The sequence below is a fragment of the Parabacteroides sp. MSK.9.14 genome, assembly GCF_019041495.1.
Lineage (GTDB): Bacteria > Bacteroidota > Bacteroidia > Bacteroidales > Tannerellaceae > Parabacteroides > Parabacteroides merdae.
The window spans coordinates 57,672-115,342 of the sequence record NZ_JAHPXO010000013.1 but is presented as its reverse complement, the minus strand read 5'-3'; the positions used below and the strand labels follow the sequence as shown (position 1 = coordinate 115,342).

Sequence of the window (57,671 nt, the reverse complement as noted above, 5' to 3'; positions counted from 1 at the left end):
CCGCTCCGACCGGGAAGAGGAGCTGTTCACCGTTTCCGGTCTGGACGATGTCTGGGTGATGGCGGATGTGTACGAAAGCGATATCCGCAAGATACGGGAAGGAGCCGCTGTCCGCATCACGACACTCGCCTACGGGAAGGACCGGGAGTTTGCCGGGGCGATCGACAAAGTATATAACCTGCTCGATAGCGAGAGCAAGACGATGAAGGTCCGTATCAAATTGGACAACAAGGATTATATGCTTAAACCGGGAATGTTTACGAACGTGTATGTACAATGCAGGGTAGAAGGACGGCTCATGCCCCGCATACCGTCACATGCCCTGATATTCGAGGGAGGCAAGCAGTATGTCGTGTGTGTCGGTACGTATGGCAGCCTGCGGATGCAGGAAGTCGCCGTCAGCAAGCAGACGGACGAATACTGCTACCTGGAAGCCGGATTGGAAGAAGGAGACGTGGTCGTGAACAAGAATGCCCTGTTGGTCTATAATGCTTTAAAATAAGAAACGAGATGCATACCTTTATAGATAGAATCATCACCTTTTCGCTCAGGAACAAGTTCTTCATCTTTTTCCTGACCGTGATAGCCGTTATCGCCGGGGCGGTCAGTTTCCTTCATACGCCTGTCGACGCTTTTCCCGATGTGACGAACACGAAGGTGACGATCATTACCCAATGGCCGGGACGGAGCGCGGAGGAGATCGAGAAGTTCATCACGATCCCAGTCGAGATAGCCATGAACCCGGTACAGAAGAAGACGGATATCCGGAGCACGACACTGTTCGGGCTGTCGGTCATCCAAGTGATGTTTGACGACGACGTGGACGATTTCTATGCCCGCCAGCAAGTCTATAACCTCTTGAACGATGCGGACCTGCCGGAAGGTGTGACACCGGAGGTACAACCGTTGTACGGGCCTACGGGAGAGATTTTCCGGTACACGCTGCGCAGCGACAAGCGGACGGTTCGGGAGTTGAAGACTTTCCAAGACTGGGTGATCGAGCGGAAACTGAGGGCGGTTCCCGGAGTGGCGGATATCGTCAGTTTCGGAGGAGAGGTGAAAACCTTCGAGGTGAGCGTGAATCCGAACCGGTTGATCAACTACGGGGTGACGACGCTCGAACTCTATGACGCCATAGCCAAGAGCAATATCAACGTAGGAGGTGACGTGATCACACGGAGCTCGCAGGCGTATGTCGTCCGGGGGATCGGCTTGATCAACGACGTGAAGGAGATCGAGAACATCGTGGTGAAGAACATCAACGGCACACCCATCCTGGTGAAGAACCTGGCGGACGTGCACGAGTCTTCCTTGCCCCGTCTCGGACAGGTCGGGCGGATGGAGGAGGACGACGTGGTGCAAGGGATCATCGTGATGCGGAAAGGGGAGAACCCCGGCGAGGTGATCGCTGCGCTGAAAGACAAGATAGCCGATATACAGCAAAACTCGTTGCCCGAGGATGTGCGGATCGTCCCTTTCTATGACCGGGAGAACTTAGTGGACCTGGCGGTGCATACGGTGACCCACAACCTGATAGAAGGAATCCTGCTGGTGACTTTCATCGTGTTGATATTTATGGCGGACTGGCGTACGACCATCGTCGTGTCGATCATCATCCCGTTGGCACTGCTCTTTGCCTTCATCTGCCTCCGGGCGATGGGGATGAGCGCGAACCTGCTCTCGATGGGGGCGATAGACTTCGGCATCATCATCGACGGGGCGGTCGTGATGGTGGAAGGACTGTTTGTCGCGCTCGACAGGAAAGCCCGCGAAGTGGGGATGCCCGCCTTCAACGTGATGAGCAAGATGGGGATTATCCGGCATACGGCGAAAGACCGGGCGAAGGCCGTGTTCTTTTCCAAGCTGATCATCATCACGGCGTTGGTCCCGATCTTCTCTTTCCAGAAAGTCGAAGGGAAGATGTTCAGCCCGTTGGCCTATACGTTAGGGTTTGCCTTGTTGGGAGCCTTGATCTTTACGCTGACACTTGTGCCGGTCCTTTCGTCGATGCTGTTGAAGAAGAATGTGAGGGAGAAGCATAACCCGTTCCTGGCCTGGGTGAACCGGATGGCGACGGGACTGTTCGACCGTTGCCATGCCCATAAACGGATGACGATAACCGTTACGACACTGGTGGCGGCAGTCGGGCTCTGGTGCTTCACCTTGTTAGGCACGGAGTTCCTGCCGCAACTGAACGAAGGTTCCATCTATATCCGGGCAACGCTTCCGCAGAGCATCTCGCTGGACGAGTCCGTGGAACTGGCAAACCGGATGAGGCGCACGTTGGCTTCTTATCCCGAAGTCCGCCAGGTCCTGTCTCAGACGGGACGGCCGAACGACGGGACGGATGCGACGGGTTTCTACAACATTGAGTTTCATGTGGACATCTATCCGGAGAAGCAATGGGAGAGCAAGCTGACGAAAGCGGAACTGATCGAGAAGATGCAGGAACGGCTGGGTGTCTATCCGGGAGTGGACTTCAACTTCTCGCAACCGATCAGCGACAATGTGGAGGAGGCGGCAAGCGGTGTGAAAGGCTCTATCGCGGTGAAGGTGTTCGGCAAGGACCTGTACGAGTCGGAACAGAAGGCAGTCGAGGTGTATAAGGTCCTGCAGACGGTCGAAGGGATCGAAGATCTGGGAGTGATCCGCAATATCGGACAGCCCGAACTGAGGATCGAGCTGAACGAATCACGCCTGGCGCGTTACGGCGTGGCGAAGGAGGACGTGCAGTCGATCATCGAGATGGCGATCGGAGGAAAGAGCGCCTCACTGCTTTACGAGGACGAACGGAAGTTCAACATCATGGTACGCTATGAATCCTCTTTCCGCCGCGGAGAGGACGAGATCGGCAAGATTCTGGTCCCTGCACGCGACGGGGCGATGATACCGGTCAAGGAACTGGCGGATATCCGTACGATTACGGGACCGCTGATTATCTACCGCGACAACCATGCTCGCTTCTGCGCCGTCAAGTTCTCCGTCCGCGGACGGGATATGGGGACGGCTGTCGCCGAAGCGCAGCAGAAGGTGAAGAAGCAGGTCCGCCTGCCTGAAGGCTACACCCTGAAATGGACAGGAGATTTCGAGAACCAGCAACGGGCCACGAAGCGGTTGGCGCAGGTCGTGCCGGTCAGTATCGCGATTATCTTTATCATCCTTTTCGTCCTCTTCGGGAATGCCCGCGATGCAGGACTGGTCTTGCTGAATGTGCCGTATGCCGCTGTCGGAGGAATTTTGGCTTTGCTGCTTACCCGTTTCAACTTCTCGATATCGGCAGGTATCGGGTTTATCGCCCTCTTCGGTATCTGCATACAGAACGGGGTGATCATGATATCGGACATCAAGAGCAACCTGAAGGCACGCAGCCCGTTGGAGCAGGCCGTCAAGCAGAGTGTCCGTTCGCGTGTCCGCTCCGTCCTGATGACGGCTTCGATGGCAGCCATCGGCCTGATGCCGGCGGCGCTCAGCCACGGCATCGGTTCGGAGAGCCAGCGGCCGTTGGCGATCGTCATCATCGGCGGACTGATCGGAGCGACCTTCTTCACGCTCTTCGTCTTCCCCCTGATGGTCGAAACCTTTTATCGCCGGATGTTGTACGACAAGAATGGAAAATTGTTGCAACGCAAACTGTAAAGAGATTGGGGATGTAAAAGGATATGTCCTATATTTGTAGTCCGATACGCACAAAAAACATACGATGGCAAAGATATTATTAGTAGAAGATGAAATAAACATCGCCTCCTTCATCGAGCGGGGCTTGCAGGAGTTCGGCCATGAAGTCCGCGTGGCCAATGACGGGCAAGCCGGCTGGGAGCTGGTCCGCCAGGAGGATTTCCAACTGTTGATACTCGACATCATCATGCCGAAGATGAACGGCCTGCAACTCTGTAAGCAATATCGGCAGGCGTATGGCTACCAGTCGCCCGTCATCATGCTGACCGCCTTGGGGACGACGGACGACATTGTGAACGGGCTGGATGCCGGAGCCGACGACTACCTGGTGAAACCTTTCAGTTTCCAGGAATTGGAAGCCCGCATCAAAGCCCTTTTGCGGCGTACGGGAGCGGAACCGGCCATGCCGCTTCTGAGTTGTGGCGACCTGACGCTCGATCCGTCCGGCCACCGGGCGATCCGTGGCAAGATGGTCATCGACCTGACCGTGAAGGAATACCGCCTGCTCGAATATCTGATCCGGAACCAGGGAACGGCATTGAGCCGTCTGGAGTTGCTGAAAAACGTCTGGGACAAGAATTTCGATACGAACACGAATGTGGTGGATGTCTATGTCAATTACCTGCGTAGCAAGATCGACAAGGATTTCGACCGTAAGCTGATCCGCACCGTAGTGGGAGTGGGCTATATGATGGAAGCATGAAGACGGGAGACAAGATAGCGCTTTTCTATACGGCTATCACGATCGGCATTATTTCGATGGTGACAGTCGTTTTCTATTTTGTGGCGACCGACTATATCAACCGCCTCTACTATTCCTATCTGACGGAAAAAGCATACGCGACGGCACAGAAGCACTGGGAAAAGGATGAGCTGAACGAAGAGGATTACGCCCGTATCCAGCAGCATTATGAGGAGACGTTGCCTGTCGCAGCGGAAATATTGCTGAATGCCGACAGCATCGCGGAGACGCGTGCTACCTTGTCCCGCTATCTGACCGACGAGAAGATCACTTCCTTGTATGCCGGCAATGTAGTCCGTTTCCAGGAAGGGAAAGAATTGGGAGCGGCTGTCTACTATCCGGACAACGAGGGTAATTTCATCGTGCTGGTGGTGTCGAGCAACCAGTACGGCGGAGATATCCAGCAACGGATCGGCTGGCTGCTGTTGGGGATGCTGGTGGTCAGTTCCGTCCTGGTCTATTTTGTCGGCCGTTTGTATGCGACCCGCATGGTCGACCGCATTGATGCGGCTTACCGGAGTGAGAAGTCTTTTATCAGCAATGCGTCCCATGAACTGAACAACCCGCTTACGGCCATCCAGGGAGAATGCGAGATCAGCTTGTTGAAGGAACGTACGCCGGCAGAATACCAGGCTGCTTTGGGGCGTATCGCCTCCGAGACGAAACGCATCATCCTGCTGATGAAGAACCTGCTCTTTCTCTCTCATGGAGATAAGGAGATTCTGAAGAATGCATGTGAGACGGTTTTGCTGGCCGACTTCCTGATGCAGTTCGTCGGCAACCGCGTTCGTTTTACGACCGACCACTTCGCTTTTGCCATCGAAGCGAATCCGTATCTGCTGAAGATCGCTATCGGCAACATCCTGAACAACGCTTGCAAATATTCGGGAGAGGCTCCCGTCGAAATGCGGCTGAGAGGCTCCGTCCTGACCATAACGGACACGGGAATCGGCATCCCGGAGGAAGAAATCGCCCGCGTATACCAACCCTTCTACCGTGCTTCCAACACGCGCGAGTTTGCCGGACATGGCATCGGACTCAGTCTTTCCATGCGTATCCTGAGAAGCTACGGGGCCCGAATCACAATTACGTCCGAAGTCGGAAAAGGCACAACGGTAGAGATCGAATTTCCGTAAGTTTTAGGCTGTTATGCTTGGACGGATGGAAAGAATGGTTATCTTTGTGATATTGTTTGACTAAAAGTATTAGCTATGAATATAAAAGAAAAAACAGGAAATTTCTTGCTGGACATTGCAAAATTGATCTTTGCCGGTATTATTATCGGAGGCATAATGACCGAAGAAATCAATAGATGGGTGTTGTATTTATTGGGGCTTTTTGCATTTGTATTAATTATTGTGATAGGTTTTGTATTATGTAGTCAAGTAAAAAAGGAGGATTGAACAATGGCTTTTATTATATCTTTTTGTGCAATGTCGATAGCGGCAATATTGATACCGCTCTATTTCGTTCATCGGGATAATAAGCGTAATGCAGCCGCAAGTAAAAAAGGACAGTCTTCAAAGGAAGGCTGAATGATATACTTCATTCTAAAAACTATATATGGGGGTAGTGTTGTAAAAGGACAACACTTGTTTTTTCAACAAATGAGTTGTTTCTATTGTTATATAGATATAAAAACAAATAACCATGGCATACAAAATTGCATTCTTTGGAGCTAAACCGTACGATATAGCTTCATTCGACAAAGTAAATGAAAAGTACAATTACGACATTCGCTACTATAAAGGACATTTGAATCCGAACAATGTAGTCCTGACGCAAGATACGGACGTGGTCTGTATCTTTGTCAACGACACCGCCGATGCCGCTGTGATCGATGCGATGGTGGACAATGGTGTCAAACTGCTGGCCCTTCGTTGTGCCGGTTTTAATAATGTGGATCTGAAAGCGGCCAAAGGAAAGCTGCCGGTCGTTCGCGTACCGGCCTATTCGCCTTACGCCGTAGCCGAATATTCGCTTGCCCTGATGCTGTCGCTGAACCGTAAGATACACCGTGCCTACTGGCGTACGCGAGACGGTAATTTCTCGCTGAACGGCCTGATGGGGTTCGATATGCACGGCAAGACGATCGGTATTATCGGCACGGGAAAGATCGCCAAGATCCTGATCCGCCTGTTGAAAGGGTTCGGAATGCGCATTCTGGCTTATGACCTTTACCCGGACATGAAGTTTGCCGGAGAAGAAGGTATTTCTTATGTTTCGTTAGACGAACTGTATCGCGAGTCGGACATCATCTCCTTACATTGTCCGCTGACCGACCAGACAAAATATATGATCGACAAAGACTCCATCGACAAGATGAAGGAAGGCGTAATGATCATCAATACAGGCCGGGGCCAACTGATCAACACCAACGACCTGATCGAAGGCCTGAAGGAAAAGAAGATCGCGGCGGCCGGTCTGGACGTGTACGAGGAGGAGGGCGAATACTTCTATGAAGACAAGTCTGATAAAATTATCGACGATGATGTATTGGCCCGTCTGCTTTCTTTTAATAATGTGATCGTTACTTCGCATCAGGCTTTTTTCACGAAAGAGGCCCTGCATAACATTGCAGAGACCACCCTTCAGAATATCGAAGACTTCCGCTGCCACCGTCCTTTGGTGAACGAAGTTATTCTGTAAAAAGACGATGTTTATATCGCTGATTTATTATATTTTTGTAGCCATTGTCCGGTGTGAGCCAGGCAATGGCTATTATTTTTATGGTAAACAGATATGGATATAGACAGTCGCACAGGTCTGGTGCTTGAAGGAGGAGGGATGCGTGCCATCTTCACCGTCGGAGTGCTGGACTGCTTTATGGACCATGACATTTGGTTCCCTTATACGATCGGTGTGTCCGCCGGGGCGAGCAACGGTATTTCGTATGCCTCCCGGCAGCGCGGGCGTTCCCGTTTCAGCAATATCGACCTGCTGGAAAAATATGATTATATCGGTTTCAGGCATTTCCTCCGGGGGCGGGGATATATCGACATGAAATACCTTTTTTATATTTATCCGGAAAAATATTATCCGCTCGACTACGAGACGTATTTCAAGTCGCCGAACCGCTTCGTCATGGTCACCAGCAATTGCCTGACGGGTAAAGCCGAATATTTCGAGGAGAAGCAGGATGCAGACCGCCTGGTCGATATCTGTTGTGCCTCCTGTACGCTTCCGGTGCTTTGTCCGGTGGCGTATGTCGACGGTGTCCCGATGGTCGACGGCGGTGTCTGCGATGCCATCCCGATCCGGCACGCCATCGACGACGGTTTCCGCAAGAACGTGATTGTCCTGACCCGCAACAAAGGCTACCGTAAGGAAGAGAAGGACTTCTGGCTGCCCGGCTTCATCTACCGCCGGTATCCCGCTATCCGCAAGCAGTTGAAGCTGCGCTACCGCAACTATAACGAAGTGCTGGATTATATCGACGAGCTGGAAGCGAAAGGAGACGCGATCGTCATCCGTCCGCAAAAGAAAATGGAAGTCGGCCGCACCACCAACGACCGCAAGAAGCTGTCCGCCTTGTATGACGAAGGCTATGCCGTCGGCCGATCCATCGTCGAAAACAACCGGTTCGATTTCAAAACACCGGTGATTTGAATTCAAAACATATATGTTTTGGACATCGAGTGAAAATGAGGGCTTAAAATTCGGATTATTCGAGGAAATTGACTATATTTGTATATTAACACAACTAAAAGAATAAGTGATGATGAATAATTATGCAAATTACCTGTATATAGCTATTCGCGCCGCCCTCGATGCAGGCAAAGCGATCATGGATATTTATACCGATCCGGAATCCGATTTCGGCATCGAACGTAAAGCCGATAACTCCCCGTTGACAAAAGCCGACAAGAAGGCCCATGCGATTATCTCGATGGCCCTGTCCGTGACGCCTTTCCCCGTGTTGAGCGAAGAAGGAAAGGAGACGCCTTTTGCCGAACGTTCAGGCTGGGACATGCTCTGGATCGTCGACCCGTTGGACGGGACGAAGGAGTTTATCAAGAAAAACGGCGAATTTACGGTTAATATCGCCCTTGTGAAGGAAGGGGTTCCGGTATTGGGCGTGATCTACGTGCCCGTGCGGAAAGAGCTGTATTTCGCGGCTGACTCGTTGGGAGCGTTCAAGCTGGCGGAGATAGACTACGGATATCAGCCTTCGATGGACGAGATAAAAACGAAAGCCATACGCCTGCCTATGCCGATGGGACACCAGGGAGTCGTGGTGGTCGCCTCGCGTTCGCACCAGACGGAAGAAACGACGGCCTTTATCGAGAACCTGCGCAAGCAGGGACAGCCGATCACCCTGATCAGTAGCGGCAGCAGCTTGAAGATCTGCCTGGTGGCGGAAGGAACGGCCGATGTTTATCCCCGTTTCGCACCGACGATGGAGTGGGATACCGCCGCCGGACATGCGATTGCACGGGCGGCCGGATGCGAAGTTTATCATATCGATGGCAAAACACCTTTAAAGTACAATAAGGAAGACCTTCATAATCCGTGGTTCATCGTCAAACCGCTCTGACGGGCGGTTTGTTCCGTTTGCTGAAACTTTTGGTCTGTAAGCAAGATTATCCCTAAAATTGGTTATCGTAGTAAGATTAGATTTAATATTCTTATTACATTTGCAACCCTAACAGATAATTGACAATTGATAATTAATGGTCTCTGTTCTTAATTGTCGATTGTCAATTGTCAATTGTCAATTGAAAGGATGAACTTTGAAATAATATTTGTATTGCTGGCATTGGTCGGCATGATCGGGGCGTTGATATGGGATGGGCTGAGGCCCGGAATGGTGTTACTCACGGTTGTGGTGCTGTTCCTCTGTGTTGGAATATTGACGCCGAAAGAAATGCTCGAAGGTTTTAGCAATAAAGGGATGATAACCGTCGGAATGCTTTTTCTGGTAAGCGAGGGTATTCGCCAGAGCGGAGCATTGGGACAACTTATAAAGAAGTTGTTGCCGGAGGGGAAGACAACCGTTTTCAAGGCGCAGTTGCGTATGCTTCCGCCTGTCGCTTTTGTATCCGCTTTTCTCAACAACACGCCTGTTGTCGTTATTTTCGCTCCTATCATCAAGCGTTGGGCGGAGTCGGTCAAGCTGCCGGCGACGAAATTCCTGATTCCTCTTTCGTATGTGACCATTTTAGGCGGCATCTGTACTCTGATCGGGACATCGACCAACCTGGTCGTACATGGCATGATCCTCGATGCCGGATATGAAGGGTTTACGATGTTCGAGCTGGGAAGGGTGGGGATCTTTATCGCGCTGGCCGGCATCATTTACCTCTTCGTGTTCTCCAACAAGCTGCTGCCCGATTCCCGCACCGATCGCTACGAGGAAGAGGAGGAAGACGGCAACCCCGGTAACCTGCACCGGGTGGAAGCGGTGTTAGGCTCCCGTTTTCCGGGTATCAACAAGACATTGGGCGAGTTCAATTTTACCCGTCATTACGGTGCGATCGTGAAAGAGGTGAAGAGCGGGGGACAGCGGTTTACCCGCGATCTCGATAAGGTGACGTTGCACGAGGGCGATACGCTGGTTCTTTGGGCGGACGATACGTTCGTGCCGACATGGGGTGAATCCAGCGTCTTCCTTTTGCTTGCCAACGGCAAGGACGGTACGGAACCTGTTTCCCGCAAGAAACGCTGGCTGGCATTGGGCTTGCTGATCTTTATGATCGTAGGCGCCACGATAGGGGAGTTGCCTGTGGTGAAAGAGGCGTTCCCTGAAATACGGCTGGATATGTTTTTCTTTGTCTGCATTACGACCATCATCATGGCGTGGACCAAGATTTTCCCTCCGAAAAAGTATACCAAATATATATCCTGGGATATTCTGATTACGATTGCCTGTGCCTTTGCCATCAGCAAGGCGATGGAGAATTCCGGTTTCGCAGCTTTGATAGCCCGTCATATTATCGGTATGTCCAGCAGCATGGGACCGTATGCTTTACTGGCGATAGTCTTTATCATCACCAATATCTTTACGGAACTGATTACGAACAATGCGGCTGCGGCGCTCAGTTTCCCGATCGCCTTGTCGGTCGCTACGCAGCTCGGTGTGGACCCGACGCCGTTCTTCGTGGTGATCTGTATGGCGGCATCTGCCAGTTTCAGTACGCCGATCGGTTATCAGACCAATCTGATCGTGCAAGGTATCGGTAGTTATAAGTTCACTGACTTCGTGAAAATCGGTTTACCCCTTAACCTGATCACTTTTTTGATCTCGGTGTTCGTGATACCGATGATCTGGAAATTCTAAACAGGTGAAAGTTGAAAGGTGAAAGTTGAAAGTGATGGGGAAGAGTTTGACGGCAGAAAAGTCCTTTGGTTTTGCGATCCGTATCGTTAGACTATATAAGATATTATATGAAAGAAAAGAATTTGTTCTGTCAAAACAGATGTTGCGTAGTGGAACTGCCATTGGCGCCCTTTTGAAAGAAGCTGAGCATGCGCAGTCCAAAGCCGATTTTATAAGCAAAGTGAATATTGCTTTGAAGGAAGCAAATGAAACGGAATATTGGATTATGTTATTGAAAGAAACGGATTATTTATCTGAAAAAGAATACGAATCGATTATAGAAGACTGCCGTGAATTGATTAAACTGACGGTCAGTATTGTGAAAACAAGTAAACAAAATATGAATGGAACAAGTAAATAATAATAATATCGAAGAGAAACTTTCAACTCTCAACTCTCAACTTTCAACTAACATCTATCCTATTTTCGATAGGATGATGACGAGGGAGGATAAGGAGCGTTTGTTGAAGCAGCGCAGTGTGATGGTGTGGTTTACCGGGTTGAGCGGTTCCGGGAAGAGCACGGTGGCGATAGCGCTTGAGCGCGAGTTGCACAAGTGCGGTTTGCTGTGCCGCATCCTGGACGGCGACAATATCCGCAGCGGGATCAACAACAATCTCGGCTTTTCGGCTGAAGACCGGGTAGAGAATATCCGCCGTATCGCCGAAGTAAGCAAACTTTTTATCGATACGGGAGTTATCACGATAGCGGCTTTTATCAGCCCGAATAACGATTTGAGGGAAATGGCGGCATCTATTGTCGGGAAGGAGAACTTCCTGGAAATATATGTCAGCACTCCGATCGAAGAGTGCGAGCGGCGCGATGTCAAAGGGTTGTATGCGAAGGCACGCCGGGGCGAGATCAAGGATTTCACGGGCGTTTCCGCTCCTTTCGAAGCACCCGAACATCCTGACCTGACGTTAGACACTTCCGTGTTGAGCCTGGAGGAATCCGTAACCCGTTTGCTCGAACTGATATTGCCGAAGGTTTCCCTTGGCGGGAAACAATAGTTTCCCCGGCATGAAATTTTTGTTTCTGCAGCATGCAAACATAGTTTCATGGGCATGGAACTATATTAGAATAGAAAGGTAAGAATAATAACAACATTAAATAACATACAATGTCAGATTATAAATTAAGCCATTTACAGGAGTTGGAAGCAGAGTCTATCCATATCATCCGGGAGGTAGCTGCCGAGTTTGAGAATCCTGTGATGCTTTATTCTATCGGAAAAGACTCTTCCGTCATGGTTCGCCTGGCAGAAAAGGCTTTTTCTCCGGGAAAAGTTCCTTTCCCTTTGATGCACATCGATTCCAAATGGAAGTTCAAGGAGATGATTCAGTTCCGCGACGACTATGCGAAGAAATTCGGATGGAACCTGATCGTGGAATCCAATATGGAGGCATTCAATGCCGGTGTAGGGCCTTTCACGCACGGAAGCAAGGTGCATACGGACCTGATGAAGACGCAGGCGTTGTTGCATGCGCTCGATAAATATAAGTTCGATGCCGCTTTCGGAGGCGCTCGTCGCGATGAAGAGAAGAGCCGGGCGAAAGAACGTATCTATTCGTTCCGCGATAAGTTCCACCAGTGGGACCCGAAGAACCAGCGTCCGGAGTTGTGGGACATCTACAACGCCCGTGTCCATAAAGGGGAGAGCATCCGTGTGTTCCCGCTGTCCAACTGGACGGAGCTGGATATTTGGCAGTATATCCGCCTGGAGAATATTCCGATCGTACCGTTGTACTTTGCCAAGGAACGCCCGTGCGTAGAGATCGACGGCAACCTGATCATGGCGGACGACGACCGTCTGCCGGAGCAGTACCGCGATCAAATCAAGATGCGCATGGTGCGCTTCCGTACCTTAGGCTGCTGGCCGTTGACCGGGGCTGTGGAAAGCAATGCCGACACGATTGAAAAGATCGTCGAAGAGATGATGACGACGACCAAGAGCGAACGCACGACACGCGTGATCGACTTCGACCAGGATGCAAGTATGGAACAGAAAAAGAGAGAAGGATATTTTTAATTAGTTGAAAGTGGAGAGTTGAAAGTTGAAAGTGGCTTCGCGTCACTATTTTCAACTTTCACCTTTCATCTTTCATCTTTCACCTTTCAACTTAAAATATATGGCAACATTAAATATAAAAGAATACCTCGATAGAGATGAACAAAAGGATTTGCTTCGCTTTCTGACTGCCGGATCGGTGGATGATGGCAAATCGACGCTGATCGGTCGTTTGTTGTTTGACAGCAAAAAGTTATACGAAGACCAGCTGGATGCCCTCGAACGCGACAGTAAGCGCATGGGGAATGCCGGCGACCATATCGACTACGCTCTGTTGCTGGACGGCCTGAAAGCCGAACGCGAACAAGGGATCACCATCGATGTGGCTTACCGCTATTTCAGTACGAATAACCGTAAGTTCATCATTGCCGACACTCCGGGACACGAACAGTACACCCGCAATATGATCACCGGCGGTTCGACTGCCAACCTTGCCATCATCCTGGTGGATGCCCGCACGGGAGTGATTACGCAGACGCGCCGCCATACCTATCTGGTTTCGCTCTTAGGTATCAAGCATGTGGTGCTGGCGGTCAACAAGATGGACCTGGTTGATTTTGACAAGAATATTTTCGACAAGATCGTTTCCGACTATAAGGAGTTTGTCGCTCCGTTGAATATCCCGGATATCACCTGCATCCCGCTGTCCGCTCTGGATGGCGACAATGTGGTGGAGAAGAGCGACCGTACGCCTTGGTACGAAGGGCCGTCGTTGCTGGACTTCCTCGAAACGGTTCCTATCGACCAGGATCGCAACTTTGAGGATTTCCGCTATCCGGTGCAATATGTATTGCGTCCGAATCTGGACTTCCGCGGTTTCTGTGGGAAAGTGGCCAGCGGTATCGTTCGTAAAGGCGATACGGTGATGGCTTTGCCTTCCGGGAAAACATCCAAAGTGAAAAGTATCGTGACATACGACGGAGAGCTGGATTATGCATTCCCTCCCCAGTGCGTCACCATCACGCTGGAAGACGAGATTGATGTTTCACGCGGTGAGATGCTCGTCCATCCGGATAACCTGCCGATAGCGGACCGTAACTTCGAGGCCATGCTGGTGTGGATGGACGAAGAACCGATGGATGCAAGCAAGCAGTTCTATATCAAGCATACGACCAATCTGACACGCGCCCGTGTGGACAGCATCCGTTATAAAGTGAATGTCAATACGATGGAACAGTTGTCGGTTGACAATGGAAAACTGACGACTGACGATTTGCCGATGAAGCTGAACGAGATCGCCTGTGTCGTCTTCACGACCGGAAAGGAACTGTTCTTCGATCCGTATCAGAAGAACAAACAGACAGGCGCCTTTATCCTGATCGACCCGATCACAAACAATACATCGGCTGTTGGTATGATTATCGACCGGGTAGATGCTCGTGACATGGTGACGGAAGACGCGTTGGCAGTACTGAATCTTCCGGAATTGGGTATCGGCCCCGAGCACTACGAAGCTATCCGTTCCGTTTGTAAAGAGCTCGAACGGCAAGGGGTTTCCGTCAAGTGTATAACAGAAAATAAATAAGGTATGGGATTACTGGAATTTGACAAACTACCGATCAATACTTTAGTGGGTGCTGACTGGAAAACGTTCAAGGCTGTGACAGCCAATAAAACGATCGACAAAGGATTTCGTAATAAATATTTCCTGACTAAATCCGTTTGCCGTCTGCTCAGCCTGTTGCAACCCTTCGAAGATGCGCGTTACCGTAAGATTGCGGACAAGCCGTTGGAGATGGACCCGGTGTTCATTCTCGGACATTGGCGTAGCGGGACGACATTCATGCACAATGTCTTCTCGTGTGACAAGCATTTCGGCTACAATACGACCTATCAGACCGTATTTCCGAACCTGATGCTTTGGGGACAGCCTTTCTTCAAGAAGAACATGGCGTTCTTGATGCCTGACAAGCGTCCGACCGATAATATGGAGTTGAAGGTGGATCTTCCCCAGGAAGAGGAATTTGCCTTGGCAAATATGATGCCTTACACGTATTATAATTTCTGGTTCTTCCCGAAGCATATGCTCGAATATTGCGACCGTTATCTGCTTTTCGACAATATCAGCGAACACGAGCGGGAAGTGTTTAAGGAAACGTTCCTCAAACTGATCAAGATTTCCCTCTGGAATACGAAAGGAAGTCAGTTCTTGAGCAAGAATCCGCCTCATACGGGACGTGTGAAGACCTTGGTGGAAATGTTCCCGAATGCTAAATTTATCTATCTGAAACGAAATCCGTATACGGTGTTCGAGAGCACGCGCAGCTTCTTTACCAATACGATCCAGCCGCTCCGCTTGCAGGACATCTCCAACGAGCAGATCGAAAGCAATTTTATCGAAGTATACCGCCGTTTGTTCTATAAATATGAAGAACAAAAGCATCTGATACCCGAAGGAAACCTGGTAGAGGTGAAGTTTGAGGATTTCGAACAGGATGCTTTCGCCATGACAGAGGATATATACAAGAAATTAAACCTCCCCGGTTTTGAAGAGTCTAAAGCTGAAATCGAGAAATACCTCGGGAAAAAGAAGGGCTATAAGAAGAACCAATACAAGTATGACGACCGCACGGTACGGCTTGTGGAAGAAAATTGGGGAATGGCTCTCAAGGAGTGGGGATATTCTTTATAATTGACAATTGTCGGCTCTGCCGGCTTTGCCGACTTAGGGATTTTAGAAAAAACAGAATTTGAAATGAAACAGAAAGCAAAATTCCTCTTTCTCTTGGGAATTGTCAATTGTCAATTGTCAATTGTCAGTTCCCAAGAGCACGTAGTGCCGTTCAGTTTTGGAGATATGGATCATTGGGTCGTTCGCGAGATACATGAATCCGGCATTATCGGAGGAAATACGAAGCATCTTTACGAGCTGGGGCCGACAGATACGATCATCGGCAATACAGCCTATACGAACCGGGGCGGTTCGCCGTGGGCGAACTCCAACGTGATGGCGAAGGTGGCAGGTGTGGTGAAGACGAATACATCTGTCTTCCCTGAAAGACGGGATGACGGTTGGTGTGCACGTCTGGAGACACGCATGGAAAGTGTGAAGGTTTTCGGCTTGGTCGATATTGAAGTGGTAGCCGCCGGTTCTGTTTTTCTCGGAACGGTGCACGAACCGATCAAGGGGACCAAGAACCCGCAGGCCATGTTGAACAGCGGAGTGGCGTTTACCAAGAAGCCAAAGGCTTTGCGTTTTGACTATAAGGTGAAGCTGGCTCCGGAAAAGGACCGTATCCGCAGTACCGGCTTCAGCCGCAAGACGACCGTTGCCGGACAGGATTCGATCGCAGCCATTCTTTTGCTCCAGAAACGTTGGGAAGATAAAGATGGAAATATTTATTCCAAACGTGTCGGGACAATGGTGCAGCGTTATACGGAATCCAGCAACGGTTGGGTGAACGATGCGACCTACCCTATCTTGTACGGCGATATTACGAAGCATCCGGAGTATAAGCCTTATATGCGGATTCAGGTGGAAGAGCGTTATGCCTTGAACAGCCAGGGTAAAAGTGTCCCTATTCAGGAAGTGGGCTGGGCGGCGGAAGGTGAATTGCCGACTCATATCGTCCTGCAGTTTACTTCCAGCCACGGCGGAGCCTATATCGGCTCACCGGGCAATACGATGTGGATTGATAATGTAGAACTAATATATTAGTTGAAAGTTGAAAGGTGAAAGTTGAAAGTGATGAATTTTTCTTTTTAATTTTCACCTTTCAACTTTCACCTTTCAACTGAAAAAATGGTGGTAAAAGATAAAATAAAAGCACTTCGCGAAGCGCTGGAGCAACATAATTACAATTATTATGTGCTCTCGGCACCGACGATATCGGACCGTGAGTTCGATGAGATGATGAAGGAGTTACAGGTCCTTGAAGAGGCGCATCCCGAATATGCCGATCCTCATTCGCCGACCCAGCGGGTGGGGAGTGACCTATCCAAAGAGTTTGAACAGGTAGTGCATAAATATCCGATGCTTTCGTTGGGCAATACCTATTCGGAAGATGAAGTGAAGGATTTTTACGAGCGCATAGCCCGTGACCTGAACGAGCCTTTCGAGATTGTTGCCGAGTTGAAATATGACGGAACTTCCATTTCCCTGACATACGAGGACGGACGTCTGGTCCGAGCCGTGACGCGTGGCGACGGGACACGTGGCGACGATGTGACGGCCAACGTGAAGACAATCCGTTCGGTCCCTTTGAAACTAATGGGCGACCGATACCCGGCAACATTTGAGATAAGGGGGGAGATCTTGCTTCCCTGGGCCGAGTTCGACCGCTTGAACAAGGAACGTGAAGAACAGGAGGAGCCTCTTTTTGCCAATCCGCGCAATGCTGCTTCGGGTACGCTGAAGCAACAGAACCCGGCTGTCGTGGCGGCTCGTAAGCTGGATGCCTATTTCTATTATTTGTTGGGAGAGGAGCTGCCGGCGGAAACGCATTTCGATAATTTGGAGGCGGCCCGTTCATGGGGGTTCAAGATCCCGAATGTGATCCGCGTATGCAACAGCTTGGAGGATATATACGATTATATCGCCTATTGGGATGTCGAACGCAAGAACCTGCCGGTTGCAACAGACGGGATCGTTTTGAAAGTGAATTCATTGCGCCAACAACGCAATTTGGGATTCACGGCCAAAAGCCCACGTTGGGCGATTGCCTACAAGTTCCAGGCCGAACGTGCCGTGACGCGCCTTAACTCCGTGTCTTTCCAGGTCGGGCGGACAGGAGCCGTCACTCCGGTTGCCAATCTGGAGCCGGTATTGCTGGCCGGAACGACCGTAAAGCGTGCTTCCCTTCACAATGCGGATATTATCGAAGGACTCGACCTGCATTTGGGTGACAAGGTGTTTGTGGAGAAAGGCGGCGAGATCATCCCGAAGATTGTCGGTGTCGATGTCGAAGCCCGCGGTTTGCTGGTGGGCGATAAGGTCCGTTTCATCCGTTCTTGTCCCGAATGCGGGACACCGTTGATGCGTCCTGAAGGAGAAGCGGCTCACTATTGTCCGAACGAAGCCGGCTGTCCTCCCCAGATCAAGGGGAAGATCGAGCATTTCGTCACCCGGAGGGCCATGAACATCAATATGGGGCCGGAGACAGTCGAAGATTTGTACGAAGCCGGCTATATCAAGGACACGGCCGATCTCTATACGTTGGAAATAGCCGATCTGCTGCGCTTGGAACGTTGGGCTGACAAGAGCGCCCGTAACCTGATGGCGAGCCTCGAAGAATCCAAACAGGTTCCCTTCGAACGGGTACTTTATGGACTGGGGATTCGTTTTGTGGGTGAAACGGTGGCAAAACGCCTGGTATCCGCTTTCCATTCGATGGAGCAGTTGGAACAGGCTTCTTTCGAAGACTTGACTGCCGTGGACGAGATCGGTGAGCGGATCGCCCGAAGTATCATCGCTTACTTTGCCGACGAGCGTAACAGGACGTTGGTGAACCGTTTGAAGGAATACGGGTTGCAGATGTCCGTGCCCGAAGAAAAGCTGGCCAACCGTTCCGAGAAGCTGAAAGGCTTGAGCATCGTTATCAGCGGGACATTCGCCAAGCATTCCCGCGACGAGTACAAGGCCATGATCGAGCAGCATGGCGGGAAGAACAGCGGCTCGGTGTCCGGTAAGACCGATTATATCCTGGCGGGAGATAATATGGGACCGGCCAAGCTCGAAAAGGCGGCCAAGTTGGGTGTGAAGATTATAAACGAAGACGAATTCTTAAATATGATAGCGGAATGAGACTGACGAATTATTTTATTAAAAAGAAAGTGCAGTCTTTAGCTTCCGGGGCTGCCGGCCGCAAGCATGAGTTTTGTGCGCTGGAAGACGCAGGCCATATCCTGGTCCTTTATCAGGCAAACGATCGCGAGCTTGTCGAGCCTTGTCTGGACGTCCTGCGTAAGAAGAACAAGAAGGTGCAGGCGTGTGTCTATGTAACCGGCGATCCGGAGGCAGATGCCTCGTGCATCCCGGTCCATGCCAAGAAGGATGTGAACGTCTGGCAGGTTCCTTCCGATGTCGTGCTGGAACGGTTCAAGACGGTCAAGGCGGATATCCTGATCGATCTTACGCGCCCCGATTGCTACCCGATGCAATATCTTATGCTACAGCATCCTTGCAGATTCAAGGTGGGAGTGAAGCATGCCGATATAGATTTGTATGATTTGTCCATATCGGTAACAGAGCGTGAAGATATCAAGCATTTATTCGAACATATATTATTTTATTTGCAGGCGATACGCTCAAAATGATATAAATTCCTTATTTTTGCAGCACCGTTGACAATTGACAATTATTATCATGGCAGACATAAATTTAAAAGGAATGGGTGTGGCGTTGATCACTCCCTTTAAAGAAGATGAAAGTGTAGACTATGAGGCGTTAGCCCGGCTCGTAGATTATCAGTTGCAGAATGGAACCGATTATCTGGTTGTGTTAGGTACCACCGCTGAAACCCCTACACTCACGGAAGAAGAAAAGAAGGATATAATCAATTTGGTCGTGACGAAGGTAAACGGACGCATTCCCATCGTGTTGGGGGTTGGCGGAAACTGTACGCGTTCGGTTGTCGAGAAGTTGAAAAACGATAATTTTGACGGTATAGATGCGATCCTGTCTGTCGTACCTTATTATAACAAACCATCCCAGGAAGGAATCTATCAGCATTATAAAGCGATTGCGGAGGCGACTACGTTACCGATAGTCCTGTATAACGTTCCGGGACGTACCGGTGTGAATATGACGGCCGAGACTACGCTGCGTATCGCCCGTGAGTTCAAGAACGTGATTGCAGTCAAGGAGGCTTCCGGCAATATCACCCAGATGGACGATATCATCAAGAACAAACCGGCGAACTTCAATGTGATTTCAGGAGACGACGGTATCACCTTCCCGCTTATTACGTTGGGAGCTGTCGGCGTGATTTCCGTAATTGGCAATGCTTTCCCGCGTGAGTTCAGCCGTATGGTGCGTCTGGCATTGGCTGGTGACTACGATAGCGCCCGCACGATCCACCATAGTTTTACGGAGCTGTTCAGTTTGCTGTTTATCGACGGTAATCCGGCGGGAGCGAAGAGCATGCTGAATGCGATGGGCTTTATTGAAAATAAATTACGCTTGCCTTTGGTTCCGACCCGTATCACCACATTCGAAAAGATTCGTGATGTATTACGTCAGTTGAGCATTAAATGTTAAGATTTTTCAGGCTTGTAGGGGTGGGGTTCTACTCCGCCCGATATCAGTAATCCCGCATCTACTTTTTCCGTTTGCGTCAGGATAATCGTACCGTCCTTGTCGGCAAGGAATACGCGGGGTATGGTGTTGTCGGCAAAGAGGGAGTAGACGTTCAGGTCCGGATCGGCGAAAAACTTCATATTGTACTGATGTTCCCGGAAATAGGCCGCTACCTGCTCTTCGGTTTCTCCACGTGCGATCAGAAGCACACAGACGGAGGGATCGTCTTTGTATGTATGATATAAAGTGGAAATATCCGGGAAGGCCTTCTGGCAGTCGGAACAGGTCGTACTGAAGAAAATAATCAGGGCAAATTTATTTTCCAAGTCTTTTTTCGATACCGTTCCATCCGGATTGGAAATGCTGAATTCGGGTAACGGATCGCCTTCCTCCAAAGCAAAGCCACCCTCAGGCGGCAATTCCTCGTGGATGCAGGCGGTGAGAGATAACAGACTGATTATGTAAAACAATAAATATTTCATGGGGTAAAGATACGGGTTGTTCGCCATACTTTGTGACTTTTTGCATGGATATTTGCATATTATCCTGTATATTTGTACCGGAATTTCAGATATCAAAGAACAAAACAGCAAGAAATACACTTGGTCATACAATCTAAAAATATGGTGCGCGTGATGCGGTTTATACTGGTCGGTACGCTGAATGCGTTAATTACGGTCTTGATTGTCTGGCTGATGATGGACAAGCTTGGTTGTAACTATATCGCTACCAATATCACCGCTTATGTGATTGCGCAGATCAATAATTTCTTCTGGAGCAAATATTGGATATTTTCATCCCGCACCGGTAAGTTTCGCCGTGAGATTCCCCTTTTTCTGATCGCTTTCGGATGTGCTTATTGTTCCCAATTCCTCGCTTTGCTTATCATGGTGGAAATCTTTGACTTGAACGAATATCTCGCCCAGTTCTTAGGATTGTTTATCTATGGTGCAGTCAACTATATGATGAACAAAAAAATCACCTTCCAACTCACCCCTTAATTCTTAATTTTTAATTCCTCAGTGCGCCCGTTCACGAAACTCCGACGGTGTCACGCCCTCTTTCTTCTTGAAGAAGGTGGAGAACTGTCCGGCATTCTCGAATTTGAGACTGTAGGCTATTTCCGAGATATTCATGCTGCTGCTGGTAAGCAGTTCCTTTGCCTTCAGGAGTTTTTGCTGCAATTGATATTGGGCGGGCGATACGCCTGTATATTCTTTGAACATACGGCGGAACCAGGAGTAGCCGAGCCCCAGGCGGGAAGCTATTTCTTCCGGTGTCAGCGGGTTTTCCACCTGCTCTTTCATCAGGATGCGGGCTTCGTTGATCTTATCCACAACGTAGGTATTCGTGAAGGAGTTGTTTCTTCTTTTATAATAGACCGTACCCAATATATGAAGGACGATACTCGAAATCATCTCCTGGTAGCCCGTCTTTTCCTGAGAGGCGAATTTCAGTATGTCTTCATATAGTCCGACGATCGTCGCACTGAGCCCGATGTGCTGTAACGGTTCCTCGCGGGTAAAAAAGCGTTTTTCCACGCGCCGGTCGATGTGGACACCGCGGAAACCGACCCAGTATTCGTCCCAGCCTGTCTCGCTGTCGGGATAGTAGCTGTGCCATTCTCCCGGAAAAAGCAGGATCATCGTGCCGGCGTTTATCTTTTGCATCTTGCAGGATTGCGAAGAGAAGTAACCGCTTCCCTTCGTGATATAGACCAGCTGGTATTCGTTCAGGATTCGTCCGGTCTGCGGCTTGAAGTTATAATTGTCCGGATGCTTCGAAAGAGGATAGTTCCCTTTCGGGGGAATAAACTGGTAGCCGACGGTCGTGACGACAATTCCCCACTCTTCGTCTATCGCACTTATCGTCAGGTATCTCAATTGATCGCTTAGTCGTTTCTCCATCTCCTCTGTCAGATTTGAAAGGTTTAAAATCATTTTCAAAAGCAAAGATAGTAATTTACCGTTTACTTTTGCAATCATAAAACAAACAACTTTGTTGTACCATGAAGAAATATAACTTTTTAGCCTTTGATATAGGAGCGACCAGTGGACGTGCCGTGTTAGGCACTTTGGTTGGTGACAAATTTGAAATGCAGGAACTTCACCGTTTCCCGAATGCGATCATGGAGTTGCATGGGAAATATTACTGGGACATATACCGGTTATATGATGCCTTGAAAGAAAGCCTTACGATTTGTGCACGCCGGAACCTGCTCCCGGACTCTATCGGGATCGATACCTGGGGGGTGGATTTCGGGTATCTGGCGGAAGACGGCACACTGTTGGGGCTACCGCGTGCGTATCGCGATCCTTATACGGACGGTGCGCCGGAAGAATATTTCCAGCGTGTTCCCCGGTCGGAAGTCTACCGGCTTACCGGTATACAGATCATGAATTTTAATAGTGTTTTCCAGTTATTTAGGGCTAAAAAGGAAGGTTTCGGGCCGTTGGAGGCTGCCGAAGAGATACTGTTTATGCCCGATCTGCTTTCTTACCTGTTGACGGGTAAAAAGGTTTGTGAATATACGGATGCTTCCACCTCCGGATTGCTGAATCCGGTGACGAAAGAGTTCGAGGCGTCCTTGTTGGAAGCGGCAGGGGTAGCTCCGTCCATTATGCGTCCGGTAGTGATGCCGGGAACTTTTGTCGGGGAGCTGACCGATGCGCTTGCACGGGAAACGGGGATCGGCAAAGTGCCTGTCATAGCAGTTGCCGGCCACGACACGGCTTCGGCTGTCGCGGCTGTTCCGGCGGCGGATCGGGAGTTTGCCTATCTTAGCAGCGGCACATGGAGCCTTATGGGGATCGAAACGGAAGAACCGATTATCTCGGAAGAATCCTTCCTGCATAACTTTACGAACGAAGGCGGTATAGACGGGACGACCCGTTTCCTGAAAAATATTACCGGGATGTGGTTGCTCGAACAGTGTCGGAAAGAGTGGGAGAAGGCCGGGCGCGACTATTCCTATCCGGCGATAGTCAAGATGGCGGAACGGGCGACGCCTTTCCGTCGTTTTGTGAATCCTGACGATCCGCGTTTTGCCAATCCGCCGAGCATGACGGAGGCAATCAAGGCTTATTGCCGCGAGACGGGGCAGCCCGAACCGGTCGAGGACGACGAGTTTATCCGCTGTATTTTTGAAAGTCTGGCATTCCGGTATAAGGAGGTGCTGGCATTGTTATCCGAAATGGCTCCTTTCCCGATCCGCAAATTGCATGTGATCGGGGGAGGCTCGATGAATAATCTTCTCAATCAATTTACGGCAAATGTAATAAACATGCCGGTTGTGGCAGGGCCTTCGGAGGCGACGGCAATCGGCAACTGCATGGTGCAGGCGAGGGCGGCGGGATTGGTAGCCGACCGTTGGGAGATGCGCCGTTTGATCAACTCTTTCCTTTCGCCGGCTGTCTTTCTGCCGGAAGGTAGTGGAGAGTGGGAAGAGGCTTTTAGGAAATATAAATCTGTAACCTCAAAAAAATAAGACCATGACAAAAGAAAACATTATCAGACAAGCGTATGAGGCAGCTGTTGAACGCTATGCAGCTGTCGGTGTGGATGCAAGGGAGGCAATGGACAAATTGCAGAAGATATCTCTTTCGATGCATTGCTGGCAGGCGGACGATGTGAGCGGTTTCGAGAACCAGGGCGGTTCGCTGACGGGCGGAATCCAGGTGACAGGCAACTATCCGGGACGTGCCCGCACGATCGACGAAGTGCGTGCCGATGTCTTGAAAGCGGCTTCTCTGATCGCTGGTAAACATCGCTTGAACCTGCATGAAATATATGGCGATTTCCAGGGCAGGAAGGTCGACCGTGACGAAGTGGAACCTGCTCATTTTGAGAGCTGGATGCAGTGGGCGAAAGAGAACGGGATGAAGCTGGATTTCAACAGCACTTCTTTTTCGCATCCGAAGAGCGGCGACCTGACGTTGGCGAATCCCGACGATGCGATCCGCAATTTCTGGATCGAACATACGAAACGCTGCCGCTGGATCAGCGAGGAGATGGGCAAATACCAGGACGATCCCTGTATTATGAACCTGTGGATTCACGACGGCAGTAAAGAAGTTCCCGCCAGCCGTCTCAAATATCGTCAGATACTGGAACAGTCGCTCGACGAGATTTTTGCAACTGAATATAAGAACATGAAGGATTGTATCGAGGCAAAACTGTTCGGCATCGGTCTGGAAAGTTATACGGTCGGTTCCTATGATTTTTACTTGGGTTACGGTGCGAAGAAGAATAAGATTGTGACGCTCGACACGGGCCATTTCCATCTGACGGAAAGTATCGCCGACAAGGTTTCGGCCCTGCTTCTTTTTACACCGGAGATCATGTTGCACGTGAGCCGTCCGATTCGTTGGGACAGCGACCATGTGGTGATCCTGAGCGACGACTTGCTCGATCTGGCACGCGAAATCATCCGTTGCAAGGCATTGGACCGTGTGCATATCGGCTTGGACTACTTCGATGCGACGATCAACCGTATCGGGGCGTACGTGATCGGTTGCCGTGCAACGCAGAAGGCTTTTATGCAAGCCCTTCTTGAACCATCGGCAACTTTGCAGCAGTACGAAGCCGAAGGCAAATATTTCCAGCGTTTAGCTCTGCAGGAGGAAATGAAGAGCCTTCCGTGGACAGCCGTCTGGGATATGTTCTGCCTGCAAAACGACGTCCCGGTAGGTGAGGATTATATCGCCGAGATAGAAAAATACGAAGCGGAAGTAACAAGTAAACGTTAACCTTAGGGGCGAACACACAGGTTCGCCCTCTAAAAATAACATATATGGAAATAATCATCGGATTGATCATAATCGCAATCGGTAGTTTCGGGCAGAGCAGTTCCTACGTTCCGATCAACAAAGTCAAGGATTGGAGCTGGGAAAGTTTTTGGTTGGTGCAAGGCATTTTTGCCTGGCTCGTCTTCCCATTCTTAGGAGCGCAGCTTGCCATTCCCAATGGGAGCAGCCTCTTGGAACTGTGGAGTGCCGGCGGAGCTGCGGGGGCCGTTATCTACGGAATCTTGTGGGGGATCGGCGGGTTGACCTTCGGGTTGAGCATGCGTTATTTGGGGGTTGCGCTCGGCCAGAGCATCGCGCTTGGAACGTGTGCCGGTTTCGGGACGCTTTTCCCGGCAGTTTTTGGCGGAACGGATTTGTTTCATGGCGATGGCCTGGTCTTGCTGATCGGTGTGTGTATCACGCTTGCCGGTATCGCCGTGATCGGGTATGCCGGAAGTCTTCGCGCCCGTAATATGACCGAGGAGGAAAAGAAAGCGGCTGTAAAGGATTTCGCGTTGACGAAAGGTTTGCTTGTCGCTCTTTTGGCCGGTGTGATGAGTGCCTGCTTCAATCTGGGCCTGGAATCCGGCGCTCCGATCCTTGAGAAGGCGAAACAGTCCGGCGCAAGCGAATTGTTCGCACTGAATCCGGTCATCCTGTTGGTGACGATCGGGGGTTTTATCACGAACGCCTCTTATTGCCTTTTCCAGAATGTAAGGAACAAGACGGGGAGAGATTATTTCTCCGTATCAGGCGGTACTTTGCTGAATAATGTCTTATTTTGTGCGCTGGCAGGTGTTTTGTGGTATTCGCAATTCTTCGGGCTGGGAATGGGAAAGAGCTATTTTGCCGAATCTCCGGTGATGCTGGCCTTTTCATGGAGCATCTTGATGTCGCTGAATGTGATCTTCAGCAATGTGTGGGGCATTATATTGAAAGAGTGGAAAGGGGTGAGCCGGCAGACGATCGTCGTTTTGGTTTGCGGCATGTGTCTCCTGATATTCTCACTTTTGCTGCCTAATTTGATTTAAGATAATGATCGGATTGGAGATAGGCATGGGACGTTAGTTCGATAGGTATGGAACTTAATTTCCATAGGTATGAAATTAAGCTCCCGTGCTTGTCTGTTTTTTGCCGGGTGAAGAACAATTTTGAGCCGGGGGCGTGTCCCTCATAAAAAAGATATATAAGTAAAATGAAAACAATCAGAAACAATGAAAAATTGATGGCCGAGATTGGCCGTATCGCTGAAGTGGCCGGCTATCTTTGGACAAAAGGATGGGCGGAACGTAACGGTGGTAACATTTCCGTAAACCTGACCGACTTGATGAACGATGTCGAAAAAGCACTTCCCGCACTGGGACCGGCTATTCCTTTACAAGAAGCGATGACCGCTCTTGCCGGACATATTTTCTATGTCACCGGTACAGGAAAGCGGATGCGTTATGTAGCACAGGAACCGTTGGCCAACGGTTCCTTGATCCGTATCGCCGGGGATGGAAAAAGTTATGATATTATTGCTGAACAATTGATTTTGCCTACTTCCGAGTTGCCTTCGCATTTGATGATGCATAATTATCTGCGTGGCCTGGGCCGTGATAACAGAGTCGTTCTGCATACGCACCCGACCGACCTGATCGGCATGACGCATTGTAAACCGTTCTTGGATTCGGATGTCATCACCCGTACGTTGTGGAGCATGATTCCCGAATGTCGTATCATTGTCCCGAAAGGAGTCGGTATTGTTCCCTATGAAATACCTGGGACACTGGATTTAGCACGTGCAACCATTAAACAATTGGAAAAGCACGATGTCGTATTCTGGGAAAAACATGGTATTTTGGCAGTCGGTGAAGACCTGATCGAATGTTTTGACGCAATCGACACGCTAAGCAAGTCCGCCCAAATCTATTTCAGCGCACGCATGGCAGGATACGAACCCGCCGGCATGACTGACAAGCAGTTGGATGATTTGGTTCCGGCCTTCGGTTTGTGATAGGTTACGATCGTAAATGATGATTTATAGGTGTGTTTATAGCAACGAGGTATAGCTTTGTTTGTCACTACACCGGTAAATCATCATTCATATAAATACCATATACCATGAAAACATTATTTATTCTTATATCTCTATTCTTTGCCGTATCATTGTCCGCTCGGCAGCGCGATAGTCGTGTACGCGAATATCTACCTCCCGCACGCATCGTCTGGCAACAGGAAAGCCAGTTGATACAGGGTGCAAACCATTTGCTTCTTTCTGGAAACGGACAATCCAATCTTGTGAATCATAACATCTGTAAGCTTTCGAGCACCGACCGGCAGCATCCTGCCATCCTTCTTGATTTTGGAAAAGAACTGCAAGGCGGCTTGCAAATAGTAACCGGCATGCCGGCTTCGCACGAACCAGTCGCCGTCCGGATCCGTTTGGGTGAGTCGGTAAGTGAAGCCATGTGCGATATAGATGGGGTGAACGGTGCTTCCAACGATCATGCCATGCGCGATTTTACTATTCGCCTACCCTGGTTGGGGGTTATGGAAGTGGGTAATTCTGGGTTTCGGTTTGCTCGGATTGATCTTTTGGACGATTCCGTCGAATTGCATATTAAAGAAATACGTGCCATTTCCGTTTTTCGGGACATCCCATATAAAGGCTCATTTCGTTGCAACGACGAACGGCTGAACCGGATTTGGCAGACTGGTGCTTATACGGTACATTTGAATATGCAGGAGTATATTTGGGACGGCATCAAACGTGACCGTTTGGTCTGGATTGGTGATTTGCATCCGGAAGTGATGACGGTCAACACTGTTTTCGGATATAACGAGGTGATACCGAAAAGCCTTGATTTTATCCGCGATGCAACGCCGTTGCCTGGCTGGATGAACGGGATGTGCAGTTACTCCATCTGGTGGTTGCTGATCCAGCGCGACTGGTATTACTATCAGGGGGACTTGGCTTACTTGAAGGAACAGAAAGACTATTTGACCGGTTTGCTCCGTCTTTTGATCTCCAAAGTCGGTGACGACGGCGTCGAGAAGCTCGACGGAGGAGGACGTTTCCTCGATTGGCCGTCCAGTGAAAATCCGGTTGCCATCGATGCCGGCTTGCAAGCCTTGATGCTACAGGCGATGAAAGCCGGAAACGAACTTTGTAAGGTGTTGGGCGAAGATGCGTTGGCGGCAGAATGCGAGGCTGTAGGAAACAGGATGACCAAGGCCGCTTCGAAGGTGATAAAACCTTTCCTGAAGTCAGGTGTTGCTCCGGATGCTCCTGGATCGAAACAGGCAGCTTCCCTGTTGGCGTTGGCCGGACTGATGAAGCCGGAAGAGGCCGATCGGAGATATCTCGCAGTTAATGGAGGGCATGGATTCTCTACTTTTTATGGTTATTATATGCTTCGAGCGATGGCTGCTGCCGGCAATTATCAAGGGGCGATCGACGTGATACGCCAATTCTGGGGTGCGATGCTCGATTTGGGTGCAACTACTTTTTGGGAAGATTTCAACTTAGACTGGTTGCCCGGCGCTTCTCGCATCGATGAATTGGTTCCGGTAGGCAAGAAAGATATTCATGGCGATTACGGGGCTTATTGTTATAAAGGTTTCCGCCATAGCCTTTGTCACGGTTGGGCTTCTGGTCCGACTTCCTGGCTGAGTGAATATGTGTTGGGTGTCCAGGTTGTGGAGCCGGGTTGCCGCGTTGTCCGGATCACACCGCATTTAGGTGACTTGGAGTGGGTGGAAGGAACGTTCCCGACTCCTTACGGTGTGATCACTATCCGTCACGAAAAAGGCGCTGACGGGAAAGTACGGAGTCGGATCGATGCTCCGTCCGAAGTAAAAGTTGTACGATAATCAAATCAGATAAAGATATGGTAAAAAAAAACACGCTGTTGATCTGCTCACTTGCCTTCTTCTCGCTGATGGGTTGCAAAGGTAAAAACGAGCTTACGGTTCCGGTGAACCTGCGAACAGAATACCTGCGCGAACCGATCGGTTTGGATACGAAAAGTCCCCGTTTCACTTGGGAATACAAAGGAAGTGAGAAGAACTTTTTGGCTTCCCGTTCGGAAATCCGTATCGGGACCTCGCCGGATAACCTGCAACCGTATACCGATAATATGACATTGGAACCGCATACCCGTTACTATTGGAATGTGACGGTATGGGATCAGGATGGAGACATTTGCGAGACTTCGGAAACGGCTACTTTCGAGACTGCCAAATTCAAGTCGTCCGACTGGTCGGGAAAATGGATAACCGACAGTCACGATAAGGAGTTCGAGCCGGCCCCCATGTTCCGCAAAGCTTTTACATTGGGAAAAGAGATTGAAGAAGCCCGCGTGTATGTGGCTGCCGCTGGTTATTACGATTTGTTTATCAACGGTAAGCGGGTAGGAGAGAACTATCTTGATCCGGGCTATACGCATTTCGACAAACGTATCCTATATGTGACACATGATGTAACCTCTCTTTTAAAACCGGGTGGCAACGCTATCGCTACCGTTTTGGGTAACGGCTGGCACAATGTACAATCCAAAGCTGTCTGGAATTTCGAGACTGCCCGTTGGCGTAACCGTCCCCGGATGCTCTGTGAATTGCGCCTACGCTATACCGATGGTACGACTGAAGTCATCGCCACCGATGAAAGTTGGCGTACCGCGACCGGTCCCTATACCTATAACAACATCTACAGCGGTGACAAATACGATGCCACGTTGGAAGAAAATGGTTGGAACGCGGAAGGGTTCGATGACAGCAAGTGGGATCCGGTACAAGTTACGGAAGCTCCGGCTCCCTTATTGGCCGCCCAGCAGATGCCGGGTATCCGGATTACGGAAGAATTGCAGCCTGTCTCGATGAAGAAGTTCAGCGATAAACTTTATGTATTTTCATTCGAAAAGAATTTTGCCGGTCTGTCCCGATTAAAGGTGAAAGGTGCTCCCGGTACGCGGATCACTTTGAAGCATGGAGAGTTGCTGAAAACAGACGGTCGTCTGGAACAGGGAAATATAGATGTCTATTATCATCCTGTGAAACCGGGAGAGGTTTTCCAGATGGATGTGTTCACACTGAAAGGAACAGGTGAAGAGGAAATCTTTATGCCTTCATTCGCCTATCATGGTTTCCAGCATGTGGAAGTTGAAAGTTCGGCTCCCGTAGTCCTGACAAAAGAGAGTCTGACCGGACTGTTCATGCACACAGCGGTAGAGCCCGTAGGCTCCTTCTCCTGCTCCGATCCGTTGTTGAACAAAATATGGAAGGCGACAATGGAAGCCTATCGTAGTAACCTGCACAGTATTCCGACCGATTGCCCGCAGCGTGAAAAGAACGGCTGGACGGCCGATGCGCATGTAGCAATCGACCTCGGCCTGTTAGGTTTCGACGCCATCACCTTGTATGAGAAATGGATGAACGACTTCATTGATAACCAGCGCGAAGCCGGTGAGATCTCCGGTATTATCCCCTCCAGCGGCTGGGGATATGGTGAATGGCCCGGCCCGGTATGGGATGCCGCCATGTTTATCATCCCAAATGCTTTGTATAATTATTATGGTGAGACACGCAGTATCGAGAACCTGTATCCTACGATGTTGCGCTATTTGGATTATTTGAAAGCAAAAGAGAAGGACGGTGGTTACCTGACCTTCGGTTTAGGAGATTGGGTGTACTGGAAGTCTACGACCAATAACACTTATACCTCTACTGCTTATTATTATTTGGATTACACCTTGATGGCCCGTTTCGCCGGACTGTTGGGTAAAGATGCCGCCCCTTATCGGCAGAGAGCCGACGAGTTGAAGGCCTTGGTCAACCGTAAGTTCTTCAATCCCGAAACGGGGGTCTATGCTGAAGGAACCCAGACGGCACAGGCGATTGCCCTCTATTTAGGAATCGTACCGGAAGGTAAGGAGCAGTTGGTCGCCGATAAACTTTGCGAGGTCGTGCGTGCCAACAACCATTTCCTCGATTTCGGCCTGCTCGGAAGCAAGTCTGTTCCGGCCATGCTGACCCGCTACGGCTATGTCGAGGATGCTATGAAGATGATTACGAAGACGGAAGCTCCCTCTTGGGGCTATTGGGTGGAAACGATGGGATATACGACGTTGCCTGAAACCTGGACGTTAAGTCCTGAGTTCCGCGACGCCTCCCTGAATCATGTCTTTATGGGAGATGTCTCTGCTTGGATGATGAATCAGCTTGCTGGTATCAACTACGATGCTGTTGAACCAGGTTTCCGCCATATTCTGATTACGCCTCATTTCGTGGAAAGAGTGAATTGGGCGAAAGGTGAGTATCATTCTGTACGGGGCTTGATTTCGAGCGAATGGAAACGGGAGGGAGGCAAAGTTACTCTTACCGTGACGATCCCGTCCGGCTGTACGGCGGATATCCGTGTCGGCGATAAGACGGAAACAGTCGGGTCTGGTACACATGTGAAAACTTATTAAACGAGAATACCATGAAACATTATTTTCTGTTGTTACTGTTAATCGGATGTATCGCTTCCGGCCATGCTGAATCTGGCTGGAAAGCCCATTGGATCAATACGGAACGTTGTCAGAGCGAGACGAACACCTGGTTGGCTTTCCGTAAAACCGTCCATATAGACAAGGTTCCGCAAACTCTTACCGCCCGCATCGCTGCCGATAGCAAATATTGGTTGTGGATAAACGGTCGCCTGGTCGTCTTTGAAGGCGGGCTTAAACGGGGACCTTCTCCGTATGACACCTACTACGATCCGGTAGAGATAGCTCCTTATTTGCAAAATGGCGAGAATACGATTGCTGTGCTGGTCTGGCATTTCGGTAAAAGCGGATTCAGTCATGTGAACAGTGGTCTGGCTGCCTTGCTGTTTGAAGCTGTCGCTCCTGGTGTCGAGATCGTTTCCGACAAGAGCTGGCAATGCACCGTATATGATGCCTATCAGGATACTGAGGCGCCCTATCCGAATTATCGTTTGCCGGAAAGCAATATCCGTTTCGATGCCAGGATGGAAATGTCCGGCTGGAATCAGCCCGGCTACACAGGCAAGATGCCGAATGCCGAAATTATTTCGTCTGTCGGGGTCGCCCCTTTAGGTAAATTGGTCGAGCGTCCGGTACCCCTATGGAAAGACTATGGCTTGAAACCGTATGTCAGTGTCCGCCGGTCGTCTGCCGGCGATACGCTTTATTGTCGTCTGCCTTATAACAGCCAAGTGACTCCTTATCTGAAAGTGGAAGCTCCTGCCGGCAAGGTGATCCATATCCGGACGGACAACTATGAGGGCGGTTCTCAATACAACGTCCGCGCTGAATATGTCACGCGCGACGGCGTGCAGGAATATGAGAGTTTAGGCTGGATGAACGGTCACGAGATGCAATATATCCTGCCGGAAGGCGTGAAGGTGCTGGATGTGAAATTCCGGGAAACCGGTTACGATACCGAATTTACAGGTTCTTTCAGTTGCAATGATCCGTTCATGAACGAACTTTGGAAACGTTCGGCCCGCACCTTATATATAACGATGCGCGATAGTTATATGGACTGTCCGGACCGCGAACGGGCGCAATGGTGGGGTGACGAGGTGAACGAATTGGGCGAGGCTTTCTATGCCCTTTCTCCCTCTAGCCATAAACTGGCGCTGAAAGGCATCTACGAACTGATGAACTGGCAACGCGAAGACGGTGTGATTTTCGCTCCGGCCCCGGCTGGTAACTGGCGGAAAGAGTTGCCATTGCAAATGTTGGCTTCGGTAGGTTGGTACGGTTTCTATACCCAGTATTATTATAGTGGCGACAGTAGCTTTGTCGCCGGTATTTATGACCGAATGCACCACTATCTGCACGAAGTATGGCAAGTAGATAAGAGCGGCCTGGTTATCGAGCGTGACGGCGATTGGAGCTGGGGTGACTGGGGAGAAAACATCGATATGGGCGTGTTGGTAAATTGCTGGTATTATTTGGCCTTGAAAGCAGAGAAAGCTTTTGCCCTCCAACTTGGAAAAACAGCCGATGCCGATGAGATCGGCCGTATGATGTACAGTATAGGGAAATGCTTCGACACAAAGTTTTGGACAGGATCAGCATATCGCTCTCCCGGCTATAAGGGAGAAACGGACGACCGTGCACAGGCGATGGCTGTCGTTTCCGGTTTAGCTTCCGCTGATAAATATCCTGCTCTGGTAAAAGTCCTGAAGAAGGAATGCCATGCCAGTCCCTATATGGAAAAGTATGTGCTCGAAGCCTTGTTCCAAATGAATGAACCGGCCTTTGCTTTAGAGAGGATGAAGCAACGCTATGCGAAAATGATGGATTATCCTGAATATACGACCTTGTTCGAAGGATGGGGAATCGGTCCGGACGGTTTCGGAGGCGGTACGATCAACCATGCATGGAGTGGTGGCCCTCTTACGTTGCTGAGTCAGAAAGTGTGCGGTATAGAACCTACCTCTCCAGGTTTTCGTTCCTTCAAGGTTTGTCCCCAAATGGGCACTTTGACCGAAGCCTCTGCTACAGTAGATACGCATTTCGGCAAGATAGAGGTGTCGCTGAAACGCAAAGGTAAAAAGATACAGGCCACCCTTTCCGTTCCCGAAGGAACGACAGCCGAAGTCATCTGGCCCGATGGCTCCCGCAAGAATTTCGATCCGGGGCGCCATCAGGCGAAACATGTAGGCCTTAAAGGAAAAAAATAGTACTTTTGTATCATTCTTTCTATTACTCTTCTGCGGGTAAGCCGTGGTAATTTATAAAAACATCTCCCTTTTCGAGAGGAGCGTGGGGCATGTGATCTTCGTATATCGCCTGGCAGCATTTTTGAAGATTGCATGCCTTTTTTGTGTCCTGCTCAAAAAGGGAAATACTGTCAGGCTACTGCAATCGGTAAGTTAACGGGACGGTATATTGTACGCGGACGACTTTTCCGTCTTTCATCTTTCCCGGAGTCCATTTGGGCATCGACTTGACAATCCGTAAGGATTCTTCATCCAATGAGGGATATAAAGCCTGTGTCACTTTGGCGTTTGTGATGCTTCCGTCTTTTTCGATAACGAATGTGACGACTACTTTTCCCTGTTTTCCCTGTTGCTGGGCTTCTGTCGGATATTTTATGTTTTTAGCAAGAAACTGCAATAATGCATTTTGCCCGCCCGGAAATTCCGGCATGATATCACATGTGTCATAAATCTTGTCTTTTTCCGGTGGAAGCGGATTGGCTGCTTCCATTTTGGAAACAGTAGTGGTGGCGAGAGCAGTCGGCTGTTGGATAACCTCTGCTACCTTTTCATTCAAAACACGTGCCATCGCATCGATATTATTGAGCAATAGCAAGCCTGCGGCCATTGGAACCAGTGCCAGGTATTTCACTTTTCTGGCGTTGTTCGTTCTTTTTTTGTTTAACATAGTAATTCTCTTTTTAAGTGGTAAGACACTGAAATTGTTATATAAATTTGCAATAGCCGTATTGGGATGTTTTACTCCGATCAGATGGTACTGGTATTCTTTTTTGTCGAATCCGGCAAGCATGACTTGTTCATCTGCGATAAATTCATGATTTATACCGATCTCTTTCTTTAGCCACCAGGCAAACGGATTTAACCAGCAGGCGATACAGATGATTTCACCAGCCATCATGTCGATCGAATGCCATTGGCGGACGTGTGTTTGTTCATGGATCAAAATGTCATCAAGCCTTTCCCGTTGATGCGGATCGGATGAAATGAAAATCCAGCCGAAAAAGGAGTAGGAGGCTTCCGCTTCCGGAAGGATACAAACTTCGATGCCGTTCAAAGTGATTTTCCTACATTTCCGGTGTAAACGAGAAACAGTGAACAGCTCCGCCAGACATCTGGACAGCAACAGGCCGGCTCCTGCCAGCCAGATAACTTGCATAACCTTGAGCCCGGTTTCTTTCCAGTCGGAGGCGGCTATTTCATTGCTTGCTGTCAGGACTGTTTCTTTAGGTAGCAACCCTGAATAGTAGCCGACTATACCTGCTACACTTGTCTGGGTGGATAACCAGCCGCTTAAATCCGGTAAAGGGTAAAGGAATGCGATCAGGTAAATCGACAATAACACCCCTCTGCGTAACCTGAAGAACGTATCGTCACGGAATAATAGGCGATAACAGATATATAAAAATGCCAACGCCAGATTTACCTTTAGAAAATAGATTAGTATCGGAGTTATCATATTGATATCTTTATAATTGATTATTCTTCCTTTTCGATCTGATCCATCAAGTCCTGCAAATCGCTTTTGGATAATTTACGATCGCGGACAAAGAAGGAAACCATTTCTTTATAAGAACCGGTGAAATAATTTTGTACGACATTCGACATGAAAGTACGCTTGTATTCCGCTTCTTTCACACGTGGAGAAAAGAGTGTAATCGTTCCGAATTTCTTCGGGGTGACGTACTTCTTTTTTTCAAGGTTCCGGACCACCGATGCCACGCTGGTGTAGGGCGGTTTCGGATCGGGCATTTCGTTCAGTATGTCACGGATGAAACATGATCCTAATTTCCAGATATACAACATCACGCTTTCTTCTTGTGCAGTCAGTCTTTCCATTGTCTTGTTGTTTTTTTGAATTTCAGATTACTATCTTTTCGCAAATCTACTTTATTTTAGTAGATAAGGGTACGTGTCTTATGGTAATAATTGTTAATGAGGAAAAAAGGGCTTCTTGCTTCTGGTGTTGTGGAGGATTTCATTTTCATGCCTGTGTGTTTTGATTTGGACTAACGGATCTTTAGGAAAAAAGTACGATAAGAAGAAGGGAGGCGATAAGCCCTGTTCTTGTTTTTCGCTTTTTATTATGTATCTTTGCCCAACAGAATCAAAGAAAAATACTTACCGGATGATAGACTTCAATATGATACCATCTCCCTGTTATGTGATGGAAGAAGAGTTGCTCCGCCGTAATTTGTCACTGATCAAGAGCGTGAAGGAGAGGGCGGGAGTTAATGTAATTCTGGCTTTTAAGGCGTTTGCGATGTGGAAAGCATTTCCGATCGTGCGTGAATATATTCCGTATTCGACAGCAAGTTCGAAGTTTGAGGCCAGGCTGGCTTTTGAAGAGATGGGTAGTCGGGCACATACCTATTCGCCGGCATATACGGAAGCGGATTTCCCGGAGATTTTAAGATACAGCAGTCATGTGACGTTCAATTCGCTTACGCAGTTCGAACGTTTCTATCCGATGGTGCAGGCGGACGGAAACCGGGTATCGTGCGGTCTGCGCATCAATCCTGAATATTCGGATGTCAAAACGGATTTGTATAATCCTTGCGCTCCGGGCTCCCGGATGGGAGTGGTTAGCGACCTTTTGGACGGTCAGTTGCCCGATGGTGTCGAGGGCTTGCATTTTCATACGCTTTGCGAATCGAGTTCGTATGATCTGGAAAAGACGTTGGGAGAAGTGGAAAAGCGTTTCGGCCGTTTCCTGCCGCATATCAAATGGTTGAATATGGGAGGCGGGCATCTGATGACACGAAAAGGCTATGATACGGAACATCTGATCGGGCTGTTGCAGGCGTTCAAGGCCAAATATCCGAACCTCGAAATCATCATGGAGCCGGGAAGCGCATTTGCGTGGCAAACCGGATTTCTGCTGACGACGGTGGTGGATATCGTGGAGAATCATGGTATCAAGACCGCGATCATAGATGCCTCTTTCACTTGCCATATGCCGGATTGTCTGGAGATGCCCTATAAACCGGTGATTCGCGGGGCTATAGAGCCGGAAGAAGGAAAGCCTGTTTATCGTATCGGAGGAAACAGCTGTCTGAGTGGTGACTATATGGGCGATTGGTTTTTCGAGCAACCCTTGAAAGTGGGTGATAAATTGATATTCGAAGATATGATCCATTATACCATTGTCAAAACGACCATGTTCAACGGAATCCCGCATCCATCCTTGGCTTTGTGGAGCAAGGAGGACCGGCTCGTGATGTACAAGGAGTTCGGCTACGAAGATTACAAGGGAAGAATGGACTGAATCAATTGACAATTAATAAAGAAGAGGAATGTCTGGATTGTAAATCAGGTTGTGCAAATAAAATTGTCGATTGTCAATTGTCAATTGTCAATTATTTAGTAATTTAGCGCACTCATTCAGAAAAGAAATAATTAAGCAATAATTAAGGTATGGGTATTTTTAGCTTTTTCAGTAAGGAAAAAAAGGAAACTCTGGACAAGGGGTTATCTAAGACAAAAGAAAATGTATTTTCTAAGATTACCAGAGCCATTGCCGGTAAAAGCAAGGTGGACGACGAAGTGCTGGACAATCTGGAAGAAGTACTGATTACTTCCGATGTCGGAGTAGATACTACACTGAAAATCATATCCCGTATCGAAGACCGCGTAGCCAGAGACAAATATGTGACGACCAGTGAGCTGACAGCGATCCTGCGTGAAGAGATCGCTTCCCTGCTTACAGAAAATCATACGGAAGACCTGGAGTCGTTTACGGTTCCGGAAGACAAGAAGCCGTATGTCATCATGGTCGTAGGCGTGAACGGGGTAGGCAAGACGACCACGATCGGCAAACTGGCTTATCAGTTCAAGAAGGCCGGTAAAAATGTGTATTTGGGAGCAGCCGATACGTTCCGCGCCGCAGCTGTAGAGCAATTGGTGATTTGGAGCGAACGGGTAGGAGTGCCTATCGTGAAGCAGAAGATGGGTTCCGACCCTGCTTCGGTGGCATTTGACACGTTGAGTTCGGCAAAGGCGAACGGGGCGGATGTGGTGATTATCGATACCGCCGGTCGTCTGCATAATAAGATCAATCTGATGAACGAGCTGACCAAGATCAAGAATGTGATGAAGAAAGTGGTTCCCGATGCACCGCACGAAGTCTTGTTGGTATTGGACGGTTCTACCGGACAAAACGCATTTGAACAAGCCAAGCAGTTTACGGCTGCAACCGAGGTGAATGCTTTGGCGGTTACCAAATTGGACGGAACGGCCAAAGGTGGCGTCGTGATCGGTATTTCGGATCATTTCCGTATCCCTGTCAAGTACATCGGCTTGGGAGAAGGAATGGAGGATCTCCAGGTTTTCAATAGAAAAGAATTTGTAAACTCCCTTTTCGGAGAATAAAGGGAGTTGTACCATAATATATGAGGAAAAATAAGGTAGATATTATAACGCTGGGATGTTCAAAGAACCTGGTGGATTCGGAGCAGCTTATGCGCCAGTTCGTGGCGAACGGGTATACCGTCGAACATGACCCCCATAAGATTAATGGTGAAATCGTTGTTGTGAATACCTGCGGTTTTATCGGAGATGCCCAGGAAGAGTCGATTAATATGATACTCGATCTGGGAGAGGCCAAGAAGAAAGGGAAGATCGGTAAATTGTTTGTCATGGGATGTCTTTCCGAACGGTTCTTAAAAGACTTGGAGAATGAGTTGCCGGAAGTCGACCGTTTCTATGGAAAGTTCAATTGGAAAGAACTGTTGAACGATTTGGGTAAATCCTACTACCGGGAATTGGCTGCCGACCGCGTCTTGACGACTCCCCGGCATTACGCCTACCTGAAGATCGCCGAAGGGTGTGACCGTACCTGTTCGTATTGTGCCATTCCGATCAGTACGGGGCGTTACCAGTCCATACCGATGGAAGAGATCGAGAAAGAGGTTCGCCTGCTGGTGAAACAGGGTGTGAAAGAATTTCAGGTAATCGCCCAGGATTTGACTTATTACGGTTTGGATTTGTATAAACGCCATGCGTTGCCGGAACTGGTGGAACGCATCTCCGATATTCCGGGAATGGAATGGATCCGCTTGCATTATGGTTATCCGTCCCATTTCCCTTATGATCTGCTCAGGGTGATGAGCGAACGCGATAACGTTTGCAAATACATGGATATTGCCCTTCAGCATATCAGCGACCCGATGTTGAAGAAAATGCGCCGTAACATCACGAAAGAAGAAACATATGCCTTGATACGCCGGATGCGGGAAGAAGTACCCGGCATCCATTTGCGTACGACCTTGATGGTTGGCCATCCAGGGGAAACCGAGCAGGATTTTGAAGAACTGGTCGAATTCGTAAAAGAAGCCCGTTTCGAACGTATGGGCGCCTTTGCTTACAGTCATGAGGAAGGGACCTATTCGTTTAAACATTATACCGATGATGTCGATCCGGAAGTCAAACAAGACCGTTTGGATTATCTGATGCGTATACAGGAAGGCATTTCGGCCGAAGTGAACGGTTCCAAGATCGGAAAGGTATTCAAGGTGATGATCGATCGGGAAGAAGAAGATTTCTATGTCGGCCGTACGGAATTCGACTCGCCGGAGGTCGACCCGGAAATACTTGTTTCTAAAGAGAAGCTGTTGATTCCCGGAATGTTTTATAACGTGCGGATTGACGATGCGCAAGCTTTCGACCTGTATGGAAGCGTACTTTAATTTGACATAAAAACTGCAAAGATGTTTGTCGGTTTACGAAAAAATAACTAATATAGCTGCATAATCTATTAATGGACGCGGATATGAAAAATAAGGAACTGGTTACTGAACTTGCCGCCCGTATGGGTTGGACTGCGCAGGAAGTTACTGAAACGCTTTCTGTCCTGAGTTCCGTCGTCAGTTCGCGTCTGGTAGATAACGACACCATATATTTGCAGGGCTTCGGTCAGTTTGAGGTGAAAAAAAAAGCGGAACGGATCTCTGTCAATCCTTCAAACGGAAAACGGTATTTAGTCCCCCCAAAACTTGTCCCGGTGTTCAAACCCGGAACGACCGTCAAGAATAAACTTAAAGAATTAGGCGACCATGAATAACCGGCTGGCGATACAGGATCTGGCCGGTCTGTTGGCCGAATATACAGGTAAGGACAAGAATAGTTCCGAGCGCTTTTTGAGAGAATTCATAGCGGTCGTGTCGGAAGGTGTCTATACGGATAAACTGGTAAAGGTCAAGGGGCTCGGTACTTTTAAGATCATTCCGGTGGAGAAGCGTGAAAGCATTCATGTGAATACGGGTGAACGTTTTGTAATCCCGGAACATTACAAGTTTTCCTTCCTGCCGGACAAGGAACTGCGGGAACTTGTCAATAAACCGTTCTCTTTTTTTGAAACGACCGAACTGCGGGAGAATGTCGATTTTACCGATATGGATGTCGTGTTGGACGAACCGGACATAAAAGAGACGGAAGACGAATCGATTGAGGAGATGATACCGGAAGAGAAACATCTTCCCGAAGAAGAACCTGTTGTCTTTTCAGAAGAAGAACCTGCCGGGCAGCCCGAAGATGAAGGGATGGATACCCTTGAACCGGTTGTGGACGAACGTTCAGATAGTTCCGGACCTGACAGTCCGATCGAAGAGGTAGAAACTGGTCCGGATGCGGAAAGAAAGAAGCCCCGCACGAAGCGGATTGCCGTTGTTTCTATGTTTGTATTCCTTCTTATGCTATTCAATATCGGGCTTTACCTGAATCGCACGTACTTTTTCGAAAAGGAAAAAGAGCCCTTGAGGATTGATACGGTCTTTCCCAAAGGAGAGACTGTTGCGACCGAAGCCGTTCCGGATACGACAATCGTTTTTGCCAATGAAGATTCCTCCCAGACTGTGGGTGAAACAACGGTGGAAAATCCGGAAGTTGAACCCGAAGCCGTTTCGCCTAAAGTCATTGCCCGTGTCAAGATCGAGCCGGGAAGCCGCCTGACGCTGATCTCGTTGAAATATTACGGAAGCAAATTGTTCTGGGTATATCTGTATGAATATAACAGAGCTGTCATAACGGACCCGAATAACGTGCCTATCGGTACTGTGATCGAGGTGCCTGCACCGGAAATGTACGGCATCGACCGTCGTGATCGTTCTTCCATTGAAAAAGCCGCTGCCCGCCAGACTGAGATACTGAGTGGCAAACTGTAATAAAAACTCTCTCTCTTAAGTAAAATAAAACAAAATAGTTCTGTGCAGGTTAGTATTATTTAACTGCGAAAGTGCAGAATACGAATTTAACATTTCTAATTTTGTGCATCTTAAAAAAAGCAAGTAAAAAATAGTAACAATATAATTGAAAAAAATCTATGAGTCAGACAGTAGACATTCGTGAGTTGAACGAGCGAATTGAAAGTAAAAGTTCGTTTGTGAACATGATTACGATGGGTATGGACCAGGTAATTGTTGGACAGAAACATTTGGTTGAATCATTATTGATCGGTCTGCTTTCAGATGGCCATATCCTGCTGGAAGGTGTGCCAGGATTGGCAAAGACATTGGCCATTAAGACACTGGCATCATTGATCGATGCGAAGTATAGCCGTATCCAGTTCACGCCGGACTTACTGCCGGCTGACGTGATCGGTACGATGATTTATAGTCAGAAAAGCGAAGAATTCCAAGTCAAACAAGGTCCAGTCTTCGCTAATTTTGTATTGGCGGATGAAATCAACCGTGCTCCGGCAAAGGTGCAGAGTGCCCTTCTGGAAGCAATGCAGGAACGCCAGGTGACAATCAGCGAAAATACATACAGATTGCCGTCTCCTTTCTTGGTAATGGCGACCCAGAACCCGATCGAGCAGGAAGGAACCTATCCGCTGCCTGAAGCACAGGTAGACCGTTTCATGCTGAAGGTCATCATCAACTATCCGAAGAAAGAAGAAGAAAAGTTGATTATCCGTCAGAATATCTCCGGAGTGAAGCCGGACATCAAACCGATCCTGACGAAGGAAGAGATCCTCGAAGCCCGTAAGGTTGTCCGTGAGGTTTATCTGGACGAAAAGATCGAACGCTATATCGTAGACATTGTGTTTGCTACCCGCTTCCCGCAGGAACATGGTTTGGCAAACCTGGCTAACATGATCTCCTTCGGAGCCTCTCCGCGTGCGTCCATCAGTTTGGCGCTGGCTGCCCGTGCGTATGCCTTTATCAAACGCAGAGGATATGTGATCCCCGAAGATATCCGTGCCGTATGCCACGACGTGATGCGTCACCGTATCGGTTTGAGCTACGAAGCGGAAGCCAATAACCTGACCTCCGAAGAGGTGATCAGCGAAATCCTGAACAAAGTCGAAGTCCCTTAAATAGTTGAAAGTTGAGAGTTGAGAGTTGAAAGTTGCGTAAGCAGCCCGTTTTTAGCTCTCCTTATTAACTCTCAACTTTCAACTCTCAACTTTCAACTGAATAATATGGAAACAAGTGAACTATTAAAGAAGGTTCGACGGATTGAGATAAAGACGCGCGGCTTGTCACGCAATATTTTTGCTGGGCAATACCATTCGGCGTTCAAAGGGCGCGGTATGGCGTTCAGCGAAGTGCGCGAGTATCAATACGGAGACGATATCCGTGATATTGACTGGAACGTGACCGCACGTTACGTCCGCCCATACGTGAAGGTGTTCGAAGAAGAACGGGAGCTGACGGTGATGTTGCTGATCGACGTGTCGGGCAGCAGGGACTTCGGTTCCGTGAATGTAATGAAGAAAGAAGTCATTACGGAGATCGCGGCGACACTGGCTTTCTCGGCTATCCAGAACAACGACAAGATCGGTGTGGTGTTCTTCTCCGACAAGATAGAGAAATTCATTCCTCCTCAGAAAGGGAAGAAGCACATCTTGTATGTCATTCGCGAACTGATCGACTTCCAGCCGGATAAAAAACAGACCAACATTGCACAGGCATTGAAATATCTGACTAATGCGATCAAGAAGCGCTGTACGGCTTTCCTGATCTCCGACTTTATCGACAAAGACGGTTTCAAGGAGGCCTTGACCATCGCCAACCGCAAGCATGACGTGGTGGCCATACAGGTGTATGACCGCCGCGAGACGGAACTTCCGGCTGTTGGGCTGATAAAGATCAAGGATGCGGAAACCGGACAGGAGCGCTGGATAGACAGCTCGTCCGCCCGTGTACGGGCCGCCTACAAGGAATGGTGGGACCGCCGACAGGCTGCCATGAGCGATTCATTCAAGAAATGTCGTGTCGATTCGGTCTCCATCCGTACGGAAGATGATTATGTGAAAGCATTGATTGCTCTTTTTGACAAACGTAATTAAAGCAAACAAATGAAATTAATAAAGAAAAGCATTCTGTTACTTGCACTTGCCGGTGGAACATTCCTGTCCGGCGGGAAAGCGTATGCGCAGCAGACGCTCGTTGACGTTCGTGTCGACTCTGCCGCCATACTGATCGGAGAGCAGACTGTTTTACATTTGACGGTAACGGCAGACAAAGATAAGGCCGTCCAGCTTGTCATCCCACGTGACACGTTGATGGCAGGAGTGGAGGTGCTGGAAATTCCGAAAGCGGACTCCACCTTGATCGAAAACGACCGCCTGCTGATCGAGCAGGACTTGCTGGTGACCTCTTTCGACTCTTCTCTATATTTGTTGCCCCCGTTTATGGTGATCGACGGGGCGGATACCGTTTACTCCAACCAAGTGGCCTTGAAGGTGTCGACGGTTCCTGTCAATGCCGACAAACCGGAGGAGTTTTACGATATTAAAAACGTCTGGAAGCCGCCTTTTGTATTGGCCGATTACTATCCCTGGATATTCGGTGTGTTGCTGACTCTGTTCCTGATCTGTGTGGTTGCCTATGTGATCAAACGTATGCGTAACCGTCAGTCCATCCTACCGTTCAAGAAGCCGGAACCAAAACTTCCGCCTCACGAACAGGCGATCAAGGAACTTGACGAGATCAAGCAGCAGAAGCTCTGGCAACAGGGGCGTAGCAAGGAGTATTATACATTGATTACGGATACGTTGCGTCGTTATATTGTGGATCGTTTCGGTATCAATGCTATGGAAATGACTTCCGGTGAGATACTCGATATCATCCGTAAGCAGCAGGAGGCGACTTCTGTCTATGAAAGCCTGAAGCAGATCATGCAACTGGCCGATTTCGTGAAGTTCGCGAAGATGAATCCGCTACCCGATGAAAACGACTTGAGTTTGATGAACGCTTATCTGTTCATTAACCAGACGAAGGAGGAAGAGATTCCCGTTCCCGGAGAAGGTGAAAAGGCTGAAGGTGAAGTAAAGTCTGTAGAAAAGAATGATTCAAATATAAGTAAAGAATAAGATGATATTTGCAAATCCTACATATCTGTATTTGTTATTGTTGCTGATCCCGATGATCGGATGGTACGTCTACAAACTGAGCAAGAATCAGGCGAGTTTGCAGGTGTCGTCTACGGAAGGTTTCGATGCTCCGGGAGTAAGCTCCTGGAAAGTCTGGCTCAGGCATGTCCCTTTCATTTTGCGTATGGCGGCGGTAGCTGTCCTCGTCGTGATATTGGCGCGTCCGCAGTCGACCAACAGTTGGCAGAACTCTTCGACGGAAGGTATCGACATCGTGCTGGCAATGGATATCTCGACCAGTATGATGGCGCAGGACTTGAAACCGAACCGTCTGGAAGCATCCAAAGATGTGGCGTCCGCTTTCATCAACGGCCGTCCGAACGATAATATCGGTTTGGTCGTGTTTGCGGCGGAGAGTTTCACGCAATGCCCGTTGACAACCGACCATACGGTCTTGCTGAACCTCTTCAAGGATGTCCAGCCGGGTATAATCCAGGATGGGACGGCGATCGGTCTGGGGTTGGCGAATGCTGTCAGCCGTATCAAGGATAGCCAGGCCAAGTCGAAAGTGATTATCTTGTTGACGGATGGTGTGAACAACCAGGGCGAGATCGCTCCGGTGACGGCTGCCGAGATAGCCAAGACGTTCGGGGTCCGTGTCTATACGATCGGTGTCGGAACGCAGGGCAAGGCTCCTTATCCGTTCCAGACGGCCTTCGGTGTCCAGTATATGGATGTCGATGTGGAGATCGACGAGCCGACCCTGAAGCAGATTGCCGCTACGACCGGCGGACAGTATTTCCGTGCGACGGATAATGCCAGCCTGAAGGAGATCTATTCGGAAATCGATAAGATGGAGAAGACGAAGATCAGCGTGCAGGAATACAGTAAAAAGCAGGAAGAGTACAAGAATTGGGCGATCCTGCTGTTCTCGCTGTTGCTGGTCGAGATATTATTGAGAAATACATTGTTAAGAAATATACCGTAAATATAAAAGGCTTATGTTTCGTTTTGCACATCCGGACTTTTTATACTTGCTCTTCTTGCTTCCCGTACTGGTTGCATTCTATGTGTATGCAATCGTCTTGAAAAAGAAGGCAATCAAGAAATATGGTAATCCCGAATTGTTGGCAGAGTTGATGCCGGAGGTTTCTCCCAAGCGTCAGCATCTGAAGTTTTGGCTGTTGTTCGGAGCCATCACGATGGTTATCATAGTTATGGCCGGACCGCAGTTCGGCTCCAAACTGGAGACAGTGAAGCGTCAGGGAGTGGAGATCATGGTTTGTCTGGACGTATCCAATTCGATGTTGGCAGAAGATGTCTCGCCGGATCGCCTGTCCAAGGCCAAGCAGATGTTGTCCAAGCTGACTGACGGCTTTTCTAATGATAAGGTCGGACTGATCGTTTTCGCAGGAGATGCTTTCACGCAGCTTCCTATCACTTCCGATTATGTCTCGGCCAAGATGTTCCTTTCATCCATCAACCCGTCGATGGTGTCGACACAAGGTACGGCTATCGGCGCAGCTATCAACCTGGCGATGCGTTCCTTTACACCGAGCGAGACATCGGACAAGGCGATTATCCTGATCACCGATGGCGAGAACCACGAAGACGATGCCGTGAAAGCCGCTGCCGCAGCAGCAGAAAAAGGCATTCATGTAAACATTGTCGGCATGGGTGATCCGAAAGGTTCTCCGATCCCGGTGGACGGTAGCAACAACTACATGAAGGATAAGGATGGGAATGTGGTGATCACGAAACTAAATGAAGAGATGTGTCAGGAAATTGCGGCTGCCGGCCATGGGACGTATGTCCGTGCCGACAACACCAATTCAGCGCTTCGTGCACTTCAAAAGGAGATCGATAAAATGAATAAATCGGAACTGGACAGCAAAGTCTATTCGGAATATGACGAACGTTTCCAGACGTTTGCCTGGATCGCATTGATTCTGCTTTTAGTGGATTTCATGACGCTGGACCGCAAGAACCGTGTATTCAAAAAAGTAAAATTATTCTCTTAAAATGCTATGGATAAGATGAAACGTATGCGAAAATCGATTATATGGATGGCGGCATTCATGTTCTGCTGCGGGGCTGTGTTTGCCCAAAAGGCGGAACGTAAGAATGTGCGGGAGGGGAATAAATTTTATGAGACGGAAAAGTTTACCGAGGCGGAAATCGCCTACCGGAAAAGTTTGGAAGTGAACCCGCGTTCGTCCGAAGGAACTTATAACCTGGGGAACGCTTTGTATAAGCAGAAGAAATTCCCTGAAGCTGCTGAGCAGTACCAGTTGCTAGCCGGACAGGGGGAGAAGATGATCGAAACGCCCGAAGGTAAAGCTCGCTTGGCTGAGATTTACCATAATGTCGGAAATATTGGCATGCAGAGTAAAGAGTATGCCAAAAGTGTCGAAGCTTATAAACAATCTTTGCGCCTGAATCCGAAAGATGATGAAACACGTTATAATTTGGCTTTGGCACAAAAGTTGTTGCACGATCAGCAGAATCAGCAGAATGAAGATCAAAATCAGGATCAGAACGAGGACAAGAAGGAAGATCAGGATAAACAGGATCAACAGCAGCAGAACCAAGATCAGCAACAACAGCAGGATGATAAGAAGCAGGATAAGACACAGGAACAACAGCCGCAGCAGCAGGAACAGATGAGCAAGGATAACGCTCAACAGATGTTGGATGCCTTCCTGCAGGATGAAAAAGACACTCAGGAGAAGGTGAAGAAAGCGCAGGCTCAACAGCAACAGCGTCGTCGCACGGATAAGGAGTGGTAAACGGAAATTGAAAATTAAGAATTAAAAATTAAAAATAAGGATTGAGGAATGAGGAAATTAGTTTTCTTATTTGTTCTCTTTGCAACTTTCGGAGTGGTAGCCAGAGCGGCGGATGTGACGTTCAAGGCTTCTGCTCCGGAAGCTGTTGTTATGGGAGAAACTTTCAGATTGTCGTACACGGTGAATGCGGAAGGTAGGGATATACGTGTACCGGAAATACCGGACTTTGAGGTATTGATAGGTCCGTCTACTTCCACAAATATGAGTACCCAGATCATTAACGGTAAAATGACAACCGAAACGTCATTGACGTTCACCTATATCCTCCAACCGAAGAAAGAGGGTACTTTCAATATCGCACCGGCAACAATCAAGGTCAAAGGTGCCAATTACACATCTAACGCATTAGTGATAAAAGTGCTTCCTCCCGATAAGGCGGAAGAGGCAACCAAAGGCGGTTCGACCGGTACTGGTATCAGTAAGGACGATGCTTTTCTGACAATCGATGTTTCTAAACGGAATGTATATGAACAGGAAGGTATTTTGGTTACATTTAAATTGTATGTAAGAAAAGATATCGGAGGGATCGACCAGCCTAAATTCCCCGAATTTACAGGTTTCCTTGCCCAAGAGGTAGAATTGCCGCAAAATAAGCAACTGGTAATGGAGAACTATAAGGGAAAGAACTACGGGACTGCCATTATAAAACAGACGGTGCTGTACCCTCAGCGTTCAGGGAAGATTACGATCCCTTCCGGAAAACTGGATATTGTTTTACGTGTGCCCGGACCGGCCAGACAGAGAAGCAGTGTATTCGATGATTTCTTCGGTTCGTCGTCTTATATAGATGTAAAGAAAGAATTGACAACGCCCCCTGTAACGATCGATGTCAAGCCGTTGCCGTCGGGTAAACCGGCGTCGTTCTCCGGTGCGGTAGGCAATTTCACAATGACCTCCAGCATCAGTTCCAATAATGTAAAGACAGATGATGCCGTTACCGTGAAGGTGAAGATTTCCGGTAATGGAAACATCAAGCTGGTAAAGAATCCGGAAGTCGCTTTCCCGAACGATTTCGACGTTTATGATCCGAAGGTGGAAGTGGACATCAAGACTACCGCGGCAGGAACTTCCGGAACGAAGACGATCGAATATATGGCCATCCCGCGTTACGCAGGCGATTTTGAAATTCCGGCTATCGCATTCTCTTATTTCGATACGAAGACCGGTTCCTATAAGACAATTACATCCGAACCATACAAACTTCACGTAGAGCAGGGCAAGGGGGGTGGAACATCTTCTCCTGTCGTTTCTAACTTCAGCAACAAGGAGAGTGTTAAATACCTGGGTAAGGATATCCGTTATCTGAAAGTGAACGGCATTCATTTTGTTCCGAATAATGAACTGTTCTTCGGCTCATTCATGTACTATATGTGCTATCTGATTCCGGCAATCCTGTTCATTGTCTTCTTTTTCATCTACCGCAAGCAGGTGAAGGAAAATTCCAACCTGGCATTGGTCCGTACGAAGAAAGCCAATAAGATGGCGGTAAGACGTCTGAAAAATGCCGGCAAGCTGATGAAGGAAAACAAGAAAGAAGAATTCTATGACGAAGTGCTTCGTGCCTTGTGGGGCTACTTAAGCGACAAGTTGAGTATACCTCAGGCCAACCTGACAAAGGATAATGTCGAAACGGAACTGGCAAAGTATGGTGTGGATGACGCTTTGATTAAAGAATTTATGGATATCCTGAACACTTGCGAGTTTGCCCGCTATGCTCCGGCACAGGCTTCGGATGCAATGGATAAGCTATATGAACAGACAGTGGATGCCATTGGTAAAATGGAAAATACAATTAAAAAGTAACGCGATGAAGATGAATATAAATATGAAAAAGATCGTATTCTTTCTGCTGGTTCAATTCGTTACCTTAGGGGCATTTGCTCAAGAGGCGACGATTAAAGAGGCGGAAGTTGCCTATACGAAAGAAGACTATGGCAAGGCTATCGAACTCTACGAAGGGCTTCTGAAAACGCATGGCGAATCGGCTGAGATTTACTATAACTTAGGTAATGCCTATTATAAGGAGAACAAGATTGCCCCGGCCATCCTGAATTACGAGCGGGCTTTGCTGTTGGATCCGGGAGACGGGGATATCCGTTTCAATTTGCAGCTGGCACGTCAGAAGTCTGTAGACAAGATCGAGCCGGTGGGCGATTTCTTCCTGCACCGTTGGTTCGACAAGGTTCAGAACATGGGGGCTGCCGATTCGTGGGCGCAAATCGGTATTGTTTGTTTTATCCTTTTTATCGGCTGTCTGATCCTGTTCTTCTTCTCCAAGTGGATTCATTTGAAGAAGATCGGGTTTTATCTGGGGCTGGTATTCTTGGTGTTGGTCATCTTTGCCAATATCTTTGCCGGCAACCAGAAGGACGAGCTGGTAAACCGGAAGAGCGCGATCGTGTTTGCTCCGACAGTGACAGTGAAAAGTTCTCCCGATGCAAGCGGAACCGACTTGTTTATTCTGCATGAAGGAACGAAGGTCTCTATCAAGAGCAAGTTGGGAGACTGGAATGAAATAGAAATGGAAGATGGAAATGTAGGATGGATGCCCAGCAAAGACATGGAAATCATTTAGGATTTGTGATTTATAACTTATGATTTATCATTGACGCATAAATTATAAATCACAAATCACAAATCTCCTTTTTCAATGGTTGAGAAAATACTAATTTACGAACGCGACGCGTTCTTTGCGCTTAACGGCAGCGACTCTGCTTTTCTGGATCGTTTTATGTGGATTTTCACAGGAAAGGCAGTTTGGCTGCCGTTAGCCTTTCTGATCCTGTTGGTTCTGATTTATAAAAAGAACTGGCGTGAGTCATTATTGATCCTATTGGCGATCGTATTGGTCGTTACGCTGTGCGACCAGTTTGCCTCTCACGTCTGTAAGCCTGTCTTCACACGTTTCCGCCCGACTCACCATCCTGATTTTATGGATCAGGTGAAAACTGTTTTCGGATACCGGGGGGGGCTCTACGGATTTATTTCCAGCCATGCTGCGAACGCTTTCGGTTTTGCGACTCTTATGGCATTGATCATGCGGGATAAGTTGTTCGGCTGGACAATCTTTTTCTGGGCGGTTCTTACCGCTTATACACGGGTTTATCTCGGGGTTCATTTCATTTCGGATATCGTGCCGGGTGCTATTTCGGGTGTGTTCTTCGGTTATCTGGTCTACAAGCTCTATTCTTTCAGTCGTTCGAAATTACTTCCTGTGGGGGTGAATAAAGGGGAACCGCTGTATTCGAAGAAACGTATCCGTCTCATCGTCTATGCAATATATGTGACGGTCCTGATCATTATTATTTTTAATGTGCCGCTTGCGGCTTGCCTGCAAAAGTGATACATGTCGTAAAGCATATTTATTTACACGGAATAATTTTGTTGCTGTAATTTATAATGACTAAGTTAGTGGCATGAAATTAAACAAAGTAATTAACCTTCAAAATAAGGAAGCCATGACAAAAACTATTACATTTAATGAACTTCGCAGACTGAAAGACAGCCTGCCTGACGGAAGTACTCACCGTATTGCTGATGAACTGGGAATCTCTGTTGAAACAGTTCGCAACTATTTCGGCGGGCATAATTTTAAAGATGGCAAAAGTTGTGGAATACATATTGAACCGGGACCAGACGGAGGCTTGGTAGTATTGGACGATACCACAATATTCGAGCGTGCTTTGCAGATACTTGCTGAAAACGAGGAAGTGTCGGAAGCACAGCAAGCGTAAAGAAATTCATTTTACAAAGAAATCCCATAGCTGAATCTGAAAAGACGCTGTGGGATTTTTTTTCTCAACATTTAGTGATTTCCGATTGTTTAATTTATAAAAACACACGAGTATGGAAGATAAATTAGTAACGTTAGCGATTCACACGTTTGAGAAAGCTCAGATTCTCAAAACGATGCTTGAAACAGAGGGGATTGAAGTTTACATACACAATGTGAACCAAATCCAACCGGTAGTTTCGGCTGGTGTACGTGTGCGAATTAAAGAAAGCGATCTGCCTCATGCCTTGCGTATCATCGAAGACAGTAAATGGCTTAGCGAGGATGCCGAACAAGAGGAAAAAGCCGGTCATCAGGAAAAGAAGATATTGATACCGATAGACTTTTCCGACTATTCTATCAAAGCGTGTGAATTGGGAATCAACTATGCCCATAAAGTCGGAGCCGAAGTGATGATCATGCACGCTTATTTCAGCCCTTATTTCCCGTCTGCTATTCCGATGGGCGACACATTGGCTTATCAGGTGAACGAGGAAGAGACAGCGCAGAATGTCCTGAAGCGTGTCCAGATCGATATGGAAAACATCTGTACATTGATCAACCGCAAGATACACTCTGGTGAACTTCCTAAAGTGAAATACAATTATGTGCTCCGCGAAGGTTTGCCGGAAGAAGAGATCATTGCCTATAGCAAGGAATATCATCCGTCATTGATCGTGATGGGGACTCGTGGAAAGAGCCAGAAAGATATGGACCTGATCGGCAGTGTCACGGGTGAAGTGATCGAGGTGAATAAGGTTCCTGTCCTGGCCATTCCCGAAAATGTGCCTTTTGAAGATTTGAGCGAAGCTAAAAATATAGCTTTTGCCACTTCCTTCAATCAACGCGACTTGGTGGCATTCGATGAGTTTATGGAAATCATCAAACCGTACAATGCCCACATTCATTTGTTCAATATCTCGACAAGTAAGAACGAATGGAATGAAATACGGCTGACCGGAGTCAACGAGTATTTCAAGAAGCAGTATCCGCAAGCACATATCACCCATACGGTGCTGGCCGACGGCGACCTGTTGCTGGCAATCGAAAAGTTTGTGCGGGACGAACATATCGACGTGATAGCGCTCAGTACCTATCGCCGGAATATCCTGGCACGTATGTTCAATCCTTCGATCGCCCGTAAGATGCTGTTCCATACCGACACGCCGTTGCTGGTGATGCATGCATAGGTCATGGTGAAACAGTTGGTGTTTACTACTAAACGGTAGATGACACGGGACATCCGGATAAACGTAGATTTTAGGGATCTACGTTTATCCGGGTAATCTATATAAAAGTTTTGCAAAACAACTATCATACTATCATAATTGAATTTATATGCTTGTAAAGCAGTAGGTTATTTTATGATAGTTCCTGTTTTCAACTATCATTCATCTATCATAACCATCATAGTTAAAAACAATAAAGCATTATATGTCAATCTTCTATCAAATTCCAGATATCTTCTGAAGCTGATACAAAATAGATTAAATAGGCTCGTTTTTTCATGAAGACAAGCTGTTCTTTTACCAAAAACAACTTGAAAAGTTTCTTCAGACCCGGGTGGAAGGGCATGGGAGATCCGGGTGTGGAAGAGGTGGAGACCCGGATCTGCGTGAAACCGAAACGGGGATGTGGAGCTGTTTATCTGCCTTGTTTGAGGAGATTTTATGCACTGTTTCTCAAAAAATGAAGCCGACTCTTTTAAGGGTCGGCTTCATTTTTATTCTTCCACTTGCACCTTTACAATCACTTTGCGGATATTACCTTGGCCGATACCGGGAGCATGGCCATCTTCGGGGAAATAGATGGCGAACTGTCCCGGATAGATCTTGGTGTAGGCTGTAGGACGGTCGATATAGAAAGCGATGTCTTTTTGCTCGTTATAAGGAGTTGATTCTTCCTGCAGCTCACATCCCGGTTTCCAACCGATTTTCTCCACACCTAACAGAGGCATTTGGATGTCGATGTATTTTTTGTGTGTTTCGATAGCGGCATCTTTCTTTTCCTTGCCAAAGATACTGACAACGCTTACATATAAGCGAGAACCATCCAGTTCATGCTTACCATCTTCCACTTTAGAGAAGTCTGTAGATTTTAGATAGTCGAATGCTTTTTTGAATAGAGGATGCAGGCATTCGATTTTTTTTGTGTTGTTTAATGAATCAAGTATCATACGTCTTATTATTTAATTCGTTCATTCGTTTGATTATTGGCAAAGGTCGTATATTCGAATGTTAAATAATAGCCTTTATCTGCAAATAATTCTATTAAAATCAAAGAATATTTATTTGGCTACAAAATAACCGAATAAACCGTATCTTTGTTATACTAATGAAACAAATTTGACATTTAAACACGATATGAGAGAAACAGAAACGAAGGTATTGCCTGTTCTTGAAATGAGTTGTGCCGTCTGTGCGGGCAACGTGGAGAGTACGGTGCAGGCATTATCTGGTGTGGAGAAGGCAAGCGTGAATTTCGCTGCTGGTACATTGACGGTAACTTATAATCCGTCCGTTATCACTTTGGAGGTTATGCAAGCTGCTGTGCAGGCTGCTGGATATGATCTGATAGTCGAAGCCGAGGACCCTGTAGCCATGCAGGAAGAGAAAGCTCGAATGCATTATAAGATATTGAGGAGGAATACCATAGGAGCATGGACGTTGTCTATCCCGTTGGCGCTTTTAGGGATGGTGTTCATGCATGTACCGTTTGGAAACTGGATCATGATGGTGTTGGCTTTGGCTATTATGATCTTTTTCGGACGTTCGTTCTATGTGAACGGTGTGCGGCATGCCCTCAAGGGAAAAGCCAATATGGACACATTGGTCGCACTTAGTACTTCGATAGCTTTCCTGTTCAGCCTTTTCAACACCTTATGTCCCGGATTTTGGCTGGGAAAAGGACTGGAACCACATGTTTATTATGAGGCTTCAGGTGTGATCATCGCGTTCGTCTTGTTAGGCAAACTGATGGAGGAGCGGGCTAAGAACAGTACCTCTTCAGCCATAAAAGGATTGATGGGATTACAGCCTAAAACAGCTCGTTTGGTAACGGACGGTAGAGAAGAGGAGGTGCCTATTTCGAATCTTCAGGTCGGTAATGTAGTCAGTGTACGGCCGGGCGAAAAGATTCCAGTGGACGGGACGCTTTTACAGGGGAGCTCTTCGGTGGACGAAAGTATGCTAAGCGGAGAGCCGATTCCGGTGGAGAAAAATGCCGGTGACCGAGTGTTGGCCGGAACGATCAACCAGAAAGGCGCTTTTACGATGGAAGCGACAAGTGTCGGAGGTACGACCGTATTGGCCCAGATCGTGCAGATGGTTCAATCGGCGCAGGGAAGTAAGGCCCCCGTTCAGCGGATTGTAGACAAAATAAGTGGTATATTTGTACCGGTCGTCGTATTGCTTTCGTTTCTCACCTTTGTTTGTTGGTTGGTGATAGGAGGAGAAAGTTATTTTTCATATGCATTGCTATCTGCCGTTTCGGTGCTGGTTATTGCTTGCCCGTGTGCGTTGGGATTAGCTACGCCGACTGCCTTAATGGTCGGAATGGGAAAAGGGGCCGAACAGCATATCCTGATTAAGGATGCCTTCGCTTTGGAAAATCTATGCAAGGTTGATACGGTTGTTTTGGATAAGACCGGAACATTGACGGAAGGTGTGCCGGTTGTCACGGATTCGTATTGGATTTCAGATGACAATATCCGTTATTTGGATGTCTTGTACACAGCGGAGCAGAAATCCGAACATCCTCTGGCATCCGCTATTCTCTGTTGGTTGGAAGAATCCGGTGCAAAGGTCTGTGAGGCAGAAAATTTCGAGAGCCTGACGGGACGTGGCGTACGCATTCAGGTCGAAGGAGTTACCTACTGGGTGGGGAGCCAGGGATTGCTTGACATATTTCAGGCTGGTATTCCGGAAAAGGTACGGAAGCAAATCGGGCAATGGCAGGAAGATGGGCAAAGTGTTGTTTTTTATGGTCAGGAAACCCGCCTATTGGCAGTTCTGGCGATCTCGGACCGTATCAAGCCGACTTCTGCAGAAGCCGTTAAGGAACTGAAAAAGCAGGGAATAGAAGTACATCTTCTGACGGGCGACGGTGTCCGGACAGCCGAACGGGTTGCCGCAACCTTGGATATCGGTTATTATAAGGCGGAAGTGATGCCGAACGATAAGGAGGAATATATCATATCTTTACAGCAGCAAGGTAAGAAAGTGGCGATGGTCGGCGATGGCATTAACGACTCGCAAGCGCTTGCACGGGCCGATGTCAGCATCGCGATGGGAAAAGGAACTGATATTGCAATGGATGTGGCTATGGTTACGCTTATCACGTCCGACCTGTTGCTGCTTCCCGGTGCGATCCGTTTGTCCAAACAGACAGTCCGCCTGATTTATCAGAACTTGTTTTGGGCATTTATATATAATGTAATCGGTATCCCATTGGCTGCGGGCGTTTTGTTCCCGATAAACGGACTGCTGTTGAATCCGATGCTGGCGAGTGCAGCAATGGCTTTCAGTTCCGTCTCAGTGGTATTGAATAGTTTAAGATTGAAATTCATGAAATGAAAAAAATTATGATTTATGAATTATAATTTCATGGCAATATCCCTATTTTTGTATTCATAAATCATAAATCGTAACAGCTATGGCAACAATAAAATTTAAAACGAATGCAAAGTGTGGTGGATGTGTAGCGGCAATAGGTGCAAAGCTCAATACATTGATGGCTTCGGATGACTGGTCGATTGATTTGGCCGATCCGAATAAGGTGTTGGAAGTGAAAGTTGATCTTGCTCCTGCTATTGTGATTGCAGCAGTAAAAGAGGCCGGGTTCAAGGCCGAACAATTATAAGCGGATGGCTGCCAGGCAACGACAAACATATGGTGAAGAGGTTGCCAATGTCTTGACACATGGTGCCGGAATGCTTTTTGGAATGACCGCTATCATTATTTTGATGATGGCGGCTATCCGAAGTGGAAATCCTTGGGCGATCGGCAGTTTTGCTGTTTATGTCGTTTGTATGACACTTTCGTATGTGACGTCTACATTTTACCATGCTTCGACCCGTGCACGACAGAAAAGACTCTTGCGGCGGTTCGATCATGGTGCGATTTATTTGCATATTGCGGGAACTTATACGCCCTTTACGTTGCTGGCCCTCCGGCAGGAAGGTTATTGGGGTTGGTCACTATTCGCCGTCATATGGATCGCGGCAGTGGCAGGTGTCTGGCTGAGTTTCAGGAAGATGAGAAAGAAAGACCATCTGAAAACAGTTTGTTATCTGGCAATGGGTTGGGTAGTCATAATTGCTTTTAAACCCTTGTTGCATGTCTTTCGTGAAACCGGTTCGATGGATGTTCTGTATTGGTTGATCGGAGGAGGGCTATTTTATACGGTAGGCTGCCTGTTTTTCTTTTTAGACAAATATAAATATATGCATCCAGTATGGCATTTCTTCGTATTGGGCGGTAGTATCTGTCATTTTATATCGATATACTTGTTGGTATAATATGTTCCATCTTTACTTAGGATTGATTTGAAAACATGTTTATAGAGGATTGTATGCATTGGGGCACTTTTTTCTAACAATTCAAACCAATACATTCCCTCCATATGTGTTGTATAGCATCTTTATATTGTCTACTTTTGCGCCTAAGTAGGAATAGGTTTTATCAAGAGAGATGGCAAAGAGAAAAAGCGCAAGGAAACCGCGGAAAAAAGTTCAAAAGACTTCGTCTTTCCTTTCCACAGTGAAGCGAATGTTTATTGGCGCCTTTATTGTAGTGGCTTGTTTTATAGGGGTTCTGTTTATATATGATTATTTTGTTCCGATGGCCGGACACAAACCGGCGGCTCTGGAGAAAAAGGGACAGGAAGTCGTTTCTTCAAAAAAGGCTGCAACCGCTCCGAAACAAAAGATACAGGACAAAACATCTGCCTATAAGACTCTTGCCAAGTCTTCCACAAAAACATTTAAAATCCCCGCAAATACAGAGATACCCCGCCTAAAGGAGAAACGCCAGGAGCAGGTTATCAAGCACGAAGGATATACGGTTTCTTATAATTCCGAGTACCGTATAGCTAACTGGGTCGCGTACGAATTGACGGCAACGGAAGCCAAAAACAAAAAGACGGAACGTTCTAATAAGTTTGTACCCGACCCGCAGGTGAAAGGTTCGACGGCGATGAACGAAGATTATACGCGTTCCGGCTACGATCGTGGCCATTTAGCTCCGGCAGGCGATATGAAATGGTCTGCAAAAGCCATGCGCGAGTCTTTTTACCTGAGCAATATCTGCCCGCAAAAACCGAAATTAAACCGGGGCATATGGAAAGACCTGGAGGAACAGTGCCGCTTGTGGGCGTTGGATAACGGTTCGCTTTTGATTGTTACGGGCCCCGTTATTACAGGCGATATGAAACGGTTGGGAAAAAACAGGGTTGCGATACCCAAAGCCTTTTATAAGGTATTGTGTTATCATACGGAGAAAGGCTATAAGGGTATCGGATTTCTTTTCGAGAATAGGGATTATAAAGATAATTCGCTGAAATCGATGGCGATACCTATCGACAGCGTGGAGAAGGCAACAGGTATTGACTTCTTCCCGTCTATCCCCGACGATCAGGAAAACGAAATGGAAGCGGCGGTTGATTGGAGCCGTTGGTCATTTTAATGCGTATATCCGAAAAATTATCGGAGGGTACACTTTGAAATCCGGTCGGAACCGGAACAATAGATTTTAAAAGAATGTTGTATTCTCTGGGTATGCAATTAATAGTCAGAATATAATAGTAATAATAAATAACTAAATGCAAGTTATCATGAATGGTAAATTAATCCCTGTTTTTGTATTGGCAGCATTGATGTCGTGTAGTCAGCCGCCGGTGAAGGAGCAAGGTCCCCGTCCGGTAAAGTTGGCGGAAGTGACCTCATTGAATCTTGTGGAAAAGTCGTTTAGCGGTGTCGTATCGCCGGATCAGTTCAGTGATCTGGCCTTTAAAATGTCCGGACCGCTGATTTCGCTGAAGGTGGATGAAGGACAAAAAGTCCGTACGGGACAGGTCGTGGCAGAGATCGACCCTCAGGATTTCAAATGGGAATATGAAGCGAAAAAAGCCTCTTTTCAAACAGCCGAAGCACAGTTGCAACGTGCGAAGAAGCTGTTATCCAAACAGGCTATT

At 48.1% G+C, this 57,671-nt stretch carries 53 protein-coding genes (2 of these 53 cut by a window edge); 48 read left to right on the top strand and 5 right to left on the bottom strand.

Annotation, left to right across the window (positions count from 1 at the left end; genetic code table 11):
- The 18 genes from KTG12_RS09090 to dapA form a co-directional block, all read left to right on the top strand.
- Window positions 1–502: the 3' end of an efflux RND transporter periplasmic adaptor subunit gene (locus KTG12_RS09090; RefSeq protein ID WP_155143736.1), read on the top strand. The gene continues 587 nt to the left of window position 1, outside the view; the window shows 502 of its 1,089 coding nt (coding positions 588–1,089); the start codon falls outside the window, past its left edge; the stop codon is at window positions 500–502.
- Window positions 503–510: 8 nt separating this feature from the next.
- The gene (locus KTG12_RS09085; protein ID WP_122115723.1) at window positions 511–3,636 is read left to right on the top strand and encodes an efflux RND transporter permease subunit; all 3,126 of its coding nucleotides are present in this window, start codon (window positions 511–513) and stop codon (window positions 3,634–3,636) included.
- 64 nt (window positions 3,637–3,700) lie between these two features.
- Window positions 3,701–4,378, top strand: a complete 678-nt coding sequence (locus tag KTG12_RS09080) for a response regulator transcription factor (RefSeq protein ID WP_075964569.1) — start codon at window positions 3,701–3,703, stop codon at window positions 4,376–4,378.
- Window positions 4,375–5,553: a HAMP domain-containing sensor histidine kinase gene (locus tag KTG12_RS09075; protein WP_122115724.1), complete on the top strand. Its 1,179-nt coding sequence runs from the start codon at window positions 4,375–4,377 to the stop codon at window positions 5,551–5,553. The genes KTG12_RS09080 and KTG12_RS09075 overlap by 4 nt, the downstream gene beginning before the upstream one ends.
- A 75-nt stretch (window positions 5,554–5,628) precedes the next feature.
- Window positions 5,629–5,820, top strand: a complete 192-nt coding sequence (locus KTG12_RS09070) for a DUF6722 family protein (RefSeq protein ID WP_075964571.1) — start codon at window positions 5,629–5,631, stop codon at window positions 5,818–5,820.
- Between the two features lie 247 nt (window positions 5,821–6,067).
- Window positions 6,068–7,066, top strand: a complete 999-nt coding sequence (locus tag KTG12_RS09065) for a 2-hydroxyacid dehydrogenase (RefSeq protein WP_005638242.1) — start codon at window positions 6,068–6,070, stop codon at window positions 7,064–7,066.
- Between the two features lie 93 nt (window positions 7,067–7,159).
- Window positions 7,160–8,026, top strand: a complete 867-nt coding sequence (locus KTG12_RS09060) for a patatin family protein (RefSeq protein WP_005648886.1) — start codon at window positions 7,160–7,162, stop codon at window positions 8,024–8,026.
- A 112-nt stretch (window positions 8,027–8,138) separates the two neighbouring features.
- The gene (gene cysQ, locus KTG12_RS09055; protein ID WP_138272548.1) at window positions 8,139–8,954 is read left to right on the top strand and encodes a 3'(2'),5'-bisphosphate nucleotidase CysQ; all 816 of its coding nucleotides are present in this window, start codon (window positions 8,139–8,141) and stop codon (window positions 8,952–8,954) included.
- Between the two features lie 189 nt (window positions 8,955–9,143).
- A complete protein-coding gene (locus KTG12_RS09050) occupies window positions 9,144–10,697 on the top strand; it encodes an SLC13 family permease (RefSeq protein ID WP_005638239.1) in 1,554 nt (517 codons plus the stop codon).
- A gap of 34 nt (window positions 10,698–10,731) precedes the next feature.
- Window positions 10,732–11,097, top strand: a complete 366-nt coding sequence (locus KTG12_RS09045; protein ID WP_005638238.1) for a four helix bundle protein — start codon at window positions 10,732–10,734, stop codon at window positions 11,095–11,097.
- Window positions 11,081–11,746 carry an adenylyl-sulfate kinase gene (gene cysC, locus KTG12_RS09040; RefSeq protein ID WP_005638237.1) on the top strand — a complete coding sequence of 222 codons (666 nt, stop codon included), beginning with the start codon at window positions 11,081–11,083 and terminating at the stop codon, window positions 11,744–11,746. Before KTG12_RS09045 ends, cysC begins: the two co-directional genes overlap by 17 nt.
- Before the next feature lie 110 nt (window positions 11,747–11,856).
- Complete coding sequence (cysD, locus tag KTG12_RS09035) at window positions 11,857–12,765, top strand: sulfate adenylyltransferase subunit CysD (RefSeq protein WP_005642903.1); 909 nt, start codon at window positions 11,857–11,859, stop codon at window positions 12,763–12,765.
- Window positions 12,766–12,865: 100 nt separating this feature from the next.
- A complete protein-coding gene (cysN, locus tag KTG12_RS09030; RefSeq protein WP_122115726.1) occupies window positions 12,866–14,329 on the top strand; it encodes a sulfate adenylyltransferase subunit CysN in 1,464 nt (487 codons plus the stop codon).
- Window positions 14,330–14,332: 3 nt separating this feature from the next.
- Entirely contained in the window at window positions 14,333–15,436 is a 1,104-nt protein-coding gene (locus KTG12_RS09025) for a sulfotransferase (RefSeq protein WP_005638233.1), read from the top strand.
- Between the two features lie 63 nt (window positions 15,437–15,499).
- A complete protein-coding gene (locus KTG12_RS09020) occupies window positions 15,500–16,462 on the top strand; it encodes a PCMD domain-containing protein (protein WP_005642906.1) in 963 nt (320 codons plus the stop codon).
- A gap of 84 nt (window positions 16,463–16,546) precedes the next feature.
- Window positions 16,547–18,547: an NAD-dependent DNA ligase LigA gene (gene ligA, locus KTG12_RS09015; protein WP_155143733.1), complete on the top strand. Its 2,001-nt coding sequence runs from the start codon at window positions 16,547–16,549 to the stop codon at window positions 18,545–18,547.
- Complete coding sequence (locus KTG12_RS09010) at window positions 18,544–19,059, top strand: hypothetical protein (RefSeq protein WP_005638228.1); 516 nt, start codon at window positions 18,544–18,546, stop codon at window positions 19,057–19,059. The genes ligA and KTG12_RS09010 overlap by 4 nt, the downstream gene beginning before the upstream one ends.
- 49 nt (window positions 19,060–19,108) lie before the next feature.
- A complete protein-coding gene (gene dapA, locus KTG12_RS09005; RefSeq protein ID WP_005638226.1) occupies window positions 19,109–20,002 on the top strand; it encodes a 4-hydroxy-tetrahydrodipicolinate synthase in 894 nt (297 codons plus the stop codon).
- Here the strand turns inward: dapA and KTG12_RS09000 are convergent.
- On the bottom strand, window positions 19,999–20,550 hold the full coding sequence (locus KTG12_RS09000) for a TlpA disulfide reductase family protein (RefSeq protein ID WP_005638224.1): 552 nt from the start codon (window positions 20,548–20,550) through the stop codon (window positions 19,999–20,001). The genes dapA and KTG12_RS09000 overlap by 4 nt on opposite strands.
- A gap of 126 nt (window positions 20,551–20,676) precedes the next feature.
- Between KTG12_RS09000 and KTG12_RS08995 the strand changes: the two genes are divergently transcribed.
- Window positions 20,677–21,042: a GtrA family protein gene (locus KTG12_RS08995; RefSeq protein WP_005642918.1), complete on the top strand. Its 366-nt coding sequence runs from the start codon at window positions 20,677–20,679 to the stop codon at window positions 21,040–21,042.
- 18 nt (window positions 21,043–21,060) lie between these two features.
- Here KTG12_RS08995 and KTG12_RS08990 read toward each other — a convergent pair whose 3' ends face one another.
- On the bottom strand, window positions 21,061–21,948 hold the full coding sequence (locus KTG12_RS08990) for an AraC family transcriptional regulator (RefSeq protein WP_036657699.1): 888 nt from the start codon (window positions 21,946–21,948) through the stop codon (window positions 21,061–21,063).
- A 101-nt stretch (window positions 21,949–22,049) separates the two neighbouring features.
- Here KTG12_RS08990 and KTG12_RS08985 point away from each other — a divergent pair, with 101 nt between their 5' ends.
- The 7 genes from KTG12_RS08985 (at window position 22,050) to KTG12_RS08955 (ending at window position 33,508) form a co-directional block, all read left to right on the top strand.
- A complete protein-coding gene (locus tag KTG12_RS08985; RefSeq protein ID WP_005642921.1) occupies window positions 22,050–23,528 on the top strand; it encodes a rhamnulokinase family protein in 1,479 nt (492 codons plus the stop codon).
- A gap of 4 nt (window positions 23,529–23,532) precedes the next feature.
- The gene (locus KTG12_RS08980; protein WP_005638214.1) at window positions 23,533–24,789 is read left to right on the top strand and encodes an L-rhamnose isomerase; all 1,257 of its coding nucleotides are present in this window, start codon (window positions 23,533–23,535) and stop codon (window positions 24,787–24,789) included.
- A 44-nt stretch (window positions 24,790–24,833) separates the two neighbouring features.
- Window positions 24,834–25,859, top strand: a complete 1,026-nt coding sequence (gene rhaT / locus KTG12_RS08975) for an L-rhamnose/proton symporter RhaT (RefSeq protein ID WP_005638211.1) — start codon at window positions 24,834–24,836, stop codon at window positions 25,857–25,859.
- Window positions 25,860–26,023: 164 nt separating this feature from the next.
- Window positions 26,024–26,824 (top strand): rhamnulose-1-phosphate aldolase, encoded by an 801-nt coding sequence (rhaD, locus tag KTG12_RS08970; protein WP_005638209.1) that lies wholly within the window; start codon window positions 26,024–26,026, stop codon window positions 26,822–26,824.
- Window positions 26,825–26,931: 107 nt separating this feature from the next.
- Complete coding sequence (locus KTG12_RS08965; protein ID WP_005638207.1) at window positions 26,932–28,683, top strand: alpha-L-rhamnosidase C-terminal domain-containing protein; 1,752 nt, start codon at window positions 26,932–26,934, stop codon at window positions 28,681–28,683.
- Between the two features lie 17 nt (window positions 28,684–28,700).
- Window positions 28,701–31,280, top strand: a complete 2,580-nt coding sequence (locus KTG12_RS08960) for a family 78 glycoside hydrolase catalytic domain (RefSeq protein ID WP_005638205.1) — start codon at window positions 28,701–28,703, stop codon at window positions 31,278–31,280.
- An 11-nt stretch (window positions 31,281–31,291) separates the two neighbouring features.
- On the top strand, window positions 31,292–33,508 hold the full coding sequence (locus KTG12_RS08955; protein ID WP_005638203.1) for an alpha-L-rhamnosidase C-terminal domain-containing protein: 2,217 nt from the start codon (window positions 31,292–31,294) through the stop codon (window positions 33,506–33,508).
- A gap of 175 nt (window positions 33,509–33,683) precedes the next feature.
- On the opposite strand, the gene KTG12_RS08950 is transcribed toward KTG12_RS08955, so the two are convergent.
- Window positions 33,684–35,003, bottom strand: coding sequence for a TonB family protein (locus KTG12_RS08950; RefSeq protein ID WP_005638201.1), 1,320 nt, complete (start codon window positions 35,001–35,003; stop codon window positions 33,684–33,686).
- 20 nt (window positions 35,004–35,023) lie between these two features.
- Entirely contained in the window at window positions 35,024–35,383 is a 360-nt protein-coding gene (locus KTG12_RS08945; protein WP_005638199.1) for a BlaI/MecI/CopY family transcriptional regulator, read from the bottom strand.
- Between the two features lie 289 nt (window positions 35,384–35,672).
- Here KTG12_RS08945 and nspC point away from each other — a divergent pair, with 289 nt between their 5' ends.
- From nspC to KTG12_RS22270, 17 genes are all read left to right on the top strand, one after another.
- On the top strand, window positions 35,673–36,812 hold the full coding sequence (gene nspC, locus KTG12_RS08940; protein ID WP_155143731.1) for a carboxynorspermidine decarboxylase: 1,140 nt from the start codon (window positions 35,673–35,675) through the stop codon (window positions 36,810–36,812).
- A 149-nt stretch (window positions 36,813–36,961) separates the two neighbouring features.
- Window positions 36,962–37,915, top strand: a complete 954-nt coding sequence (ftsY, locus tag KTG12_RS08935) for a signal recognition particle-docking protein FtsY (RefSeq protein ID WP_005638194.1) — start codon at window positions 36,962–36,964, stop codon at window positions 37,913–37,915.
- A gap of 20 nt (window positions 37,916–37,935) precedes the next feature.
- Window positions 37,936–39,231: a 30S ribosomal protein S12 methylthiotransferase RimO gene (gene rimO / locus KTG12_RS08930; RefSeq protein WP_122115730.1), complete on the top strand. Its 1,296-nt coding sequence runs from the start codon at window positions 37,936–37,938 to the stop codon at window positions 39,229–39,231.
- 83 nt (window positions 39,232–39,314) lie between these two features.
- Complete coding sequence (locus KTG12_RS08925) at window positions 39,315–39,605, top strand: HU family DNA-binding protein (RefSeq protein WP_119215884.1); 291 nt, start codon at window positions 39,315–39,317, stop codon at window positions 39,603–39,605.
- A complete protein-coding gene (locus KTG12_RS08920) occupies window positions 39,598–40,704 on the top strand; it encodes an HU family DNA-binding protein (protein ID WP_122115731.1) in 1,107 nt (368 codons plus the stop codon). Before KTG12_RS08925 ends, KTG12_RS08920 begins: the two co-directional genes overlap by 8 nt.
- A gap of 158 nt (window positions 40,705–40,862) precedes the next feature.
- Complete coding sequence (locus tag KTG12_RS08915) at window positions 40,863–41,858, top strand: MoxR family ATPase (RefSeq protein WP_005638186.1); 996 nt, start codon at window positions 40,863–40,865, stop codon at window positions 41,856–41,858.
- Between the two features lie 105 nt (window positions 41,859–41,963).
- Complete coding sequence (locus KTG12_RS08910; RefSeq protein WP_022322165.1) at window positions 41,964–42,833, top strand: DUF58 domain-containing protein; 870 nt, start codon at window positions 41,964–41,966, stop codon at window positions 42,831–42,833.
- 9 nt (window positions 42,834–42,842) lie between these two features.
- Entirely contained in the window at window positions 42,843–43,859 is a 1,017-nt protein-coding gene (locus tag KTG12_RS08905) for a hypothetical protein (RefSeq protein ID WP_005638182.1), read from the top strand.
- Window position 43,860: 1 nt separating this feature from the next.
- Window positions 43,861–44,847, top strand: coding sequence for a VWA domain-containing protein (locus KTG12_RS08900; protein ID WP_055284523.1), 987 nt, complete (start codon window positions 43,861–43,863; stop codon window positions 44,845–44,847).
- A gap of 13 nt (window positions 44,848–44,860) precedes the next feature.
- The gene (locus KTG12_RS08895) at window positions 44,861–45,880 is read left to right on the top strand and encodes a VWA domain-containing protein (RefSeq protein ID WP_005638177.1); all 1,020 of its coding nucleotides are present in this window, start codon (window positions 44,861–44,863) and stop codon (window positions 45,878–45,880) included.
- A 15-nt stretch (window positions 45,881–45,895) separates the two neighbouring features.
- Window positions 45,896–46,648 (top strand): tetratricopeptide repeat protein, encoded by a 753-nt coding sequence (locus KTG12_RS08890; protein ID WP_173022532.1) that lies wholly within the window; start codon window positions 45,896–45,898, stop codon window positions 46,646–46,648.
- Between the two features lie 48 nt (window positions 46,649–46,696).
- A complete protein-coding gene (locus KTG12_RS08885) occupies window positions 46,697–48,511 on the top strand; it encodes a BatD family protein (RefSeq protein ID WP_155143728.1) in 1,815 nt (604 codons plus the stop codon).
- A gap of 4 nt (window positions 48,512–48,515) precedes the next feature.
- Entirely contained in the window at window positions 48,516–49,283 is a 768-nt protein-coding gene (locus KTG12_RS08880; RefSeq protein ID WP_005642946.1) for a tetratricopeptide repeat protein, read from the top strand.
- 75 nt (window positions 49,284–49,358) lie between these two features.
- A complete protein-coding gene (locus KTG12_RS08875; protein ID WP_122120966.1) occupies window positions 49,359–50,051 on the top strand; it encodes a phosphatase PAP2 family protein in 693 nt (230 codons plus the stop codon).
- Window positions 50,052–50,166: 115 nt separating this feature from the next.
- Window positions 50,167–50,442: a hypothetical protein gene (locus tag KTG12_RS08870; protein WP_008153583.1), complete on the top strand. Its 276-nt coding sequence runs from the start codon at window positions 50,167–50,169 to the stop codon at window positions 50,440–50,442.
- 112 nt (window positions 50,443–50,554) lie between these two features.
- Window positions 50,555–51,670 (top strand): universal stress protein, encoded by a 1,116-nt coding sequence (locus tag KTG12_RS08865; protein WP_005638168.1) that lies wholly within the window; start codon window positions 50,555–50,557, stop codon window positions 51,668–51,670.
- Between the two features lie 317 nt (window positions 51,671–51,987).
- Entirely contained in the window at window positions 51,988–52,173 is a 186-nt protein-coding gene (locus KTG12_RS22270) for a hypothetical protein (RefSeq protein WP_122115736.1), read from the top strand.
- 30 nt (window positions 52,174–52,203) lie between these two features.
- On the opposite strand, the gene KTG12_RS08860 is transcribed toward KTG12_RS22270, so the two are convergent.
- On the bottom strand, window positions 52,204–52,656 hold the full coding sequence (locus KTG12_RS08860; RefSeq protein WP_005638166.1) for a YhcH/YjgK/YiaL family protein: 453 nt from the start codon (window positions 52,654–52,656) through the stop codon (window positions 52,204–52,206).
- Window positions 52,657–52,843: 187 nt separating this feature from the next.
- Here KTG12_RS08860 and KTG12_RS08855 point away from each other — a divergent pair, with 187 nt between their 5' ends.
- From KTG12_RS08855 to KTG12_RS08835, 5 genes are all read left to right on the top strand, one after another.
- Window positions 52,844–55,054 carry a cation-translocating P-type ATPase gene (locus tag KTG12_RS08855; protein WP_005638165.1) on the top strand — a complete coding sequence of 737 codons (2,211 nt, stop codon included), beginning with the start codon at window positions 52,844–52,846 and terminating at the stop codon, window positions 55,052–55,054.
- Between the two features lie 79 nt (window positions 55,055–55,133).
- The gene (locus KTG12_RS08850; protein WP_005638164.1) at window positions 55,134–55,340 is read left to right on the top strand and encodes a heavy-metal-associated domain-containing protein; all 207 of its coding nucleotides are present in this window, start codon (window positions 55,134–55,136) and stop codon (window positions 55,338–55,340) included.
- 4 nt (window positions 55,341–55,344) lie between these two features.
- On the top strand, window positions 55,345–55,998 hold the full coding sequence (locus tag KTG12_RS08845; protein ID WP_005638163.1) for a hemolysin III family protein: 654 nt from the start codon (window positions 55,345–55,347) through the stop codon (window positions 55,996–55,998).
- Window positions 55,999–56,170: 172 nt separating this feature from the next.
- The gene (locus tag KTG12_RS08840; RefSeq protein WP_173022531.1) at window positions 56,171–57,163 is read left to right on the top strand and encodes a DNA/RNA non-specific endonuclease; all 993 of its coding nucleotides are present in this window, start codon (window positions 56,171–56,173) and stop codon (window positions 57,161–57,163) included.
- A gap of 148 nt (window positions 57,164–57,311) precedes the next feature.
- Window positions 57,312–57,671, top strand: partial view of an efflux RND transporter periplasmic adaptor subunit gene (locus KTG12_RS08835; protein WP_036723672.1) — the beginning only. The gene runs 690 nt beyond the window's last position; only the first 360 of its 1,050 coding nucleotides appear in the window; it begins with the start codon at window positions 57,312–57,314; the stop codon falls past the right edge of the window.

What these genes read in the sequence shown, in the direction of transcription:
- KTG12_RS09085 (WP_122115723.1), top strand. Translation starts at nt 511, where the DNA reads ATGCATACCTTTATAGATAGAATCATCACCTTTTCGCTCAGGAACAAG.
- KTG12_RS09080 (WP_075964569.1), top strand. Translation starts at nt 3,701, where the DNA reads ATGGCAAAGATATTATTAGTAGAAGATGAAATAAACATCGCCTCCTTC.
- KTG12_RS09075 (WP_122115724.1), top strand. Translation starts at nt 4,375, where the DNA reads ATGAAGACGGGAGACAAGATAGCGCTTTTCTATACGGCTATCACGATC.
- KTG12_RS09070 (WP_075964571.1), top strand. Translation starts at nt 5,629, where the DNA reads ATGAATATAAAAGAAAAAACAGGAAATTTCTTGCTGGACATTGCAAAA.
- KTG12_RS09065 (WP_005638242.1), top strand. Translation starts at nt 6,068, where the DNA reads ATGGCATACAAAATTGCATTCTTTGGAGCTAAACCGTACGATATAGCT.
- KTG12_RS09060 (WP_005648886.1), top strand. Translation starts at nt 7,160, where the DNA reads ATGGATATAGACAGTCGCACAGGTCTGGTGCTTGAAGGAGGAGGGATG.
- cysQ (WP_138272548.1), top strand. Translation starts at nt 8,139, where the DNA reads ATGAATAATTATGCAAATTACCTGTATATAGCTATTCGCGCCGCCCTC.
- KTG12_RS09050 (WP_005638239.1), top strand. Translation starts at nt 9,144, where the DNA reads ATGAACTTTGAAATAATATTTGTATTGCTGGCATTGGTCGGCATGATC.
- KTG12_RS09045 (WP_005638238.1), top strand. Translation starts at nt 10,732, where the DNA reads ATGGGGAAGAGTTTGACGGCAGAAAAGTCCTTTGGTTTTGCGATCCGT.
- cysC (WP_005638237.1), top strand. Translation starts at nt 11,081, where the DNA reads ATGGAACAAGTAAATAATAATAATATCGAAGAGAAACTTTCAACTCTC.
- cysD (WP_005642903.1), top strand. Translation starts at nt 11,857, where the DNA reads ATGTCAGATTATAAATTAAGCCATTTACAGGAGTTGGAAGCAGAGTCT.
- cysN (WP_122115726.1), top strand. Translation starts at nt 12,866, where the DNA reads ATGGCAACATTAAATATAAAAGAATACCTCGATAGAGATGAACAAAAG.
- KTG12_RS09025 (WP_005638233.1), top strand. Translation starts at nt 14,333, where the DNA reads ATGGGATTACTGGAATTTGACAAACTACCGATCAATACTTTAGTGGGT.
- KTG12_RS09020 (WP_005642906.1), top strand. Translation starts at nt 15,500, where the DNA reads ATGAAACAGAAAGCAAAATTCCTCTTTCTCTTGGGAATTGTCAATTGT.
- ligA (WP_155143733.1), top strand. Translation starts at nt 16,547, where the DNA reads ATGGTGGTAAAAGATAAAATAAAAGCACTTCGCGAAGCGCTGGAGCAA.
- KTG12_RS09010 (WP_005638228.1), top strand. Translation starts at nt 18,544, where the DNA reads ATGAGACTGACGAATTATTTTATTAAAAAGAAAGTGCAGTCTTTAGCT.
- dapA (WP_005638226.1), top strand. Translation starts at nt 19,109, where the DNA reads ATGGCAGACATAAATTTAAAAGGAATGGGTGTGGCGTTGATCACTCCC.
- KTG12_RS09000 (WP_005638224.1), bottom strand. Translation starts at nt 20,550, where the DNA reads ATGGCGAACAACCCGTATCTTTACCCCATGAAATATTTATTGTTTTAC.
- KTG12_RS08995 (WP_005642918.1), top strand. Translation starts at nt 20,677, where the DNA reads ATGCGGTTTATACTGGTCGGTACGCTGAATGCGTTAATTACGGTCTTG.
- KTG12_RS08990 (WP_036657699.1), bottom strand. Translation starts at nt 21,948, where the DNA reads ATGGAGAAACGACTAAGCGATCAATTGAGATACCTGACGATAAGTGCG.
- KTG12_RS08985 (WP_005642921.1), top strand. Translation starts at nt 22,050, where the DNA reads ATGAAGAAATATAACTTTTTAGCCTTTGATATAGGAGCGACCAGTGGA.
- KTG12_RS08980 (WP_005638214.1), top strand. Translation starts at nt 23,533, where the DNA reads ATGACAAAAGAAAACATTATCAGACAAGCGTATGAGGCAGCTGTTGAA.
- rhaT (WP_005638211.1), top strand. Translation starts at nt 24,834, where the DNA reads ATGGAAATAATCATCGGATTGATCATAATCGCAATCGGTAGTTTCGGG.
- rhaD (WP_005638209.1), top strand. Translation starts at nt 26,024, where the DNA reads ATGAAAACAATCAGAAACAATGAAAAATTGATGGCCGAGATTGGCCGT.
- KTG12_RS08965 (WP_005638207.1), top strand. Translation starts at nt 26,932, where the DNA reads ATGAAAACATTATTTATTCTTATATCTCTATTCTTTGCCGTATCATTG.
- KTG12_RS08960 (WP_005638205.1), top strand. Translation starts at nt 28,701, where the DNA reads ATGGTAAAAAAAAACACGCTGTTGATCTGCTCACTTGCCTTCTTCTCG.
- KTG12_RS08955 (WP_005638203.1), top strand. Translation starts at nt 31,292, where the DNA reads ATGAAACATTATTTTCTGTTGTTACTGTTAATCGGATGTATCGCTTCC.
- KTG12_RS08950 (WP_005638201.1), bottom strand. Translation starts at nt 35,003, where the DNA reads ATGATAACTCCGATACTAATCTATTTTCTAAAGGTAAATCTGGCGTTG.
- KTG12_RS08945 (WP_005638199.1), bottom strand. Translation starts at nt 35,383, where the DNA reads ATGGAAAGACTGACTGCACAAGAAGAAAGCGTGATGTTGTATATCTGG.
- nspC (WP_155143731.1), top strand. Translation starts at nt 35,673, where the DNA reads ATGATAGACTTCAATATGATACCATCTCCCTGTTATGTGATGGAAGAA.
- ftsY (WP_005638194.1), top strand. Translation starts at nt 36,962, where the DNA reads ATGGGTATTTTTAGCTTTTTCAGTAAGGAAAAAAAGGAAACTCTGGAC.
- rimO (WP_122115730.1), top strand. Translation starts at nt 37,936, where the DNA reads ATGAGGAAAAATAAGGTAGATATTATAACGCTGGGATGTTCAAAGAAC.
- KTG12_RS08925 (WP_119215884.1), top strand. Translation starts at nt 39,315, where the DNA reads ATGAAAAATAAGGAACTGGTTACTGAACTTGCCGCCCGTATGGGTTGG.
- KTG12_RS08920 (WP_122115731.1), top strand. Translation starts at nt 39,598, where the DNA reads ATGAATAACCGGCTGGCGATACAGGATCTGGCCGGTCTGTTGGCCGAA.
- KTG12_RS08915 (WP_005638186.1), top strand. Translation starts at nt 40,863, where the DNA reads ATGAGTCAGACAGTAGACATTCGTGAGTTGAACGAGCGAATTGAAAGT.
- KTG12_RS08910 (WP_022322165.1), top strand. Translation starts at nt 41,964, where the DNA reads ATGGAAACAAGTGAACTATTAAAGAAGGTTCGACGGATTGAGATAAAG.
- KTG12_RS08905 (WP_005638182.1), top strand. Translation starts at nt 42,843, where the DNA reads ATGAAATTAATAAAGAAAAGCATTCTGTTACTTGCACTTGCCGGTGGA.
- KTG12_RS08900 (WP_055284523.1), top strand. Translation starts at nt 43,861, where the DNA reads ATGATATTTGCAAATCCTACATATCTGTATTTGTTATTGTTGCTGATC.
- KTG12_RS08895 (WP_005638177.1), top strand. Translation starts at nt 44,861, where the DNA reads ATGTTTCGTTTTGCACATCCGGACTTTTTATACTTGCTCTTCTTGCTT.
- KTG12_RS08890 (WP_173022532.1), top strand. Translation starts at nt 45,896, where the DNA reads ATGAAACGTATGCGAAAATCGATTATATGGATGGCGGCATTCATGTTC.
- KTG12_RS08885 (WP_155143728.1), top strand. Translation starts at nt 46,697, where the DNA reads ATGAGGAAATTAGTTTTCTTATTTGTTCTCTTTGCAACTTTCGGAGTG.
- KTG12_RS08880 (WP_005642946.1), top strand. Translation starts at nt 48,516, where the DNA reads ATGAAGATGAATATAAATATGAAAAAGATCGTATTCTTTCTGCTGGTT.
- KTG12_RS08875 (WP_122120966.1), top strand. Translation starts at nt 49,359, where the DNA reads ATGGTTGAGAAAATACTAATTTACGAACGCGACGCGTTCTTTGCGCTT.
- KTG12_RS08870 (WP_008153583.1), top strand. Translation starts at nt 50,167, where the DNA reads ATGACAAAAACTATTACATTTAATGAACTTCGCAGACTGAAAGACAGC.
- KTG12_RS08865 (WP_005638168.1), top strand. Translation starts at nt 50,555, where the DNA reads ATGGAAGATAAATTAGTAACGTTAGCGATTCACACGTTTGAGAAAGCT.
- KTG12_RS22270 (WP_122115736.1), top strand. Translation starts at nt 51,988, where the DNA reads ATGAAGACAAGCTGTTCTTTTACCAAAAACAACTTGAAAAGTTTCTTC.
- KTG12_RS08860 (WP_005638166.1), bottom strand. Translation starts at nt 52,656, where the DNA reads ATGATACTTGATTCATTAAACAACACAAAAAAAATCGAATGCCTGCAT.
- KTG12_RS08855 (WP_005638165.1), top strand. Translation starts at nt 52,844, where the DNA reads ATGAGAGAAACAGAAACGAAGGTATTGCCTGTTCTTGAAATGAGTTGT.
- KTG12_RS08850 (WP_005638164.1), top strand. Translation starts at nt 55,134, where the DNA reads ATGGCAACAATAAAATTTAAAACGAATGCAAAGTGTGGTGGATGTGTA.
- KTG12_RS08845 (WP_005638163.1), top strand. Translation starts at nt 55,345, where the DNA reads ATGGCTGCCAGGCAACGACAAACATATGGTGAAGAGGTTGCCAATGTC.
- KTG12_RS08840 (WP_173022531.1), top strand. Translation starts at nt 56,171, where the DNA reads ATGGCAAAGAGAAAAAGCGCAAGGAAACCGCGGAAAAAAGTTCAAAAG.